The organism is Agromyces albus (assembly GCF_004134825.1).
GTDB classification, from domain to species: domain Bacteria; phylum Actinomycetota; class Actinomycetes; order Actinomycetales; family Microbacteriaceae; genus Agromyces; species Agromyces albus.
This window is the reverse complement of record NZ_SDPN01000019.1, coordinates 1-57,671: the sequence shown is the minus strand read 5'-3', so window position 1 is coordinate 57,671 and position 57,671 is coordinate 1. Positions and strand designations below refer to the sequence as shown.

At 70.2% G+C, this 57,671-nt stretch carries 47 protein-coding genes and 1 pseudogene (1 of these 48 running past the window's edge); 35 read left to right on the top strand and 13 right to left on the bottom strand.

Translation table 11 applies throughout. The features are described 5' to 3' along the window. Both ESP51_RS11510 and ESP51_RS11505 read left to right on the top strand, forming a co-directional pair. Positions 1-327: the final stretch of a GuaB3 family IMP dehydrogenase-related protein gene (locus ESP51_RS11510; RefSeq protein WP_129521045.1), read on the top strand. 798 nt of this gene lie to the left of the window's left edge; only the last 327 of its 1,125 coding nucleotides appear in the window; its start codon lies beyond the left edge, outside the window; its stop codon occupies positions 325-327. Between the two features lie 115 nt (positions 328-442). Continuing rightward, complete coding sequence (locus ESP51_RS11505) at positions 443-2,155, top strand: glycerol-3-phosphate dehydrogenase/oxidase (protein ID WP_422386844.1); 1,713 nt, start codon at positions 443-445, stop codon at positions 2,153-2,155. A 6-nt stretch (positions 2,156-2,161) separates the two neighbouring features. Here the strand turns inward: ESP51_RS11505 and ESP51_RS11500 are convergent, their stop codons facing one another. After that, positions 2,162-3,010, bottom strand: coding sequence for a helix-turn-helix domain-containing protein (locus ESP51_RS11500; protein WP_129521043.1), 849 nt, complete (start codon positions 3,008-3,010; stop codon positions 2,162-2,164). A gap of 139 nt (positions 3,011-3,149) precedes the next feature. Between ESP51_RS11500 and ESP51_RS11495 the strand changes: the two genes are divergently transcribed. The 4 genes from ESP51_RS11495 (at position 3,150) to ESP51_RS11480 (ending at position 6,320) form a co-directional block, all read left to right on the top strand. After that, positions 3,150-3,902 (top strand): SDR family NAD(P)-dependent oxidoreductase, encoded by a 753-nt coding sequence (locus ESP51_RS11495; protein WP_164990498.1) that lies wholly within the window; start codon positions 3,150-3,152, stop codon positions 3,900-3,902. Between the two features lie 113 nt (positions 3,903-4,015). Further along, positions 4,016-4,522 carry a cation:proton antiporter regulatory subunit gene (locus ESP51_RS11490; RefSeq protein WP_129521041.1) on the top strand — a complete coding sequence of 169 codons (507 nt, stop codon included), beginning with the start codon at positions 4,016-4,018 and terminating at the stop codon, positions 4,520-4,522. 11 nt (positions 4,523-4,533) lie between these two features. Further along, on the top strand, positions 4,534-5,328 hold the full coding sequence (locus ESP51_RS11485; RefSeq protein ID WP_164990497.1) for an SURF1 family protein: 795 nt from the start codon (positions 4,534-4,536) through the stop codon (positions 5,326-5,328). Between the two features lie 62 nt (positions 5,329-5,390). Then, a complete protein-coding gene (locus ESP51_RS11480) occupies positions 5,391-6,320 on the top strand; it encodes a S1C family serine protease (RefSeq protein WP_129521039.1) in 930 nt (309 codons plus the stop codon). A gap of 10 nt (positions 6,321-6,330) precedes the next feature. Here the strand turns inward: ESP51_RS11480 and ESP51_RS11475 are convergent, their stop codons facing one another. Next, a complete protein-coding gene (locus ESP51_RS11475) occupies positions 6,331-6,741 on the bottom strand; it encodes a VOC family protein (RefSeq protein ID WP_129521038.1) in 411 nt (136 codons plus the stop codon). Between the two features lie 142 nt (positions 6,742-6,883). Between ESP51_RS11475 and ESP51_RS11470 the strand changes: the two genes are divergently transcribed. The 3 genes from ESP51_RS11470 to guaA are packed head-to-tail and all read left to right on the top strand — an operon-like array spanning position 6,884 to position 9,570. Next, on the top strand, positions 6,884-7,480 hold the full coding sequence (locus tag ESP51_RS11470) for a TetR/AcrR family transcriptional regulator (protein WP_129521037.1): 597 nt from the start codon (positions 6,884-6,886) through the stop codon (positions 7,478-7,480). A gap of 9 nt (positions 7,481-7,489) precedes the next feature. Next, positions 7,490-7,954: a DUF3817 domain-containing protein gene (locus tag ESP51_RS11465; RefSeq protein WP_129521036.1), complete on the top strand. Its 465-nt coding sequence runs from the start codon at positions 7,490-7,492 to the stop codon at positions 7,952-7,954. Next, on the top strand, positions 7,951-9,570 hold the full coding sequence (gene guaA, locus ESP51_RS11460) for a glutamine-hydrolyzing GMP synthase (protein WP_422386843.1): 1,620 nt from the start codon (positions 7,951-7,953) through the stop codon (positions 9,568-9,570). Before ESP51_RS11465 ends, guaA begins: the two co-directional genes overlap by 4 nt. Positions 9,571-9,622: 52 nt before the next feature. On the opposite strand, the gene ESP51_RS11455 is transcribed toward guaA, so the two are convergent. Then, a complete protein-coding gene (locus tag ESP51_RS11455) occupies positions 9,623-11,995 on the bottom strand; it encodes a cell wall-binding repeat-containing protein (RefSeq protein ID WP_277871078.1) in 2,373 nt (790 codons plus the stop codon). Positions 11,996-12,602: 607 nt separating this feature from the next. After that, positions 12,603-13,415 carry a Bax inhibitor-1/YccA family protein gene (locus ESP51_RS11450; protein ID WP_129521034.1) on the bottom strand — a complete coding sequence of 271 codons (813 nt, stop codon included), beginning with the start codon at positions 13,413-13,415 and terminating at the stop codon, positions 12,603-12,605. Between the two features lie 157 nt (positions 13,416-13,572). Here ESP51_RS11450 and ESP51_RS11445 point away from each other — a divergent pair, with 157 nt between their 5' ends. After that, complete coding sequence (locus tag ESP51_RS11445) at positions 13,573-14,679, top strand: glycerophosphodiester phosphodiesterase family protein (protein ID WP_129521033.1); 1,107 nt, start codon at positions 13,573-13,575, stop codon at positions 14,677-14,679. Between the two features lie 110 nt (positions 14,680-14,789). Further along, positions 14,790-17,252: an ATP-dependent helicase gene (locus tag ESP51_RS11440; RefSeq protein ID WP_129521032.1), complete on the top strand. Its 2,463-nt coding sequence runs from the start codon at positions 14,790-14,792 to the stop codon at positions 17,250-17,252. A 40-nt stretch (positions 17,253-17,292) separates the two neighbouring features. Here ESP51_RS11440 and ESP51_RS11435 read toward each other — a convergent pair whose 3' ends face one another. Then, positions 17,293-18,123 carry a DUF72 domain-containing protein gene (locus ESP51_RS11435; protein ID WP_129521031.1) on the bottom strand — a complete coding sequence of 277 codons (831 nt, stop codon included), beginning with the start codon at positions 18,121-18,123 and terminating at the stop codon, positions 17,293-17,295. Positions 18,124-18,125: 2 nt separating this feature from the next. Next, a complete protein-coding gene (locus tag ESP51_RS11430) occupies positions 18,126-18,845 on the bottom strand; it encodes a VIT1/CCC1 transporter family protein (protein WP_129521030.1) in 720 nt (239 codons plus the stop codon). Positions 18,846-19,047: 202 nt separating this feature from the next. Here ESP51_RS11430 and sucC point away from each other — a divergent pair, with 202 nt between their 5' ends. The 9 genes from sucC (at position 19,048) to ESP51_RS11385 (ending at position 31,549) form a co-directional block, all read left to right on the top strand. Further along, on the top strand, positions 19,048-20,214 hold the full coding sequence (sucC, locus tag ESP51_RS11425; protein WP_129521029.1) for an ADP-forming succinate--CoA ligase subunit beta: 1,167 nt from the start codon (positions 19,048-19,050) through the stop codon (positions 20,212-20,214). A gap of 16 nt (positions 20,215-20,230) precedes the next feature. Beyond that, positions 20,231-21,133, top strand: coding sequence for a succinate--CoA ligase subunit alpha (sucD, locus tag ESP51_RS11420; RefSeq protein WP_129521028.1), 903 nt, complete (start codon positions 20,231-20,233; stop codon positions 21,131-21,133). Between the two features lie 204 nt (positions 21,134-21,337). Next, positions 21,338-22,681 (top strand): cell division protein PerM, encoded by a 1,344-nt coding sequence (locus ESP51_RS11415; protein WP_129521027.1) that lies wholly within the window; start codon positions 21,338-21,340, stop codon positions 22,679-22,681. Positions 22,682-22,712: 31 nt separating this feature from the next. After that, positions 22,713-23,306 carry a phosphoribosylglycinamide formyltransferase gene (purN, locus tag ESP51_RS11410; protein ID WP_129521026.1) on the top strand — a complete coding sequence of 198 codons (594 nt, stop codon included), beginning with the start codon at positions 22,713-22,715 and terminating at the stop codon, positions 23,304-23,306. Then, entirely contained in the window at positions 23,303-24,913 is a 1,611-nt protein-coding gene (purH, locus tag ESP51_RS11405) for a bifunctional phosphoribosylaminoimidazolecarboxamide formyltransferase/IMP cyclohydrolase (protein ID WP_129521025.1), read from the top strand. Before purN ends, purH begins: the two co-directional genes overlap by 4 nt. A 137-nt stretch (positions 24,914-25,050) precedes the next feature. Next, positions 25,051-26,142, top strand: coding sequence for a Glu/Leu/Phe/Val dehydrogenase family protein (locus tag ESP51_RS11400; RefSeq protein WP_129521024.1), 1,092 nt, complete (start codon positions 25,051-25,053; stop codon positions 26,140-26,142). Positions 26,143-26,172: 30 nt separating this feature from the next. Continuing rightward, on the top strand, positions 26,173-27,429 hold the full coding sequence (gene ddaH, locus ESP51_RS21190) for a dimethylargininase (RefSeq protein ID WP_129521023.1): 1,257 nt from the start codon (positions 26,173-26,175) through the stop codon (positions 27,427-27,429). A gap of 371 nt (positions 27,430-27,800) precedes the next feature. Next, positions 27,801-29,747: an ABC transporter ATP-binding protein gene (locus ESP51_RS11390; RefSeq protein WP_129521022.1), complete on the top strand. Its 1,947-nt coding sequence runs from the start codon at positions 27,801-27,803 to the stop codon at positions 29,745-29,747. Beyond that, positions 29,744-31,549: an ABC transporter ATP-binding protein gene (locus ESP51_RS11385; RefSeq protein WP_129521021.1), complete on the top strand. Its 1,806-nt coding sequence runs from the start codon at positions 29,744-29,746 to the stop codon at positions 31,547-31,549. The genes ESP51_RS11390 and ESP51_RS11385 overlap by 4 nt, the downstream gene beginning before the upstream one ends. 30 nt (positions 31,550-31,579) lie before the next feature. On the opposite strand, the gene ESP51_RS11380 is transcribed toward ESP51_RS11385, so the two are convergent. After that, positions 31,580-35,200, bottom strand: a complete 3,621-nt coding sequence (locus ESP51_RS11380; RefSeq protein ID WP_164990495.1) for a DUF3376 domain-containing protein — start codon at positions 35,198-35,200, stop codon at positions 31,580-31,582. Positions 35,201-35,447: 247 nt separating this feature from the next. On the opposite strand from ESP51_RS11380, the gene ESP51_RS11375 reads away from it, so the two are divergent. The 4 genes from ESP51_RS11375 to ESP51_RS11360 all read left to right on the top strand — a co-directional run bounded on the left by ESP51_RS11375 (position 35,448) and on the right by ESP51_RS11360 (position 40,519). After that, positions 35,448-36,113: a response regulator transcription factor gene (locus tag ESP51_RS11375; RefSeq protein WP_129521019.1), complete on the top strand. Its 666-nt coding sequence runs from the start codon at positions 35,448-35,450 to the stop codon at positions 36,111-36,113. After that, complete coding sequence (locus ESP51_RS11370; protein ID WP_129521018.1) at positions 36,113-37,903, top strand: sensor histidine kinase; 1,791 nt, start codon at positions 36,113-36,115, stop codon at positions 37,901-37,903. Before ESP51_RS11375 ends, ESP51_RS11370 begins: the two co-directional genes overlap by 1 nt. Positions 37,904-37,939: 36 nt before the next feature. Next, positions 37,940-38,947 carry an adenosine deaminase gene (locus ESP51_RS11365; protein ID WP_129521017.1) on the top strand — a complete coding sequence of 336 codons (1,008 nt, stop codon included), beginning with the start codon at positions 37,940-37,942 and terminating at the stop codon, positions 38,945-38,947. Between the two features lie 174 nt (positions 38,948-39,121). Continuing rightward, positions 39,122-40,519, top strand: coding sequence for an HNH endonuclease signature motif containing protein (locus ESP51_RS11360; protein ID WP_129521016.1), 1,398 nt, complete (start codon positions 39,122-39,124; stop codon positions 40,517-40,519). Positions 40,520-40,782: 263 nt separating this feature from the next. Here the strand turns inward: ESP51_RS11360 and ESP51_RS11355 are convergent, their stop codons facing one another. Then, the gene (locus tag ESP51_RS11355) at positions 40,783-41,082 is read right to left on the bottom strand and encodes an MGMT family protein (protein ID WP_129521015.1); all 300 of its coding nucleotides are present in this window, start codon (positions 41,080-41,082) and stop codon (positions 40,783-40,785) included. 77 nt (positions 41,083-41,159) lie between these two features. Continuing rightward, complete coding sequence (locus ESP51_RS11350) at positions 41,160-41,612, bottom strand: GNAT family N-acetyltransferase (RefSeq protein ID WP_129521014.1); 453 nt, start codon at positions 41,610-41,612, stop codon at positions 41,160-41,162. 165 nt (positions 41,613-41,777) lie between these two features. Between ESP51_RS11350 and ESP51_RS11345 the strand changes: the two genes are divergently transcribed. The 9 genes from ESP51_RS11345 (at position 41,778) to ESP51_RS11305 (ending at position 52,083) form a co-directional block, all read left to right on the top strand. Further along, positions 41,778-42,992, top strand: a complete 1,215-nt coding sequence (locus ESP51_RS11345) for an NADP-dependent isocitrate dehydrogenase (RefSeq protein WP_129521013.1) — start codon at positions 41,778-41,780, stop codon at positions 42,990-42,992. 103 nt (positions 42,993-43,095) lie between these two features. Next, the gene (locus ESP51_RS11340; RefSeq protein ID WP_129521012.1) at positions 43,096-43,986 is read left to right on the top strand and encodes a hypothetical protein; all 891 of its coding nucleotides are present in this window, start codon (positions 43,096-43,098) and stop codon (positions 43,984-43,986) included. 174 nt (positions 43,987-44,160) lie between these two features. Continuing rightward, a complete protein-coding gene (locus ESP51_RS11335) occupies positions 44,161-45,408 on the top strand; it encodes an ROK family transcriptional regulator (protein WP_129521011.1) in 1,248 nt (415 codons plus the stop codon). A 68-nt stretch (positions 45,409-45,476) separates the two neighbouring features. Beyond that, positions 45,477-46,733 carry an extracellular solute-binding protein gene (locus ESP51_RS11330; protein WP_129521010.1) on the top strand — a complete coding sequence of 419 codons (1,257 nt, stop codon included), beginning with the start codon at positions 45,477-45,479 and terminating at the stop codon, positions 46,731-46,733. Positions 46,734-46,867: 134 nt separating this feature from the next. Further along, positions 46,868-47,851, top strand: coding sequence for a carbohydrate ABC transporter permease (locus tag ESP51_RS11325; protein ID WP_129521009.1), 984 nt, complete (start codon positions 46,868-46,870; stop codon positions 47,849-47,851). Continuing rightward, entirely contained in the window at positions 47,848-48,795 is a 948-nt protein-coding gene (locus tag ESP51_RS11320) for a carbohydrate ABC transporter permease (protein ID WP_338420346.1), read from the top strand. The genes ESP51_RS11325 and ESP51_RS11320 overlap by 4 nt, the downstream gene beginning before the upstream one ends. Continuing rightward, positions 48,792-50,390: a glycoside hydrolase family 3 protein gene (locus ESP51_RS11315; protein ID WP_129521008.1), complete on the top strand. Its 1,599-nt coding sequence runs from the start codon at positions 48,792-48,794 to the stop codon at positions 50,388-50,390. Before ESP51_RS11320 ends, ESP51_RS11315 begins: the two co-directional genes overlap by 4 nt. Further along, positions 50,387-51,313: an ROK family protein gene (locus tag ESP51_RS11310; protein ID WP_129521007.1), complete on the top strand. Its 927-nt coding sequence runs from the start codon at positions 50,387-50,389 to the stop codon at positions 51,311-51,313. The genes ESP51_RS11315 and ESP51_RS11310 overlap by 4 nt, the downstream gene beginning before the upstream one ends. Beyond that, positions 51,298-52,083, top strand: coding sequence for a glucosamine-6-phosphate deaminase (locus ESP51_RS11305; RefSeq protein ID WP_129521006.1), 786 nt, complete (start codon positions 51,298-51,300; stop codon positions 52,081-52,083). Before ESP51_RS11310 ends, ESP51_RS11305 begins: the two co-directional genes overlap by 16 nt. A gap of 36 nt (positions 52,084-52,119) precedes the next feature. Here the strand turns inward: ESP51_RS11305 and ESP51_RS11300 are convergent, their stop codons facing one another. After that, positions 52,120-52,713, bottom strand: coding sequence for a TetR/AcrR family transcriptional regulator (locus ESP51_RS11300; RefSeq protein WP_164990494.1), 594 nt, complete (start codon positions 52,711-52,713; stop codon positions 52,120-52,122). 99 nt (positions 52,714-52,812) lie between these two features. Here ESP51_RS11300 and ESP51_RS11295 point away from each other — a divergent pair, with 99 nt between their 5' ends. Then, positions 52,813-53,901, top strand: a complete 1,089-nt coding sequence (locus ESP51_RS11295) for a hypothetical protein (protein WP_129521004.1) — start codon at positions 52,813-52,815, stop codon at positions 53,899-53,901. Positions 53,902-53,944: 43 nt separating this feature from the next. On the opposite strand, the gene ESP51_RS11290 is transcribed toward ESP51_RS11295, so the two are convergent. Together ESP51_RS11290 and purU are read right to left on the bottom strand one after the other, a co-directional pair. Beyond that, positions 53,945-54,346, bottom strand: a complete 402-nt coding sequence (locus ESP51_RS11290; protein WP_129521003.1) for a YrdB family protein — start codon at positions 54,344-54,346, stop codon at positions 53,945-53,947. A gap of 22 nt (positions 54,347-54,368) precedes the next feature. Then, a complete protein-coding gene (purU, locus tag ESP51_RS11285; protein ID WP_129521002.1) occupies positions 54,369-55,247 on the bottom strand; it encodes a formyltetrahydrofolate deformylase in 879 nt (292 codons plus the stop codon). 176 nt (positions 55,248-55,423) lie between these two features. On the opposite strand from purU, the gene ESP51_RS11280 reads away from it, so the two are divergent. Further along, complete coding sequence (locus tag ESP51_RS11280) at positions 55,424-56,716, top strand: MFS transporter (protein WP_241843125.1); 1,293 nt, start codon at positions 55,424-55,426, stop codon at positions 56,714-56,716. A gap of 257 nt (positions 56,717-56,973) precedes the next feature. On the opposite strand, the pseudogene ESP51_RS21065 reads toward ESP51_RS11280, so the two are convergent. Then, positions 56,974-57,543 (bottom strand): annotated as a pseudogene (locus ESP51_RS21065) (hypothetical protein); the annotation flags it as partial. Between the last annotated feature and the right edge of the window lie 128 nt (positions 57,544-57,671).

The window sequence follows — 57,671 nt, the reverse complement described above, 5'->3', positions numbered from 1 at the left end:
GGCAAGTCCGGCGACATCGTGAAGGCGATCGCGTGCGGCGCCGACGCCGTCATGCTCGGCGCGGCACTCGCTCGGGCGACGGATGCCCCGGGCGCCGGCTTCCACTGGGGCGCAGAGGCGCACCACGCGAAGCTACCCCGCGGCCAGCGGGTCAAGGTCGGCCAGGTCGCCCCCCTCGAGGAGATCCTCTACGGCCCTGCGCCGGCCGCCGACGGCACGGCCAACCTCATCGGGGCGCTCAAGCGCTCGATGGCCACCACGGGGTATTCCGACCTCAAGGAGTTCCAGCGCGTCGAGGTCATCGTCGCGCCGTACAGCGGCGCCTGAACGCGCGCGCTTCATAGCGCGAGGCCCACCCCTCGGGTAGCGTGGAACGCGAGCGCGCGGCCGTGCAGGCGCCCGGCCGTGAGGATGGGGAACGACGATGGCGAGACTCAATACGGTGACGCGTTCGACGAAGCTCGGACCAGAGGAACGAGAAGCGGCGATCGCTCGCCTGAAGGAGAAAGAGCTCGACATCCTCGTCGTCGGAGGCGGCATCGTCGGCACCGGCAGCGCGCTCGACGCCGTGACGCGTGGTCTCAGCGTCGGCCTGCTCGAGGCTCGTGACTGGGCGTCGGGCACCTCGAGTCGTTCGTCGAAGCTCGTGCACGGCGGCATCCGCTATCTCGAACAGCTCGACTTCCGGCTCGTGCGCGAGGCGCTCATCGAGCGGGGTCTGCTGCTGCAGCGCATCGCGCCGCACCTCGTGAAACCCGTGCGATTCCTCTACCCGTTGAAGACGCGGTTCATCGAACGCTTCTACGTCGGCGCCGGCATGCTGCTCTACGATCTCTTCAGCTACACGGGCGGTCGCCCGCCCGGCGTGCCGCACCACCGCCACCTCTCGAAGCGCCAGGTGATGAAGGCGATTCCGTCGCTCGCGCCGAACGCGCTCATCGGTGGGATCACCTACTACGACGGGCAGGTCGACGACGCCCGGTACGTCGCCTCCCTGGCCCGCACCGCGTCGTTCTACGGCGCGCACGTCGCGAGCCGCGTGAAGGTCGAGGGCTTCATCAAGGTCGGCGAGCGAGTGGTGGGCGTGAAGGCGCACGACCTGCAGACCGACGAGCGCTTCGAGGTGCGCGCCAAGCAGGTCGTGAACGCCACCGGAGTGTGGACCGACGACACGCAGCGCATGGTCGGCGAACGTGGCACGTTCCACGTGCGAGCCTCGAAGGGCATCCACCTCGTCGTGCCTCGCGACCGCTTCCAGTCGACAATGGGGCTCCTCCTCCGCACCGAGAAGAGCGTGCTCTTCGTCATCCCGTGGGGGCGTCACTGGCTGATCGGCACGACCGACACCGACTGGAACCTCGACAAGGCGCACCCTGCGGCGACGGCGGCCGACATCGACTACCTGCTCGAGCATGTGAACGCCGTGCTCGGCGTGCCGCTCACGCGCGAAGACGTCGAGGGTGTGTACGCGGGGCTCCGACCGCTGCTCGCAGGTGAGAGCGAGCAGACCTCCAAGCTCTCGCGTGAACACGTCGTGGCACACACGGTGCCGGGTCTCGTCGTCGTCGCCGGCGGCAAGTGGACCACCTACCGGGTGATGGCCAAAGACGCGATCGACGCGGCCGCCGACGCCCTCGATGGCAAGGTTCCCGCCTCCACGACTCAAGACATCCCGCTGCTCGGCGCCGAGGGCTACCAGGCCGCGTGGAACAAGCGCGGCAAGATCGCCCGCGCCTTCGGCGTGCACAAGGTGCGCATCGAGCACCTGCTCAATCGCTACGGCACGATGACCGACGAACTGCTCGACATCATCAGGTCGGATGCCTCGCTCGGCGAGCCCCTGCCGGGCGCCGACGACTACCTCGAGGCCGAGGTCGTCTACGCGGCCTCGCACGAGGGAGCACTGCACCTCGACGACGTGCTCGCGCGCCGCACCCGCATCTCGATCGAGGCGTGGGACCGCGGGGTCTCCGCGGCACCGGTCGCGGCGAGGCTCATGGCCGGCGTGCTCGGCTGGGATGCCGCGCGAGAGGCGCTCGAGGTCGAGCGCTACCTCGAGCGGGTGGCTGCCGAGCGAGCTTCGCAACTGCAGCCCGACGACGAGTCCGCCGACCGCGTGCGGCTCGAGGCTCCCGACATCGTGAAGGTGGACTGACTCCGCTCAGACCGCGCGCAACCGCCGTGGCCCGCGCTCGGCGATGCGATCGAGCGCTGCCGAAGCGGCCTCGTCGGCCGGCAGCAGGGCAACGAGTTGCAGCGCGTCGTCTGAGGGAAGCTCGAGCGATTCGAATGCCAACCTGAGCGGGCCGACGTCGGGCTGGTGCAGCTCGATGACGCCCGCCACGCGAGCGACGACGATCGGCGCCGCCATGCGCGTGAGAAAGGCGGAGCCCGCGGTGACCGTGAGCTCCTCGACGAGTTCGTCGGTGTGCACGTCGGACGGAGCGATCGTGCGGAGCCGGTTGACGAGATGGTCGGCCACGCACGCCCACTGCGGGAAGGCCTGCAGTGCCCGCTCGTCGGTGAAGGCATAGCGCAGCAGGTTGGGCACGTCCTCGTCGAGCACGCCCAGTGGCGCGACGAGTCGCTCGAAGCCCGGCGTTGCGGCGAGGATGTCGCCGAGCCGATTCATCGCGAAGGCCGGCATCGGGTCGAGACGGTGCAGCACGGCGCGCACGGTCGGACGGACGTCGCGAGCTGGAGGCTCGGCGGCAGCGCAGAGCACGTCGCCCCCGCCCGCCGACTTCCAGAGCAGTCGCAAGTGCGACCGTTCGGCGGGCGAGAGGAGCAGCGCCTCGCCGAGCGCGGAGAGCACTTGCGCCGATGGGTGCCGGTCGCGCCCCTGCTCGAGTCGGGTGAGGTACTCGACGCTGATGCCGGCGAGCATCGCGAGCTCCGTCCGGCGCAGGCCGGGGGTGCGACGCCGGCTGCCCGCCGGGAGTCCGACCTCTGCGGGCGTGATCGCCTCGCGCCGCTCACGGATGAATTCGCCGAGTCCTGTCTCACTCACCCACCCAGACTACGCACGCGAGAGCCGTTCATCGTGGCCCTGCCGGGACCACCCTCGAGCCGGTCTCCCACACACCGCCCCCGCAGCCGAGAGTGGGCGATGGGCGGCCGTTCGGCCGCCGCGAATGAGAGGAATGAGCATGGATCTCGGAGTGCAGGGGCGAACGGTGATCGTGACCGGAGCATCGGGCGGGATCGGGCGCGAAGTCGCCCGGGCCTTCGCTGCAGAGGGAGCGAGGTTGGTGCTGAGCTACCGCAGCGGGCGTGAGCAGGCCGAAGAGCTCGCGCGCGAGCTCGGTGACGGAGCGAGCGCCGTGCGCTATGACATGGGCGATCCGGATTCCGCGGACGAGCTCGTCGACGCCGCGGTGCGCTCGACCGGTCGGGTCGACGTCCTCGTGCACAGCGCGGTGATGTGGGGAAAGGACGACTGGACGGCCGACGGGTTCGAGACGATCCTCGACGCGCAGTGGACGCGGACCCTGCAGGTGAACATCGAGGGCGCCGTGCGGCTGACGCGTGCGGTGACGCCGGTCATGCGCACGAGCGGGTGGGGACGCATCGTGCACCTGTCGTCGAGCCTCGCGCGCGACGGCGCTGCAGGCGCGGAGTACTACGCCGCGTCCAAGGCAGCCCTGCACGGGTTCAGCCGGTCGGCGGCGTTCAGTCTCGGGGCGAGCGGCGAGATCCTGTCGAACGTCGCCATGCTGGGGCTCACCCGCACGGACACGAACGGATTCGTCACCGATGCCGAAGGGGAGCACTACAGCGCCCTCGCGCCGATCAAGCGGCTGCTCGACGCTCGAGAGGTCGCGCGTCCGATCGTCTTCCTGGCGTCGGCTGCGAACGCCGGGATCACCGGGCAGGTCGTCCCGATCACGGGCGGCTCGTGAGCCGGCGGCCGGCGCGCGGCGCGCGGCTCGCGGCCTGACTGGCATCGGGAAGGAGGAGTGACGACGCGCGGATAGACTTGGGGCGACGCACTCGAGACCGAGGAGTCCGCGCCATGGTTGATGTCCGCCGGGTCACCCTCCCCGGGGTGGGGGTATTGCACTCCTTCACGAATGCCGACGGCGTCGAACTCGCCGTCGTCGCGCACCGCACGGGCTCGAGCGATCTCGTCACGCGCCCGGCCGGCGACGACGACGACACGGCCGCGTCGACGATCCGGCTGCGTGAAGACGAGGCGCACACCCTCGCCGAGCTGCTCGGCGGCACGCGCATCGTGGAGTCGATCACCGAGCTCGACGAACTGCCGGGCGTGCCGATCGACTGGGTGAGCGTCGACGCCGACGACGCGATCGCCGGTCGCGCGCTCGGCGAGGTGCCCGTGGCCTCCGGCGTCGCCATCGTCGCGGTCGTGCGCGACGATCACGCGCACCCGTCGCCCGCCCGCGACTTCGTCGTGCGCGCCGGCGACACCATCGTGGCGGTCGGCCCGCCCGAGGGCATCGCCACTGTGTTCCGCGCGGTGCATCAGGGCGTGGGCCTCGCCGGGAGGCCCGGCGCCTGATGTTCCGGATGATGGTGCGCCCCAAGTGGGTGCTCGCGCTCCTGCTCGCCCTCGGCATCGCCGCGGGCTTCGCCCTGCTCGGCCAATGGCAGCTCCAACGCGCCGTCGAGTCATCCGTCGTCATCGAGCGGCCGACCGAGGAGGTCCGGCCGTTCGCCGGCGTCGCCGAGCCCGACGTGCCGACCGAGCAAGCGGCGACGGCGCAGATGGTCGAGGTCACGGGCGTCGTCGTGCCCGGAGACACGGTCATCGTCGAGGGCCGGCTCAACGACGGCGTGGCCGGCTTCTGGCCGGTTGCACACCTCGAGGTGACGGATGGCGCAGCCGGGGGCCTCCCCGTCGCGCTCGGCTGGGTCGCCGACGAGGCGACCGCCCGGGCCGCCGCCGAGCGGTTCGAAGCCGACGCCGGCGCGGAGGTCACCATCACGGGCCGGTTCCTGCCGAGCGAGGCGCCCGTCGTTCCCCCCGAAGACGGAGATCCGTTCGCGATGACGACCGTCGCGGTCGCCCAACTCGTGAACATCTGGGCCGACTACGACGACCGGCCCGTGTACTTCGGCTACGTCACGGCGGCCGAGCCCGTCGCGGGGCTCGAGGCGATCGTCTCGCCGCCGCCCGAGCTGGCCGTGGAGTTCAACTGGCTGAACATCTTCTACGCCGTGGAGTGGGTGGTGTTCGCCGGGTTCGCGGTCTTCCTCTGGTACCGCCTGGTGCGCGACGCCGTGGAGCGGGAACGCGACGAGGCCGACGAGGCCGGCGAGACGTCCGGTCGGGCGTCGAAGGAAACCGGCACTCCGGCCCGCTGACCCGGTTTCCGCTCGCGGCGAACTCGGGGTGCGCATCGCCTCGCGAGGGTCATGATTCCCTTGTGACCATCGAAGATCCGCTCGACGCCTACTCGGCCGTCGTCACCGCGGTGGCGAGCTCAGTGCTGCCGAGCGTCGCGAGCCTCGCGGTCCGCACTGCTCGCGGCGAGGGCGCCGGGAGCGCGAGCGTCATCAGTGCCGACGGCGTCCTGCTCACGAGCGCGCATGTCGTCGTGGGGGCGAGATCGGCCGAGGCGACCTTCGGCGACGGCACGTCCGTCACGGTCGACGTCGTCGGCCGCGACGTGCTCTCCGACCTCGCGGTGCTGCGCGCTCGCGGACCGGTGCCGCCGCCCCTCACGCTCGGCGACGCAGCGGGGCTCCGCGTCGGCCAGCTCGTGGTCGCGGTGGGCAACCCGCTCGGCCTCGCCGGCAGTGTGACGGCCGGTATCGTCTCGAACCTCGGGCGATCGCTGCCCACGGCGTCGGGTCGGGTGATCGACGAGGTGATCCAGACGGATGCCGCGCTGAATCCCGGGAACTCGGGCGGCGCGCTCGCCGACGGCAACGGGCGAATGGTCGGCGTGAACACCGCGGTCGCCGGCATCGGCCTCGGCCTCGCCGTGCCGATCAACCTCGCCACGCGCGGCATCATCGAGACGCTCGTGCGCACCGGGCGCGTGCGAAGGGCCTGGCTCGGCATCGTGGGGATGCAGGTGCAGCTCGAACCGTCGCTCGCGACACGCATCGGCTCGCCGACGGGCCTGCAGGTCGCGGGAGTCGCCACCGACAGCCCGGCGGAGCTCGCCGGAGTGCACCGCGGCGACATCGTCGTCTCGCTCGACGGTCAGGACATCGTGACCTCGACGTCGATCCAGAAGCTCATGGTCGAGGACGCGATCGATCGGCAGGTCGAGATGACACTCTGGCGCAACGGTGCGCTCGTCGACGTGTTCGTCGTTCCCCGCGAGCTCGTCGACGCGCCGCGATAGGCGGCCGGCCTCACCCGGCTGCGGCGTGGAACGCGGCGGCGAACTCGGGCGCAGGCGGGATCTCGGTGATCACGTCGACGAGCACCCCGCCAGGGTCTCGCACGATGAGATGCCGCTGGCCGAACGCCTCATCGCGAAGCGGTTGCACGAGCTCGACGCCCGCCGACTCGAGTCGCGCGGCGATCGCATCGACGTCGTCGACCTCGAGGTTCACGAGCACGCCGCGCGCCGGCGTGCGGTATCCCTCGGGAATCGTCTCGTGCGCTGCATCGAGCAGCGCGAGCTCGGCGTGCGGGGGAGACGGATGCCGCAGGCTCACGTACCAGTCCGTCTCGAACGTCGGCTCGAAGCCGAAGTGCTCGCGGTAGAACCGGGCGCTGCCGGCGACATCCGTGGTGCCGAGCACGGGGTAGAGGTTCACGGAGGCTCCTTCGAATCATCCACTCAGGGATACATACAGTGTGTATGCATTCTCACTGACGTACAGTGTGTATGTCAATTGAAGCCGCGGCCCCGGGGCAGCGTGGCTGACTGGCTGCACCGGCGACGAGGATCGGAGAGGAATGCCCACGAAGGCCGAGCAGCGCGAGCGCACTCGCGTCGCGATCCTCGAGATCGCCGCGCGCCGATTCGCCGAGCACGGCTACGCCGGGGTCGCCCTCGAAGACGTCGTCGCCGAGGCCGGCCTCACCCGCGGTGCGCTCTACCACCACTTCGGCAGCAAGTCCGGTCTGTTCCGTGCCGTCGTCGAGCACGCGCAGCGTGAGGTCGCCCAGGCCGTCGAAGTCGCGGCATCCGGAGTCGAGGCTCCGCTCGATTCGTTCCTCGCGGGCTGCCGCGCGTTCCTCGACGCGAGCCTCGCCCCGGAGGTTCGGCGGATCCTCCTCGTCGACGGCCCGGCCGTGCTCGGCTGGGACGACTGGCGCGAGGGCGACCTCGACACGAGCGTGCGCCTGCTCGACGAGGGCGTCGCCGAGCTCGCGGAGGCCGGGGTGATCGGCGGGGAGCGCCTCGGCACCGTCACCACGATGATCTCGGGCGCGCTCAACGAGGTGGCGATCGCGAACGCCACGGCCACGGATGCCGCCGGCGAGATCGATGCAGCGATCGACACCCTCGCCCGCTTGCTCTCGGGCCTTTCCCCGAAACGCGCGCCGTAGACTGGTCGCATGCCCCTCGAGCCGAAACTCGCCGATCTGCCGCGCATCCGCGGAGCACTCCGCTTCTACCAGGTCGCCTCGATCATCACCGGTGTGCTGCTCCTCGCGCTGTGCGCCGAGATGATCATGAAGTACGCGTTCGGCCTCGAGCTCGAGCTCGGCGGCGAGCGTGGCTTCCTCGCGTTCGTGCCGGGCGACACGGTCACGGCGGTCAACCTCTCGACCGGCATCCTCATCGTGCACGGCTGGTTCTACGTCGTCTACCTCTTCAGCGACTTCCGGCTCTGGAGCCTCATGCGCTGGCCGTTCGTGCGATTCATCGTCATCGCCCTCGGCGGCGTCATCCCCTTCCTCTCGTTCTTCCTCGAGGTGCGCAACGGCCGGGAGGTGCGCGAATACCTCGATCGCCGCGAGCACGAGAGCGCGCAGCCCGCATCCGACAGCACCGCCGACACCGTGGAGGCCCAGCAGTGACCGAGCAGACCGAGCAGCCCGAGCAGCCCGTGCAGACCGTGCAGTCCACTGAACAGCGCCCGGTGCTCGTGGTCGACTTCGGCGCGCAATACGCGCAGCTCATCGCGCGGCGCGTGCGCGAGGCATCCGTCTACTCCGAGATCGTGCCGCACACGATCACCGCCGAAGAGGTCGCCGCGAAGAACCCCGTCGGCATCGTGCTCTCGGGCGGGCCGTCGTCGGTCTACGAAGAGGGTGCGCCCGCCCTCGACGAAGGCATCCTGAAGCTCGGGGTGCCGACGCTCGGCATCTGTTACGGCTTCCAGGTGATGGCCCAGCAGCTCGGCGGCGAGGTCGCCCACACCGGGCATCGTGAGTACGGCTCCACCGCCGTCACGGCGCGCACCGACGACGGCAACAAGCTGCTCGACGGCCAGCCCCAGGCGCAGACGGTCTGGATGAGCCACGGCGACTCGGTCGCGGTCGCTCCCGAGGGCTTCGAGGTGCTCGCCTCGACGGCCACGACGCCGGTCGCCGCGTTCGCGAACGACGCGAAGGGCTTCTACGGCGTGCAGTGGCACCCCGAGGTGAAGCACTCCGAGTTCGGCCAGCGCGTCATCGAGAACTTCCTGCACCGCGCCGCGGGCATCCCCGCAGACTGGAACTCGGGCAACGTCATCGCCGAGCAGGTCGCGCGCATCCGCGAGCAGGTCGGCTCTGCGCGCGTCATCGCGGGGCTCTCTGGCGGCGTCGACTCCGCGGTCGCCGCGGCGATCGTGCACGAGGCCGTCGGCGACCAGCTCGTGTGCGTCTTCGTCGACCACGGGCTGCTGCGCAAAGACGAGCGACGCCAGGTGGAGGTCGACTACGTCGCCGCCACCGGGATCCGGCTCGTCACGATCGACGCCGTCGACACCTTCCTCGACGCGCTCGCCGGGGTGAGCGACCCTGAAGAGAAGCGCAAGATCATCGGGCGTGAGTTCATCCGCGCGTTCGAGCGGGCCGAGCGCGACCTCGTCGCCGAGGCCGCTGCCGACGGCGAGCCGATCCGGTTCCTCGTGCAGGGCACGCTCTATCCCGACGTGGTCGAATCGGGCGGCGGCACGGGCACGGCGAACATCAAGAGCCACCACAACGTCGGCGGCCTCCCCGAAGACCTGCAGTTCGAGCTCGTCGAGCCGCTGCGCACCCTCTTCAAAGACGAGGTGCGCGCGATCGGTCGCGAGCTCGGCCTGCCCGAGGCGATCGTGGGCCGCCAGCCGTTTCCGGGGCCAGGCCTCGGGATCCGCATCGTTGGCGAGGTTACCCGTGAGCGCCTCGAGATCCTGCGTGATGCCGACGCGATCGCCCGTCAAGAGTTGACCGCCGCCGGCCTCGACCAGGAGATCTGGCAGTGCCCCGTCGTGCTGCTCGCCGACGTGCGCTCCGTGGGCGTTCAGGGCGACGGCCGCACCTACGGACACCCCATCGTGCTGCGACCCGTCTCGTCGGAAGACGCGATGACCGCCGACTGGACCCGCTTGCCCTACGACGTGCTCGCGAAGATCTCGAACCGCATCACGAACGAGGTGCGCGAGGTCAACCGGGTCGTGCTCGACGTCACGTCGAAGCCGCCGGGCACCATCGAGTGGGAGTGAGCTGAAGGGCGCTGGCCGTGGGGTCAGCGCCCTTTCGTAGCTTGCGGCAAGCTCACCAGAGGGCGTCGAGTCGTGCTTCGACGGCGTCGCTGACGGTGCTGGTGCCGCCGAGGATGACGATGCGTTTCGGTTGGAGGCGTTCGAGTTCGGCTTTGACGGCGTCGGGTAGGCCGTTGGGGTCGGTCAGGAGCATGGGGCCGCCGGTGATGCCGGCGACCGGAGCGCCGGCGAGGGCGTCGGGGAATTTCGCGCCGCTGGCGATGAACACGACGGGGACGCCGGGCTGGAATTGCGACGCCGAGATGAGCGCCGAGGTCTCGTACCGGTCGGAACCGGCGAGGCGTGTGAAGGCGCCGGGCTGTAGGCCCTGGAGTTGTGCTTCGACGGCGTCGCTGATGGTGCTGGTGCCGCCGAGGATGACGATGCGTTTCGGTTGGAGGCGTTCGAGTTCGGCTTTGACGGAGTCGGGTAGGCCGTTGGGGTCGGTCAGGAGCATGGGGCCGCCGGTGATGCCGGCGACCGGTGCGCCGGCGAGGGCGTCGGGGAATTTCGCGCCGCTGGCGATGAACACGACGGGGACGCCGGGCTCGAACTGCGACTCCGAGATGGCGACGGAGGTCGCATAGCGATCGGGACCGGCGAGTCGCGTGATGGCGCCGGGTCGGATGGTGTCGAGCTGGGCTTCGACGCTGGAGCTGACGGTGGCGGTCCCGCCGAGGACCACGATCCGTTGTGGCTGGAGGCGTTCGAGTTCGGCTCTGACGGAGTCGGGTAGGCCGTTGGGGTCGGTCAGGAGCATGGGGCCGCCGCTGATGCCGGCGACCGGTGCGCCGGCGAGTGCGTCGGGGAAGTTCACGCCGCTGGCGACGAACGCGACGGGAACCCCGGGATTGAACTGCGACTTCGAGATGGCGACCGAGGTCGCATAGCGGTCGGTGCCCGCCAGCCGTGTCACATCGTCTTGGGGAGTGAATCTCACGGGTAAGGTCGCGCTCGATGATTTCTGTGTGTTGAGGTAGCCCGGAGCTGTGGCGAAGACCTCCACAGACATCTCGTACCCAGCGTGTTCGTCCGTGAGCACGAGCGTCTGGTCCTGTCCGATGACTGACATGAGGCCGTTCCCATGCCAGTGGTAGGACAGACTCACTCCCGGCGTCGTCGACGAGGCGGAAGCCGTCAGTGTCGACCCGACTTCTGGCGTCCCCAGGATGACCGGGGTCGTCAGGTCGGTGGGACCGAAGCTGACGGCGAACCAGTTCGAGACCTTCGTCACGGAGGCGTATCCCGGCTTCGACCCGGTCACCGCAACCGAGACTCGCTTGTCGACTTCGGATGGCGTGAGGAGGAGGCTCGGGTCATCCGCACTCTCGATCGGGACCCCGTCGGCGCGCCACTCATACGTGAGTGCGGTTCCGTCGGTCCAAACGCCAGGATCGACGGTCAAGGTGGAGCCGACGAGGCCCAAACCACTACCGATGATCCTCGGTGTCCCGGAAGTCAGCACGGCCGGTTGCACGTCGGAGGTCATACTCGATCTGCGAGTGACGGACGTGCGGCCCGGCGCGGAAGCCGCGACCTCGACGGCGATGCCTGCGCCGAGATCCGCGGCGGTGAGCGCGTGCGTCGGCTGATTCGCTCCGTCGATCGGCACGTCATCAGCGAACCACTGGTAGGCGAGGGTCACGGATGGCGTGGGAGAGGATGCCGCGGCGGTCAGCGTCTCTCCCACGCGCGCGACCCCCGAGATCCGCGGACCGGTGAGGCTCACGGGCCCGTCCTCGAGGACGATCGTCGTGTCGAATCGCTCGCCCATGTCGAGCACGATCCGGTCTGCCGACGCCAGATCGGACTTGTCCTGCCACCACTCCGCGATACCCCAGCCCAGAGCGCGCGTTTTCAGCACATACGTCCCGGACGTGAGACCGTCGAATCGGAACTCCCCCGGTCCGAGCGGGTAGTGGCCAAGGGATCCGGTCCAGACCCAGGACGTCCCTGCATCCGTGACCCGGTAGAGGAAGATGTTGACATCCGCGTCCCAACCGGCCGGAATCCCGTCCTCGTTGAGGACTCGACCAGAGATCCACGCGGCAGGGGTGAGTGCCGGATCGATGCCGCTGACCGCCTCGCCCGCCGTGACCCGGACGACATCCGCCGTGCCTGCGTTGGCCTGGTCCTTCCAGAATTCGCTGAAGTACTCGTGCGCGAATGCTGTCTGCGGGGCGAACCTGAGGATATATCCGGCTTCGGGGAGATTCCGGAACCGGTATCTGCCCTCGGCGTCGGTGGTGGCAAAGTCTTGGGGCGGGACCACCCCGGCGGTGTCCGACGTGATGTCCACATTGACCCCCTCAAGGGTCGCGCCATCATCTCCCCGAACGACTCCGGAGATTTCCCCGGCGAGCTCCAACTCCGTCTCGAGGTCCACACGCTCCCCGACCCCTACATCGAACCATGCCTTGGAATCGAATCTCCGTGTGTCGTTCCAATACTCCGCGACGTAGTTTCCAACGCAGGTGTTCCAGCACGTGAAGGTGAGTGTGTACCGGTTCGCCGCGATATTCTCGAACCGGTAGGCGCCAGACTCGTCGGTGTCGGCGGGGGGCAACCAACCGCCATCGTCGTCCCGGGCCTCCACTCGGATCCCGATGGCGGGCGCGCCATCCGATCCGGTAACGATGCCGGCCACCACAGACGATCCCGACGCTGCGAACGCCGCGTCGGATGGCTGGATCCCGATCGTCGCAGCAAGAATGAGCACGATCACGGTTGCGGCCAAGCGACGGCCGCTCGAAGCGAGGAACAGCGCTGCTCGACGAGGCGCGTCGGTGCGAGGGGGCAATAGGGTCTCCGGGCGAGGTTCGGGTCGTTCGCCCGGCTTCGTTGTACGCAACTCGGGTGTGGGCTCGAGGATGATTTGACCACATCCGGGGCGGAGAGGGAAGTCCGGCGTCAATGTGACGGGGCCGGGCCTGGGAAACACGAAAGGCCGCCCGAGGGCGGCCTTTCGACGTTGGAGCGAGGTGCGCGAGTGGTCAGTCGCTCGACTGCATGATCGCGAGCATGCGGAGGATCTCGAGGTACAGCCAGATGACGGTGACCATGATGCCGAAGACGCCGGTCCACTCGTACTTGCGCGGGGCACGGTTGCGCACGCCCTGCTGGATGAAGTCGAAGTCGAGCACGAGCGAGTACGCCGCCATGATCACGACGAAGACGCCGAGGATCACGCCGAGCGGGATGCCCATGATCGGCACCGAACGCAGGCCAAACGGGTCGTCGGTGGCGCCGAAGGCCATAAGTCCGAAGTTCACGAGCGAGAACACCGCGTAGCCGATCATCGCGACGAGGAAGATCTTCGTCGCCTTCTTCGAGGCGCGGATCTTGCCCGAGGCGAAGAGCGCGAGCGTCACGCCCACGACGACGAGCGTCGCGATGACGGCCTGCGAGACGATGCCGCCGCCGAAGGCCAGCTCGTACCAGGCCGAGATGCCGCCGACGAAGACGCCCTGCACGCCGGCGTAGGCGAGAACGAGCGCCGGAGACGGCTCCTTCTTGAAGATGTTGACGAGGGCCAGCACGAACCCGACGATGCCGGCGCCGATCCACAGGAACGGCAGCGACTCGGCGGTCAGCCAGCCGAGCGCGGCACCCACGACGAGCAGGCCGAAGCTCGCGGCGGACTTCTGGAGCGTCGTCTCGATCGTCATGAGGTCGCGGTTGGGCAGCGTCGCGGGCTGGTTGTACATCTCCTGCAGCTGCTGTGCGGACACGTCTTGCGCGGCGGCGACGGCTCCCTGCGAAGAGAAGGCGGAATTCCGCTTGAAGGCGGGATTGTCGAGAGCCATGGTGTTCCTCTGCTTTCGGCTGGCGTCGGTGCGGGGGACGGGTGGCCGGATGCGGCATCCGTGCCGAGATCCAACTTACCCGAGATATCAGTGACAACGCCCTGAGTTTCCGGCGGATTCCCGCGGATGCCGCGACCGCGTGGCTACGCTGGGGCACATGCAGCTCGTCCGCGCGGAACGGCCCCTCGTGATCGGCCACCGCGGCGCCCCGGGCTACCGCCCCGAGCACACGAGATCGGCCTACGAGCTCGCGTTCGCGCTCGGCGCCGACGCCGTCGAACCCGACGTCGTCGCGACGCGCGACGGTGTGCTCGTGCTGCGGCACGAGAACGAGATCTCGGGCACGACGGATGTCGCGAAGCGACCCGAGTTCGCGGCGAAGCGCACGACCCGCGAGGTCGACGGCAAGCCCCTCACCGGCTGGTTCACCGAGGACTTCACGTGGGCCGAGCTGTCGACCATGCGAGCGCGCGAGCGCCTGGGCGCGATACGCCAATCGAGCTCGAGCTTCAACGACCGCTACCCGATCATCCGGTTACGCGACCTCTTCGCGCTGATCGACACCGCGGCCGACGAGCAGCGCCGCCTCATCCGCATGGTCGCGGAGTTCAAGCACGCGAGCCACTTCGACGCGCTCGGCCTGCCGCTCGACGAGCTCTTCGCGGCCGAGCTCGAGGAGGCCGGCTGGGGTCGCGGCGATGAGCGGCTCATCATGGAGTCGTTCGAACCCGGGCTGCTCGACCGGCTCGGCGCGCGCGGCATCCGTGGTTCCCGGATCTTCCTCATCGAGGCGACCGGCTCGCCCTACGATCTCGTGCTCGCCGATGGAACGCGGGCGACGCGCTACGACGACTTCGTCACCGAGGCGGGGCTGCTCGGGCTCGCCGACCGGGTCGACGGCGTGAGCGTCGACAAGGCGCGCCTGATCGGCGAACCGGGGGCTGCGGCAGGGGCTGCGGCTGCGGCGACGGATGCCTCGGGCGCCCCCGTCGATCGCCGTGCAGCGCACTTGCCGCTCGTCGGCTCGGCGCTCGTCGACGCGGCGCACTCCGCGGGCCTCGAGATCTTCACGTGGACGCTCCGGCCCGAGAACCGCTTCCTCTCCAAGGGGTTCCGCCGCGGCACGGCGCGTGCCGCCTACGGCGACTGGCTCGGAGAGTTCACCCTCATCGTCGGCACGGGCGTCGACGGCATCTTCGTCGACCATCCCGACCTCGGCGTCGAGGCGCGTGATGCCGTCTTCGCGGCATCCGCTTCGGGCTGATTCGGCATCGAGTCACGAGTTTCGGCCGGTCGCGCCCTACACGGCGGCATCCGCTGGCCGTCTGCAGGCGGGGCCGGGTGTCGGATGCCGCGCCTAGACTTGACGGTGACATGACGCTGATCCTCGACCCCGACGAACCGGCCGGCTGGCGCGAGGCGCCGCCCGCGCACGGCGTGACCACGGGCGGTTCTCGCCTCACCGACGGGCTCAATCCCGAGCAACGCGAAGCGGTGGAGTACCGCGGCCCGGCGCTGCTCATCGTCGCGGGCGCCGGCTCCGGCAAGACCCGCGTGCTCACGCACCGCATCGCGAGCCTCATCGAGAGCCGCGAGGCGTGGCCGAGCCAGATCCTGGCGATCACCTTCACGAACAAAGCCGCGGCCGAGATGCGCGAGCGTGTCGAGGCGCTGCTCGGCGAGGGCGCGAGCGGCATGTGGATCTCCACGTTCCACTCGGCGTGCGTGCGCATCCTGCGCCGCGAAGCCGAGTCGATCGGCCTCTCGGGCACGTTCACGATCTACGACTCGGCCGACCAGCGCACCATCCTGAAGCGCATCATCAAAGAGCTCGACGCCGACACCCTCGGGTTCACCCCCGCGAGCGCGCAAGCGAAGATCTCGAAACTCAAGAACGAGCTCGCCGACGTCGAGTCGTACGCGCGCAATGCGAACACGAACGACCCGCAAGAGGTCATGTTCCTCGAGATCTTCCGCCAGTACACGCGTCGCCTCCGTGATGCCAGCGCGCTCGACTTCGACGACCTCATCGCCGAGACGGTCTACCTCTTCCGTGCCTTCCCGAAGGTCGCCGCGCTCTACCAGCGGCGCTTCCGGCACATCCTCGTCGACGAGTACCAAGACACGAACCACGCGCAGTACTCCCTCATCCGCGAGTTCACGCGGCCGGTGCCGGCCGAGCGGGTGCGCGAGATGGAGTCGCACGGCATCAACGTGCGGGCGCTGACGGATGCCGCTGGCGGCATACCCGGCGCGAGCCTCACCGTCGTCGGCGACTCCGACCAGTCGATCTACGCGTTCCGCGGCGCCGACATCCGCAACATCGTGGAATTCGAGCGCGACTTCCCCGGCGCCCGCGTCGTGTTGCTCGAGCAGAACTACCGGTCGACGCAGAACATCCTCTCGGCCGCCAATGCCGTCATCTCGAACAACTTCGACCGCAAAGAGAAGAAGCTCTGGACCGCCGACGGCGACGGTGACAAGATCACCGGCTACACGGGGTACACGGCGCACGACGAGGCGCAGTTCGTGGCCGACGAGATCGAGTCGTTGCACCGGTCGGGCGTCGCCTACCGCGACATCGCCGTGTTCTACCGCACGAACGCGCAGACGCGAGCGCTCGAAGAGATCTTCGTGCGCTCGGCGCTGCCCTATCGCGTCGTCGGCGGCACGAAGTTCTACGAGCGCGCCGAGATCAAAGACGCGATGGCCTACCTCATCGCCGTGGCGAACCCGCTCGACGAGCTCGCGCTGCGGCGCATCCTGAACACGCCGAAACGCGGCATCGGGCCCGCCACCGAGACCGCCCTCGCGAGCTTCGCCGAGCAGAACGAGATCTCGTTCAGGCAGGCGATGCGCGCGGCATCCGGCCTCGGCCTCGGCCCCAAGGTGACGGGGGCGATCTCTGGCCTCGCCACGACGCTCGACGAGGCGGCGGCGATGCTCGTGCCCTCGGCCGAGGGGCTCGCCGCGGGCACAAACGCGGGCGCCGCGAAGGTCTCCGACGTGCTCGTGTTCCTGATGGAGCGATCCGGCCTGCTCGACACGCTCCGCAACAGTCGCGACCCGCAAGACGAGACCCGCGCCGAGAACGTCGAGGAGCTCGTCGCACAGACGCGCGACTTCGACCGGGAGAACCCCGACGCCACGCTCGTCGACTTCCTCACGCAGGTCTCGCTCGTGGCCGCGGCCGACGAGCTCGACGACGCGTCGGGCACCGTCTCGCTCATGACGCTGCACACCGCGAAGGGCCTCGAGTACCACGCCGTGTTCCTCACCGGCATCGAGGAGGGCCTGCTGCCGCACCAGATGTCGGCTTCCGAGCCCGGCGGCCCCGCCGAGGAGCGCCGCCTGTTCTACGTCGGCATCACGCGGGCGCGCAAGCGCCTCTACCTCTCGCTCGCGATGAGCCGCGCCCAGTTCGGCGAGGTGGCGGTCGCGATGCCGAGCCGCTACCTGCAGGAGATCCCCGAAGGGCTCATCGACTGGCGGCAGTCACCCGGCATGGCGACGTCGCGCGGCGGCACCCAGCCGCGGGCGCTGAACGCACGTCGCGAGGGCGGCGCGTGGGGCACGCGCGACCGCGACCTCGAACGCTTCAGCGTCACGAAGTCCGCGAAGCCCAAGACCGAATGGGCCAACCGCGTCACCGGCACGGTGCGCGACAACGGCGACCTCACCCTCGCGGCGGGCGACCGCATCCGGCACACCGACTTCGGTGAGGGCAAGGTCACCCAGGTCACGGGCGAGGGCTCGAAGAAGGTGGCGCACGTGAGCTTCGACACCGCGGGGCAGAAGAAGCTTCTGATCAAGATCGCGCCGATCGAGAAGCTCTGACGGTCGCCGAGACCGACGCCGCCGCTCGCCGGGCAGCGTCTCACGCCGACAGCCGCTCGATGAGCGCCATCGCGTCGAACGGCGCCCGCACCTTCACATCGTTGTCGAAGTACACGAACGTGTCGCGGCCGGCCTCGAGGTGCGACCGCACCCAGGCCTCCCACCGTTCGAGCGACTCCTCGTCGTAGCCCGAGGTGTACAGCTCCTTCTCGCCGTGCAGGCGCGCGTAGGCGAAGTCGGCGGTGACCCAGTCGAGTCGCGGGAACTTGCCTGCGGTATCGGCGATGACGGATGCCACGCGGTGACGCTCGAGCAGCGACCGCCAGGCATCCGTCTCGAAGCTCGGATGCCGCACCTCGACCGCGTGCCGGAGGATGCGATCGGCCGGGGCGTTGAGGGCGAAGGCGCTGCGTCCCGTCATCCGCCGGTCGCGGTGCCGGGCGAGTGCCGCGGCCGCGCCGTGCGTTCGCGGCAGCTTGGCGAGGAACGCGTCGAGGAGCCCCTCGTCGAACGCGAGGTTCGGTGGCAGCTGCCAGAGCACCGGTCCGAGCTTCGAGCCGAGGGCGAGCACGCCCGACGCGAAGAAGTTCGCGAGCGGCGCGTCCACCTCGCGGAGGCGCTTGAGGTGGGTGATGAACCGCGGCCCCTTCACGGCGAAGACGAAGTCGGCCGGCACGGCGTCGCGCCACCTGACCCAGTTCGCCGGCCTCTGCAGCGAGTAGAACGAGCCGTTGACCTCGATCGACGTGACGTGTCGGGACGCGTACTCGAGCTCGTCGGCCTGACGCACGCCCTTCGGGTAGAACTTCCCGCGCCACGGCGGGTACAGCCAGCCGGAGATCCCGATCCGCACCTCGGCCCGGTCGGACATCGCTACACGGCCACGCCGAGCAGGGCGCCGATCGCCCAGGTCACCGCGAGCGCGAGCCCGCCGCCGACGGTCACGCGCAGGATGGCGCGGAGCCTCGGGCTGCCACCGATCCACGCGCTCAGCCAGCCGGTGATCGCCAGGGCGAGGATGACCGCGATGAAGGTCGTCGCGATCCGCCACTCGGGCGGTGGCAGCAGGATCGCGAGCATCGGCAGCACGGCACCGACGAGGAATGAGAGAGCGGATGCCCCGGCGGCGTGCCACGGGTTCACGACCTCGTCCTGGGCGATGTGCAGTTCCACCTCGAGGTGCGCGGCGAGCGCGTCGTGCTCTGTGAGCTCTCGCGCGACGGTCTCGGCGGTGCCGGCGGAGAGTCCCTTGCCCCGGTAGAGCGCGGCGAGCTCGGCGAGCTCCTGTTGCGGCATGGTCTCGAGCTCCCACTGCTCCTTCGCGATGAGCGTGCGCTCGGTGTCGCGTGCGCTCGACACCGAGACGTATTCGCCGAGTCCCATGGAGATCGCACCGGCCACGACGGCGGCCACGCCCGCCACCAGGATGGCCCCGACATCCGTCGTCGCAGCGGCGACGCCGACGACGAGCGCCGCGACGGAGACGATGCCGTCGTTCGCGCCGAGCACCCCGGCGCGCAACCAGTTGAGCTTCACGTGCACCGCGGCCTCGTGCGGGTCGGTGCGGTGGGTCGGTTCCCGCGGGTGCGTCATGCGGCCAGTCTCGCACCGGGCTCGCGGCGTCGCCAGCAGCCCGGCGGCTGTGCAATCCGGTTCGGACCCCTCGTTGAGGGGGAGTACCATGGTCGTCGGCCCGCGTATCTTGACGTCGAGATGAATCGGCACGGCCCGGGCCGCCACCACCCAACAGCCCCTGTGCGCGACCGCGCGTGCGGATCGATTGGAAGTAGAGAGCGTGGATCTTTACGAGTATCAGGCCAGAGACCTGTTCGAGCACTACGGGGTTCCGGTGCTTCCGGGCATCGTGGCCGACACCCCCGACGAGGTGCGCGCAGCGGCCGAGAAGCTCGGCGGCGTCGTCGTCGTGAAGGCGCAGGTCAAGACCGGTGGCCGCGGCAAGGCCGGCGGCGTCAAGGTCGCGAAGAACCCCGACGAGGCGTACGAGGCGGCCAAGGCCATCCTCGGACTCGACATCAAGGGTCACGTGGTCAAGCGGGTCATGGTCGCCGGCGGCGCGCGCATCGCGCAGGAGTTCTACTTCTCGGTCCTCCTCGATCGCGCCAACCGCTCGTACCTCTCGCTCACGAGCGTCGAGGGCGGCATGGAGATCGAGGTGCTCGCCGTCGAGAAGCCCGAGGCGCTCGCTCGCATCGAGGTCGACCCCGTTGCGGGCATCACGCCCGAGAAGGCCCGCGAGATCGCCGTGGCCGCGAACTTCCCGGCCGACCTCGTCGACAAGGTCGCCGACGTGTTCGTGAAGCTCTACGAGGTGTACGACAAGGAGGACGCGACCCTCGTCGAGGTGAACCCGCTGATCCTCGACGAAGACGGCAACATCGTCGCGCTCGACGGCAAGGTCACGCTCGACGAGAACGCCGAGTTCCGCCACGCCGGCCACGCCCTCCTCGAAGACAAGGCCGCGGCCGACCCGCTCGAGGCGAAGGCGAAGGCCGCCGACCTCAACTACGTGAAGCTCGACGGCGAGGTCGGCATCATCGGCAACGGCGCGGGCCTCGTCATGTCCACGCTCGACGTGGTCGCCTACGCAGGCGAGAACCACGGCGGCGTGAAGCCCGCGAACTTCCTCGACATCGGTGGCGGCGCCTCGGCCGAGGTCATGGCCGCCGGCCTCGACGTCATCCTCGGCGACCCGCAGGTCAAGAGCGTGTTCGTCAACGTCTTCGGCGGCATCACCGCGTGCGACCAGGTCGCGAAGGGCATCGTCGGCGCGCTCGCCGAGCTCGGCCACGCCGCGAACAAGCCGCTCGTCGTGCGACTCGATGGCAACAACGTCGAAGAGGGTCGCCGCATCCTCGCCGAGGCGAACCACCCGCTGGTGACGCTCGCCGAGAACATGGACCAGGGCGCCGACAAGGCCGCCGAGCTGGCGAACGCCGCGTAGTAAGGGATTCGAAGACATGACGATCTTTCTGAACAAGGACTCCAAGGTCATCGTCCAGGGCATCACCGGCGGCGAGGCCTCGAAGCACACGGCACGCATGCTCGCCGCGGGCACCCAGGTCGTCGGCGGCGTGAACGCACGCAAGGCCGGCACCACCGTGCTGCACACCGACAAAGACGGCAACCCCGTCGAGCTCCCGGTCTACGGCACGGTCGCCGAGGCGATCGAGCAGACCGGAGCGGATGTCTCCATCGCCTTCGTACCGCCGGCGTACACGAAAGACGCCGTCGTCGAGGCCATCGACGCCGAGATCCCCCTCCTCGTCATCATCACCGAGGGCGTGCCCGTGCAGGACTCTGCCGAGTTCTGGGCCTACGCCAAGGAGAAGAGCGGCACGACCCGCATCATCGGGCCGAACTGCCCGGGCATCATCAGCCCCGGTGAGTCGCTCGTCGGCATCACCCCGGCGAACATCACCGGCAAGGGCCCCATCGGCCTCGTCTCGAAGTCGGGCACCCTCACGTACCAGATGATGTACGAGCTGCGCGACCTCGGCTTCTCGACGGCCATCGGCATCGGCGGCGACCCCATCATCGGCACGACTCACATCGATGCGCTCGCCGCGTTCGAGGCCGACCCCGAGACGAAGGCGATCGTCATGATCGGCGAGATCGGCGGCGACGCCGAGGAGCGCGCGGCCGACTTCATCAAGGCCAACGTCACGAAGCCCGTGGTCGGCTACGTCGCGGGCTTCACCGCCCCCGAGGGCAAGACCATGGGTCACGCGGGCGCCATCGTCTCCGGCTCGGCGGGCACCGCCCAGGCGAAGAAGGAGGCCCTCGAGGCCGCCGGCGTGAAGGTCGGCAAGACGCCGTCCGAGACCGCGACGCTGCTCCGCGAGGTCTACGCCGCGCTGTGAGCGCGTTTCTGCCCGGTGGTTGAGTAGGACCGAAGGACCGTATCGAAACCACTCTGCCCTGAAGGGTGGTTTCGATACGCGTCGGGCTGCGCCCGCCGCTACTCAACCACCGGGGCAGCGCCCGGCGCTACTCAACCACCGGAGTGCCGGTTGCCGCACGTCGTGCCCACTGAGCGGCGTCAGCCGGGCTAAGCTCCCGGAGGAATGAGACGCACGACGATCGCCCTGCTGGCCGCACTCGAGGCATCCGTCGCGGCCCTCATCGGCTTGGGCATCGTGCTCGTGCCCCTCATGCTGCTCTGGGCGGTGCACTTCGGGCTCTCGGTCGACGTGTCGGTGTTCCTGCGAACCGCGGCCGACGTGTGGCTGCTCGGCCACGGGGTCGACCTCGAGCTGCAGCTCGACGCGGTGACCGCGGCGCGCACCGGACTGCCCGCAGCGGGCGATCCCTTCACGATCACGATCGCGCTGCTCGGCTTCGCGCTCCTCTCCGTCGTCTTCGGCCTCCGGATCGGCCGGCGAGCGGCCGCGGGCGGGCACTCGGTCACGGGCGGGCTGTCGGCGACGCTCGTCTACGCGCTCGTCGGCGCCGGGCTCGCCCTCGCGGCCGGAATCGACGGTGCTCGGCCCTCGCTGTGGCAGGGTGCGCTCCTCCCGGCCTTCGCGATGGCACTCGGCGTCGTCATCGGCGCTGCTGCCGAGTCGCATCGAGCGGGCATCGTGACGGATGCCGCGGGCGTCGTCGTGCGCGGCCGTCTCGCCGCGATCCCGCCGGCCCTCGTCGCGGGTGCGCGGGTGGCGGTGCGCATCGGAGCCGGAGCGGCGTTCGGCGTGCTCGCGCTCGGTGCAGTGCTCGTGGCGGTGCTCGTCGCCATCGATTACGCGACGATCGCGGGGCTCTACCAGTCGCTCGGTGCGGGCATCGACGGTGGCATCGCCCTCACGGTCGGCGAGCTCGCGTTCGTGCCCAACCTCGTCGTCTGGGCGACCGCGTGGCTGCTCGGCCCGGGATTCGCGATCGGCGCCGGAACGGCCGTGTCACCGGGCGGCACCCTGCTCGGGCCCGTTCCCGGCATCCCGCTCCTCGGTGCGCTGCCGACCGATGTCGTGGCCCTCGGAGGCCTCTGGCTCATCGCGCCGGTGCTGCTCGGCTTCGTCGGTGCATGGCTCGCCTTCCCAGACGCTGCCTCGGGTCACGAGGTTCACGGGCCACGAGCCGTGCACGGCGCCGGCGTCTCGTGGTGGCATCCGCTCGCCGTGGGCGCCGGTGCGGGCGGGGTCGCTGCGCTCGTGCTCGGGGTGCTCGCGTGGTGGTCGGGTGGTGCCGCCGGACCGGGTCGCCTCGCCGAGGTCGGTCCCAACGCGTGGGCGGTCGCGGGGGTCGCCGCCGCGACGGTCGGCGTCGGGGCGATCGTCGGAAGCTACGCGGCCAGGGCGCGCGGAATCGCCCCCGGCGACGAACCCGGTCCGCGCGAACGGGAAGGCCGGCCCGGTGACCCCGAGGAGCCGGCTCCGCCGCGTGAGTTCATCTGGGGTGCCGAGCGCTGAGCGGCCTCCGGCCAGCCGGTAGGCTCTGAGGGTGCAGAAGCTCGTCGTGCTGATCTCGGGCGGAGGGTCGAACCTCCGTTCCCTGCTCGAAGCCTCTGAAGACGCGGAGTTCCCCGCTCGCGTCGTGGCGATCGGCGCCGACCGCCAAGCCGACGGCCTCGCCCTCGGCGAGGAGTTCGGCATCCCCACGTTCACGGTGCCGTTCACCGCGTATCCCGATCGCGACGCGTGGGGCGCGGCGCTCATCGAGCAGGTGCGCCAGTGGGAGCCAGACCTCGTGGTGCTCTCGGGCCTCATGCGGCTCGTGCCGCCCGCGGTCGTCGACGCGTTCGCGCCGTACCTCATCAACACGCACCCGGCCTATCTGCCCGAGTTCCCGGGCGCGCACGCCGTGCGCGACGCGCTCGCCGCCGGCGTCACCGAGACCGGCGCGAGCCTCATCGTCGTCGACAACTCCGTCGACGGCGGCCCGATCATCGCGCAGGAGCGCATCCCGGTGCTCCCGGGCGACACCGAGTCGAGCCTCCACGACCGCATCAAACCCGTCGAGCGGCGCCTGCTCATCCAGGTCGTGCTCGACATCGCCAACTCGCACCTCGACCTGAAGGAAATCGCACGATCATGAGCGGCCCCAGCCACGACCCGAGCCTCTATCGCGATCGCGACCTCGTGCCCGTGCGGCGGGCGCTCGTCGCCGTGAGCGACAAGAGCGGGCTCGTCGAGCTCGCCACCGCGCTCGTGGGCGCCGGCGTCGAGATCGTCTCGACGGGCGGCACCGGCAAGGCCATCGCCGACGCCGGACTCCCCGTCACCCAGGTGTCCGAGGTCACGGGCTATCCAGAGCACCTCGACGGGCGAGTGCGCACGCTGCACCCGGCCGTGCACTCCGGCCTGCTCGCCGACCTGCGACTCGATCACCACGAGACGCAGCTCGCCGAACTCGGCATCAGGCCCTACGAGCTCGTCGTCGTCAACCTGTACCCCTTCGCCGAGACCGTGGCCGCGGGTGCGGCGCCCGACGCCGTCATCGAGCAGATCGACATCGGCGGGCCTGCGATGGTGCGGGCGTCGGCGAAGAACCACGCGAATGTGGCCGTCGTGGTCTCACCCGGCCGGTACGACGAGATCATCGCGGCGGTCGCCGCCGGCGGCACGACGCTCGCGCAGCGCAAAGACCTCGCTCGCGAGGCGTTCCGGCACACCGCCACCTACGACATCGCGGTCGCGTCGTACCTCGGCAGCGTCGTCGCACCCGACCAGCCCGCCGAGGAGTCGCCCTTCCCCGCGTGGGTCGGCGGCACGTGGACGAAAGACGCCGACCTGCGCTACGGCGAGAACTCGCATCAGCGCGCGGCGCTCTACGCCTCGCAGGGCGGCCGGCCGGGCATCGCCCAGGCGACGCAACTCCACGGCAAAGAGATGTCGTACAACAACTTCGTCGATGCGGATGCCGCGGTGCGCAGCGCCTTCGACTTCGACGAGCCCGCCGTGGCGATCATCAAGCACGCGAACCCGTGCGGCATCGCGGTCGCGTCGCCCGAGGCATCCGACCCCATCGCCTCCGCGCACCAGCGAGCCCATGAGTGCGACCCGGTGTCGGCCTACGGCGGCGTGATCGCTGCGAACCGCATCGTCACGCGGTCGATGGCCGAGACGGTCGCCGGCATCTTCACCGAGGTGCTCGTGGCCCCGGGCTTCGAGCCCGAGGCGCTCGAGGTGCTCACGAAGAAGAAGAACCTGCGCCTGCTGACCCTTCCCGAGGGCTTCGTCCCGACCGCGATCGAATTGCGGCAGGTCTCGGGCGGGATGCTCCTCCAGCAGGCAGATCGGCACTTCGCGCCGGCGGCAGACTGGACCCTGGCCGCGGGGGAACCCGCCGACGAGGCGACGCTCGCCGACCTCGAGTTCGCATGGCGCGCCTGCCGCGCGGTGAAGTCGAACGCGATCCTGCTCGCCTCGAACGGCGCCTCGGTGGGCGTCGGCATGGGCCAGGTGAACCGCGTCGACTCGTGCAAGCTCGCGGTGGAGCGTGCGGGGGAGCGGGCCGCGGGGTCGGTCGCGGCATCCGACGCCTTCTTCCCGTTCGCCGACGGCCTGCAGATCCTGATCGACGGTGGCGTGCGCGCAGTCGTGCAGCCGGGCGGTTCGGTGCGCGATGAGGAGGTCGTCGACGCGGCCCGTGCCGCTGGCGTCACCATGTACTTCACGGGCGAGCGGCACTTCTTCCACTGATCGCCGCGCGCCCTGCTCCGGGCTCGCGCTCATGCGTCGTGGACGCATTCGTGCAGAGGTACCCTTAAGCGAACCCGCGCTCACGAGGCGCGGGCACCGGTTCCGCTCACGAGGCGGTTGAACAAGGAGAACGATCGATGACGATCACCCATGCCCCGGCACCTGCGCCCGAGGTCAGCGCAGAACTGCCGACGGAAGCCCCCGAGCACGAACGCGTGCTCATCACCCACGGTCCGCGCTCCGGCCTCACCATCATCGTCGCCGTGCACTCGACGAGGCTCGGCCAGGCTCTCGGCGGCGCCCGGCTCTGGCGCTACGGGCACTGGACCGACGCCCTCGCCGACGCCCTCCGCCTCTCGCAGGCGATGACGCTGAAGAACGCCGCAGCGGGGCTCGCGCGCGGCGGCGGCAAGTCAGTGATCGCGATTCCCGCAGGGGTCACCCTCGACGAGGCGCGCACGCGCGACGCCATGCTCGACCTCGGCGACGCGGTCGAGTCGCTCGGCGGCGCCTACATGACCGCCGAAGACGTCGGCACGAGCGCCGAACTCATGTCGGTCGTGCACGAGCGCACCGAGTTCGTCTGCGGGCTTCCGCCCGAGGAGGGCGGCGTCGGCGAGCCTGCGGATGCCACCGCGGCGGGCGTGCACGCGTCGATCATCGCGACCCTCGACCACGTCTACGGTTCGCCCGAGGTCGCCGGCCGGCACTTCGTCGTGGCGGGCCTCGGCCAGGTCGGCGGACGCCTCGCCCGCAGTCTCGCCGCGGCCGGAGCCCGGCTCACCGTCACCGACGTCGCCGACGGCAAGCGGGCACTCGCCGACGAGCTCGGCGCCGACTGGGTCGAGCCCGGCGACGCGCACCTCGTCGAGGCTGACGTGTTCGTGCCGTGCGGACTCGGCGGCGTGCTCACGCCCGACGTCGCTCGCGGCCTTCGCGTGCGCGCCGTCGTCGGTGCGGCGAACAACCAGCTCGCCTCTCGCGACGTCGCGACGATGCTGCAGCGCCGCGGCATCGTCTGGGCACCCGACTTCGTCGTGAACGCCGGCGGCGTCATCTACCTCGACGTGGCCGGTACACCCGGCGCCGACCAGGCCAGCCTCGACGCACGCATCGCGGGCATCGGCGACACCGTCGCCGCGGTGCTCCGCAGCGCCGGTGCAAACGGCTCGACACCCCTCGAGGCGGCTGAACTGCTCGCCCGCGATCGCCTCGACGCCGCGCGCTGACGGGTCGGCACCGGCCGATAGGCTCGTGCCATGACGTCCCCCGCCTCGCCGCCTCTGCCCGCCACGGCCCGGTACACGCCGGCCATCACACCGTGGCGGCAGACGGTGGCGGTGCTCATCTCGGCGGGCGTCGTCGCGATCACGGCGATGGCCGTCGCGGTGCTCGCCTTCTTCATCGGCAACGGCCAGTCGCCCGAGATCGTGCCGCAACTGTTCGGCCACTTCGGGCTCGCGGCGCTCGTGGTGTGGGTGCTGCTCTCGGTGGCGAACGGAATCGGCGCGACCCGGGCGTGGTTCCTCGCCGCCATCGCGGGCTTCACCTCCGCGTGCCTCGCTGCCCTGTTCGCCACGACCGCCACCGTGAGTGCCGGTGGCAATCCGTTCACTCCGCGCATCTTCGAAGCCGTGCTCGCCTCGCTCGTGAGCTTCAACCTCATCTTCATCCTCGCGACGATCGCCGCCGAGGTCTTCCTCGCTCCGCGGGTGCTGCATGGAATCCTGGCGTTCGCGCCGGCTCGACCGCCGCGGCAGATCGCGCTCGTGCGCATTCCCGCCTCGAACCTCGACGAGGGCGAGCTCACGCATCTCGAGCGGCAGCCCGTCGACAAGGCGCGTGCCGACGAGCAATGGGACAACTACTGCGCGGCGCTCGTCGCCGAGGGCTGGGAGACCATCGAGGTCGACGCCGCACCCGATCTCGCCGACTCGGTCTTCGTCGAAGACGCCGTCGTCATGTTCGGCGACCTCGCCGTGATCGCGAACCCGGGCGCGGTGTCGCGGCGCCCAGAGGTCGAGGCGGTCGAGCGCGCGGTGCGGGCGATCCCCGGCGTCACGGTGGAGCGGATCGAGCTGCCCGGCACCCTCGACGGCGGCGACGTGCTGAAGGTCGAATCCACGGTGTACGTGGGGGCGTCGTCGCGCACGAATGCCGAGGGCATCCGCCAGTTGCGGTCACTCCTCAACCCCCACGGCTACACCGTGGTCGCGGTGCCCATCACGAAGGCGCTGCACCTGAAGAGCGCCGCGACGGCGCTGCCCGACGGCACGATCATCGGCGACCCCGCGCTCCTCGAGGTGGAGAGCCTCTTCCCGCGGTTCATCTCGGTTCCCGAACCCGAGGGCGTCGCCGTTGTCGAGCTCTCCCGAGAGTCCCTGCTCATGTCGGCGGCGGCGCCGCAGACGGCGGCGATGCTCTCGAGCCTCGGCTACCGCGTGGTCACCGTCGACATCAGTGAGTTCGAGAAGCTCGAGGGCTGCGTCACGTGCCTGTCGGTGCGGGTGCGCTGAGCGAGTCCGGCCTGCTCGCACACTGATTCGGCACAGTCTCGCCGAGACTCTTGCACGCGACGAAGCTGTACCCATAGGCTGTAGGGCTGGCTGCCGTGAGAAATCCGGTCGCCTTGGGGATGATCAGTCAACGACGCAGGAGGACACCATGCAGACAGACACCAACGCCCGCACGATCGCGGTCGACGGCGCTGCCAGCCCGGCGCTCCTCTCCGATCGGATCGCCGGGTAGCACCAGGCCCGTCCGCCGGCTCAGCCGGCCCGTCTCGCGGTAGCCCCGCATCCGACGCGACTTCACGCGTCCACTCATTCTGATCTCGACCGATCGACGCTTCTTGCGTGCTCGGCGCCCCTTCCGGAAGGAAACGGCTTTGTCAGCCACCCCTCACAACAAGGATCAACCCGCCGAGCGCACGAGCGCCGTGCGGGCGTTGTTCCGGCTCCGCGAGTACGCGCGGCCGGCGCTGCCCGCGATCGCCGCCGGCATGGGCGCCTCGCTCGCTTCGCAGCTCATCGCGCTCTCGATTCCGCAAGTGCTGCAGGCCGTCGTCGACGGACCGCTCTCCGACGGCGACGCGAGCGCGATCTGGCCGCTCGCCGGGCTCGTCTTCGGACTCGGCGTGCTCGAGGCCGTGATGATCGCGTTGCGCCGCTGGTTCGTGCTCACGCCGGGCACCAAGGTCGAGGCGAGCATGCGCAACGCGCTCTATGCGAAGCTGCAGGACCTGCCGGTGAGCTTCCACGACCGCTGGCCGAGCGGGCAGCTGCTCTCGCGATCCATGAGCGACCTCGGCCTCATCCGCCGGTGGCTGTCGTTCGGGCTCGTGCTGCTCGTCGTGAACCTCATCGTGATCGTCGTGGGCCTCGGCATCCTCATCTCCATGAACTGGATGCTTGGCGTCGTGTTCCTCGTGTGCTCGATCCCGCTCTGGATCATCGGCTTCCGGTTCGAGGGCCGCTACTCGGAGGTCTCCCGGCGCAGCCAGGACCAGGCGGGCGACCTCGCAACCGCCGTCGAGGAGTCGGTGCACGGCATCCGCGTGCTGAAGGCCTTCGGCCGCGGCAAGCACGCACTGTCGAGCTTCCGCGTCCGAGCCGAGTCGCTGCGCAGCACCGAGATGGAGAAGGCACGCCTCGAGGCGAGCATCTGGGCGTGGATCATCCTGGTCCCGGCCGTCGCGCTCGCCGGATGCCTCGTGCTCGGCGTGTGGCTCGCGTCGCAAGGCGTGCTCACCGTCGGCGAGCTCGTCGCGTTCTTCGCGACGGCCACCGTGCTCGCCTGGCCGATCGAGTCGATCGGGTTCCTGCTCGCGTTCTCACTCGACGCACGCACGGCGACCGATCGCTTCTTCGACATCCTCGACAGCGAGAACGCGATCACCGACCCCGAACGCCCCGTCTCGGTCGAGCAGCCGCTCGGCGAGCTCGCGTTCTCAGGCGTGCGCTTCCGCTACCAGGACTCGCCCGAGCGGTTCGGCGACCTCCTCGACGGGATCGACCTCGTCGTGGAGCCCGGCGAGACGATGGCCCTCGTGGGCCTCACCGGGAGCGGCAAGACGACGCTGACCGCCCTCACCACCCGGCTCTACGACGTCACGGGAGGCTCGATCACGCTCGACGGCGTCGACATCCGGGCGCTCACGCGCGAGGAGCTCCGCACGCACATCGCCATGGCGTTCGAGGACGCCACGCTGTTCAGCGCCTCCGTGCGCGAGAACGTTCTGCTCGGCCGTCCCGAATTCGGCGAAGACGACCCGGCACTCGCCGCGGAGGCCGAGCGCGTGCTCGACGAGGCGCTGAGCATCGCGCAGGCGTCGTTCGTCTACGACCTGCCCGACGGCGTCGACACGAAGGTCGGCGAAGAGGGCATGAGCCTCTCGGGCGGGCAGCGTCAGCGGCTCGCGCTCGCTCGCGCGGTCGCGGCATCCCCAGCGGTGCTCGTGCTCGACGACCCGCTCTCGGCGCTCGACGTCGCGACCGAGGCGCGCGTCGAGGCCGAGCTGCGCCGAGTGCTCGCCTCGACGACCGCCCTCATCGTCGCGCACCGCCCGTCGACCGTCATGCTCGCCGATCGCGTCGCGCTCCTCGAGGATGGCCGCATCACCGCGGTCGGCACCCACTCCGAGCTGCTGCGAGAGAACGAGCACTACGCCTTCGTCATCTCGAGCCTCGAAGACGAAGTGAAACGCGAGGCTGCCGAGGCATCCGGTCTCCTCGTGACGGATGCCGCTGAGGCATCCGATCCCATCGAAGCGGATGCCGCCGAATACACATCGTCCGACACCGGACCCATCGAACGAGAGGAGGCGAACCGATGAGCGTCATCGGCGTCGAAGGTGAGGAGCGCAACGACTTCACCAAAGCCGAGTCGAAGCAGGTGCGTGCACGATCGCTGCGCCTGCTCGGCTCCCTGTTGCGGCCCCTGCGATTGCGACTGTGGCTCACGATGCTCGTCGTGTTCGTCTCGACGGCCGCGCAGGTCGCCGGGCCCGCGCTCATCGGATTCGGCATCGACCGCGGCCTGCCGGCCCTGCTCGACGGCGACTGGCTGCCGGTGGGCTTCGCCGGGGTCGCCTACCTGCTCACGGCCGCCTCGGGAGCGCTGCTCATCGCGTGGTACATCCGGCTCTCGACTCGAATCAGCCAGGCGGTGCTCCTCGACCTGCGCACGCGGGTGTTCCTGCACACGCAGAAGCTCTCGCTCGAGTTCCACGAGTCGTACACCTCGGGGCGCATCATCTCGAGACAGACGAGCGACCTCGATGCGATCCGCGAGCTGCTCGACGAGGGCATCAACCAGCTCGTGCGCGGCGTGCTCTACATGTCGTTCACGGCGATCGCCCTCGTGCTGGTCGACTGGAGGTCGGCGCTCGTGCTGCTCGTCGCCCTCATCCCGCTCACGGTGCTCACACGCTGGTTCCAGGTGCGCTCGCAGAAGCTGTTCCGCCAGTCCCGGGTCGCCTCGGCGAAGCTCATCGTGCACTTCGTGGAGTCGATGACGGGCATCCGGGCGGTGCAGGCGTTCCGCAAGGAGCGGCGCAACGAGAGGGCGTACGGCGAGCTCGTCGAGGACTATCGCGACGTCAACGCCCGCGTGATCCAGCTCTTCGGCATCTACGACCCGGGCCTGCTGCTCATCGGCAACGCGTGCGTCGCCGCGGTGCTCGTGGCCGGTGGATTCCGCGCGGTCGAGGGTGAGCTCGCGATCGGCATGCTCTTGTCGGCGCTCCTCTACACGAAGCGGTTCTTCGACCCGATCGAGGACATGGCGATGTTCTACAACGGGTACCAGTCGGCCGCCTCGGCGCTCGAGAAGATCTCGGGCGTGCTGGAAGAGGAGCCGAGCGTGCCCGAGCCGCGGCATCCGGTCGACCTGTGGAACGCCGATGGGCACGTGCGCTTCGAGGCCGTCGAGTTCGCGTACACGAAGGATCGCGTCATCCTGCCGCGCTTCGACCTCGACGTGCCGGCCGGGCAGACGATCGCGCTCGTGGGCTCGACGGGGGCCGGCAAGTCGACGCTCGCGAAACTCCTCGCGCGGTTCTACGACCCGAGCGACGGGGTGATCGAGCTCGACGGCATCGACCTCAGGTCGCTGCACCCGAAGGACCTGCGGCGCGCGATCGTGATGGTCACGCAGGAGGCCTACCTGTTCTCGGGATCGGTGGCCGACAACATCGCGCTCGGCAAGCCCGATGCCACGCCCGACGAGATCGTGCGCGCCGCGAAGGCCGTCGGTGCGCACGAGTTCATCGAGAGCCTGCCGAACGGGTACGACACCGACGTGAACAAGCGCGGCGGGCGGGTGAGCGCAGGTCAGCGCCAGCTCATCTCGTTCGCGCGGGCGTTCCTCGCGAACCCCGCGGTGCTCATCCTCGACGAGGCGACGTCGTCGCTCGACATCCCGAGCGAACGGCTCGTGCAGGAGGGGCTCACGACGCTCCTCGCCGATCGCACCGCAGTGATCATCGCGCACCGCCTCTCGACGGTCGCGATCGCCGACCGGGTGCTCGTGATGGAGCACGGCCGCATCGTCGAAGACGGCACGCCCTCCGACCTCATCGGAGGATCGGGCCGATTCGCGGCGCTGCACGCCGCTTGGCGCGATTCGCTCGTGTGAGGTGAGTTGAGGTGTGGTGCGCGTGCCTGCTCAGTCGAGCGGCGCGCGCACCACGCGATCGCGTTCGTCGATCTCCGCCTCGGCGGCGCGGGCCTCGGGCAGCCACCAGACGATGTTCGCCCAGGCGACGACGAACGCAGCCGCCTCCAGCGTGTGCTGGAGCAACGGCTCGAGCCGCGCGTCGAGCTGGTTGACGAGGAACCACGCCGCCCAGCCGCCGAGGGCGGAGGCGATCGTGATCGTGAGCCAGTTGACGCCGCGCGAGACCGAGAGCGGGGTGCCGGTGATCGGCAGCCAGTCGTACGTGAGCACGATCGCGACGGCGCTGCCGCTCACGACGAGGATCGGCAGGAACCATTCCGGCCCGGGATCGAGCAGCCCTGACGTCTGCCCGACGAGGAACTGCGTGAGCGGCAGGAGGCCGCCGAGCACGGCGAACGTGCCCAGCATCAGCCAGACCCGCAGCCGTCGGCCCGGCACATCGGTGCGCCGCACCGACGTCGCGGCGCGGCTCGTCGTCGCGACGAGCGCGCCGCTCACGCCGAGGCAGAGCACGGTCATGAGCGTGTTCGACTGGTAGATCGAGAACGCGAGCGGGAACAGGCTCAGGATCGCGACGACGCCGTAGAGCAGGGTCGGCCGCCACGCCCTCAGCGCGGCGTGCCCGACGAGATCAGCGAGCTCGCCGTCGCTCGCGCGCCTGACGGCGCTCCACCGGAGCCTCGCTTGCACGACGCCGGTCACGAGCAGGGCGAGCAGCACGCCGCAGATCGCCATCGCGATGCCGAAGGGCACCCACGCGATCTCCTGCGGAACGGCCTTCCAGCTCGTGAGCCACGCGGCCGCGGCGACGAAGCCCGCGATGAGTGCGAGCCGCGGCGGGTCGATGAGGGTCGGCAGCGCGACGAGGATGGGGCGCAGCGCGGCGAGCACGGCACCCGCACCGATGGCGATCACGCGACTCACCGGGGATACGGCCACGCGGTCGATGAGACGAACGGCGCGCGAGGCGATCGCGAATCGATAGCCGGGGTCGAGGTTCCAGATGGTGTCGGTGCCCGCGCGCAAGCGCAGCCTGCGGCGTGCGCGAGCGGCTTCGAGGGCGGCTCGATGATCGGCGACGGCGGCGGGTGTGGCCCAGCGGCCGGCCGCCGGGTGCGCCGACGCGGCCGGCGCGTGAGATGAGGACGACGTATCGGGCCCGGTCGCCTCCGCCTCGAGCGCAGACACGTGAGCCTCGACGTGGCGTGGATCGTCGGACTCCTCGAGCACGGCATCCTGCACGACGCGCACGTCACGTGCCGGATCGGGCGCTCCCGTCACCGTCGCGGTGAGGAAGCGCACGATGCCCGCCGACGCGTCGAGCCGCCCCCACCACCAGTCGTTGACTCGCCACTCGCGGGCGAGGAATCCGAGGAAGTTCCCGAAGCCGTAGCCGGCGAGCTTCGCCTGGCGGTCGAGCACCACGTGGTCGGCCGCCGCGTTCAGGCGCTCGGCGACGTCGTCGGGTTTGAGCGTCGAGGTGCGCATCAGCTTCTGGAGCACGGCGTACTTGCGGTCGGCGACGAGGGTCGCGAAGCTCGCCGGGCGGTCGGGCTCCTCGTCGACCCCGATGCTCCAGTACCGGATGCTCGAGAGCGCGGCGGGGATGCCGCCCGCGTTCATGACGGGGGGCAGGTCGACGGCGTAGAGGGTGGGCACCCGGCCGAGGGCGCTCCACGGGGACTCGGTCCACGTGCGGCGAGTGGCGTGGTCGTAGTAGCGGATGGTGCGGTCGAGCTTCTTCGTGGCGATCGCGAGCCGCGAGATCGCGGCATCGAGCGCTCGCCAGTGCGCATCGGTGTCGATCGCGTCGGATGCCGCGAACCACGCGTCGAGCCAGTCGTCGAAGTCCTCGCCTCGCGGAACGGCTCTGCGCTCGGCGAGCGATTGCGTGCGATCCAGCACGAGCGCGGTGAGGGCGTCGCGGGAGCGGGTGGCGTCGGCGAGTGCCGCGTAGGCGGGCTCGCGCACCTCGGTGAGGGCGAGGTGCCGCCGGGAGTCGGGCGTCTCAGGCACCGCCTCGAGCGCGCGCGCCCACGAGAGCACGCAGTTCGCGGCATCCGCGAGCGCCAGCACGGATCGCGAGGCGGCCTGCGAATTCTCTGCCGACGCGCGTTCGAACCGGGCGACCGCGTGCGCGGGCAGCCCCGCGAGCGAGACCCGGTCGATCGGCAGGTAGCGCCGGCGCTCGGAGAGCGACGATTGCAACTGCCAGGCGGAGGGCAGTGAGACGGCCTCGGCGAGATGATCGGCAAGCGTCGTGCCGAGGGAGCGGAGGTAGGCACGCCTGCGGGCGACGCGGACCTCTGCGTCCCATGGGGCCGTCGCGATGAGGGAGGCGGCGCTCTCCCGCCGGCCAGATTCGATGAGGCGTGCGGCGTTGAATCGCTGCAGCTCGGCCGCTTCGCGTGCGACGGACTCGCGCCGGAACTGCCGCGAGAGCATCGCGCCGATCGCCCGGAAGAACCGGTTCGCGTTCGGGTCCCACGGCGCCGTGCCGCCGAGCGGCGCATCGGGCTCGGGGTCGAGGAAGATCATCGCGCGATCGGCGAGGCGATCGGATCGGCGAAGCTTCGCCGCACGCAGTGCTCGCTCGATCGGCACGTTGTCGAACACCGCTCCGTCGACGATGCGATACGGGGTGAGCGGTGCGGTGCGGTGCACGCCGAACGCGAAGCGCATGTCGCGGGGCTCGACGCCCGCGCGTCCGACGGTCGAGTCGATCTCGGCCGGCTCGAATCCGCCGGGCAGCGACGACGTCGAGCGGGCGGCGAGGGCGAGATGGCCGAGGTGGACGTCGTCGTCGTGCGCCTTGCCGGGGTAGTCGAAGCTGTGCCGGCGAGGGATGAGGTTGTCGAGGGCATGATCGTCGGAGCCGACGAAGCGGAAGTGGCCGCGACCCTCGTTGACGTCCTCCTCGAACTCGTCGCTCGCGTCGATGACGGTGGCCGACAGGTCGACGCTCGTGTATTCGGAGACGAGGTCGGGATGGCGGTCGGTCGTCTCGTACAAGGTGCTCAGCTTCTCGTGCGTGCGTGCACGGAAGTAGGCCTCGCCCTGCATGAGCGCACGGATGCCACGGGAGCCGGGCGGGTGCAGCAGGCCCCAGAAGCCGCCGACCTCGCTCCAGGTGTCGAGGAGCGAGTCGAGTCCGGTGCCGGCTCGCTGGGCGACCGAGTAGACGACGGCGTTCAGGCCCCCGGCGCTCGCGCCGGCGAGGAGGTCGAACTCGACCCGGTCGTAGCGCGCCGCGTCCATGAGCCGCGCGTAGACCTTGATGCGTTCGAGCACGGGCGGGGTGAGCGGCGACTTCGCCGTCATGAGCACGAACGCGAGCGTCTCGTCGCCGTGATCGTAGAGGCGGATGCGGCGCAGCAGGTCGAGTTCGGCGACGGCGCCGCCGATCCAGACGGCGAGGCTCACGCCGCCGCGCATGGCGAGCGCCACGCGGAGTGTACGGCCCGACGCCGGGGTCGCGTCGTGGGCGCGTACGACGTCGTCGAGCCGCTGGTCGGCGGAGACGGTGATGAGGCGGATCGACCGCGGCGGAGCGGGCGTCGCCCGTACGTCGTCGGCCGGCACTGACCCGGCGGTATCGGTTCGCGGCATCGGGACTCCTCGGTCGGGCATGCACGTCGCGGTCGGCCATCAGGGCCTTCGCGGACGAGGGGCGGGGGCAGGTGCGCGTGCGCTCGTGTGGGCGCGCACGCGGCGTGTCCAGCGTGGCATGAACACCGGTGCCGACGCATCAGGGTACCCCCTGAACTGGGCAGACGCGCCTCCCGCCGAAAGCGGTAGAGTCACGACAAGCGGGCCTGACCCGACAGGATCCCGCACGCCCTGAACGGAGAACGCGATGGAAGGGGCCCCGAAACCACTGCGCGTGGCGATCGCCGATGACGCCCTGCTTCTTCGAGAGGGCATCGCGAAGGTGCTCGCCGACGGCGGCATCGAGGTCGTGGCCTCCGTCAGCACGGGTGCAGAGCTGCTCGAGGTCGCGAATCGCGGCGGGCTCGACGCCGCAGTGCTCGACATCAGGATGCCGCCGAGCTTCCGCGACGAGGGCATCGTCGCGCTCGAGCAGATGCGAGCCGGCGGTTCGAAGATCGGCGTGCTCCTGCTCTCGATGTACGCAACTCCCGAGTACGCCCTGCGGGTGATGGGAGCCGGCAGCGGCACCGGGTACCTCCTGAAGGAGCGGGTATCGGAGCCGCAGACCCTCGTGCGTGCCGTCGAGACCGTCGCGTCGGGCGGATCGGTCGTCGATCCCGAGGTCGTCGAGCAACTCGTGAAGCGCACGCGCGCCGACGACCCGCTCTCCCGGCTCACCGAGCGTGAGCGCTCCGTGCTCGAACTCATGGCGCAGGGCTACTCGAACGGCGGCATCGCCCAGAGCCTGTTCCTCGGCCTGAAGACCGTGGAGACGCACGTGCGCAGCATCCTCCAGAAGCTCGACCTCGAGGAGTCGCCCGAGCACCACCGCCGCGTGCTCGCTGTGCTCACGCTCCTCGGCGCGAGGTGATGGCTCCCGGCCGCAAGGGCCGGATCGTCAAGCGTTCAGCGGTGATCGCCGCGGTCGTCGCGGTGAGCCTCGCGATGGAGATCTCGGGATTCCTCGCGACGCCCGAGGGTGAGCGGCCCGAGGCGTCGTGGACGACGCTGCACGCGATGGTGCCGCTCGTGTTCGCGGCATCCGCCGGCGTGGCCTGGGGCATCGGCTCGGCGCTCGTGCCGGCGCGCCTCATGGTGATCTTCCCCCTGCTCTGGATTCCGCAGACCTTCTACCGGGTCATCGAGGACCTCGGATGGCTCTGGCCGCTCGTGCGGGGCGTCGACCTCGCCTGGGCGGTGCTCACCGGCATCCTCGTGCTCCTCTACCCGAGAGGGTGGCTGATGGGCCGCGTCGACCGGTGGATCGCCGGCATCGCGCTCGCCGCCTCGATCGTGAACCTCCTCGCCGTGCTGCTGCTCGCCGGCCCCGATCCCGCCGTGTGCGAGTGTGCGCCGAATCCCTATCGCATCGCCGAGCTTCCGGCCGTATTCGGGTTCATCGACATCGGCTACCGCATCGTCGGCGTCACCCTCGCCCTCGTGATCGCGGCGCGGCTCCTCGTGAGCTGGATGCGCGGTAGCGTGCCCGCACGCACCGTGGCCTTCCTCATGCCGCTCGCACTGCTCGCGTGGGTCATCACGCTCGCGGCCCAGGCGGTCAGCTACGCCGCCGCGGCGACGGCTGACGAGGTGCTCTCGACCGTCTCGCTCATCGCGATCGCATCGATTCCCGTGAGCTTCGTCGCGGGAATCGCGCATGCGCGCAACATGCGGGCGCGCGTCGCCGACCTCATGCGCATCACGAGGGAGGGCGCCGACCGCGGCCTCTGGGCGGAATCGCTCGCCCGCACCCTGCGCGACGCGTCGGTGCGCGTGTACTGGTGGGACGAGGAGCGCGGCAGGTACGCGGATGCCGCGGGGGAACCGATCGACCATGACCCGGCCGACCGGCGTGGCGACCACAGCCTGCTCCCGGTCGCGTCGCCGACGGGCATGCCGATCGCCCTCATCCGGCACGACCGCGTGCTCACCGACAACATGCGCCTGCTCGACGGCGTCTCGAGCGCGCTCCGGCTCTCGGTCGACAACGGCCGCCTCCGGTCGGAGATCGAGCGCACCCTCGAGCACGTGCGCCAGTCGCGAAGCCGCATCGTCGAGGCGGGCGTCGAGGCCCGGCGCCGCATCGAGCGCGACCTGCACGACGGCGCGCAGCAGCAGCTCGTCTCACTCGGCATGCGCTTGCGGCTCGCCGCGAACCACGCGCGCAGCGCGGGCGACGACGGGCTCGCGGCCGACCTCGAAGACGCGATCGCGATGCTCAACCTGGCGCTGAAGGAGCTTCGCGAGCTCGCGCACGGCATCCATCCGAGCCTCCTCAGCTCGGGCGGGCTCGCGCTCGCCGTTCCCGAGCTCGCGGGTCGCTGCCCCGTTCCGGTGGAGATCGACGTGCAGGCCGAGGGGCGCTTGCCCGAGGTGATCGAGTCGACCGCGTACTTCGTGGTGGCCGAGTCGCTCGCGAACGTCGCGAAGCACTCGCGAGCGACGCGGGGATGGGTGCGCGCGCACGTGCGCGACGGCGAGCTCGAGCTCGTCGTGCGCGACAACGGGGTCGGCGGGGCCTCGCCCGAGGGCAGCGGCATGGTGGGCATCGCCGACCGCGTCGACGCGGTGGGCGGCCGGATCGAGATCGAGAGCCCACCGGGGGCGGGCACGACCATCACGGTGCGGATGCCCCTCGGCGCCGCGCTCGTCGACGCGTAACACCCGGGAAACGGGCGCACCGTAGTGTCCCGTTGTATGACGACTTGGCCTACCGCCGAACTCCACATCCACATGGAGGGCACCATCGAGGCGGGGCTTCTCGTCGAGCTCGCCCGTCGCAACGACGTGCGGCTTCCGAGCTACGACCCCGACGTGCTGACGGCGAGGTACGACTTCGCCGACCTGCAGTCGTTCCTCGACGTGCACTACTCGAACCTCGCCGTCCTGCGAACGGAGCAGGACTTCCACGACCTCGCGAGCGCCTATTTGCGACGCGCCGCGAACGCAGGGGTGCGTCGAGCTGAGATCTTCTTCGACCCGCAGACGCACCTCGGCAACGGCGTGCCGTTCGAGGCGGTCATCGGCGGGTTCGACGCGGCCATCGCCGAGGCGACGCAGACCACCGGGATCTCCGCCGACCTCATCCTGTGCTTCCTGCGCGACCTGGGCGCCGATGCGGCGATGGAGACGCTCCAGGCAGCCCTGCCGTTCCGGGACTCCTTCATCGGCGTCGGACTCGACTCCACGGAGGTCGGCTACCCGCCGTCGCTGTTCACCGAGGTGTATGCCAAGGCCGCCGCCGAGGGTCTGCATCGCGTCGCGCACGCGGGGGAGGAGGGTGGGCCCGACTACGTGCTGGAGGCGCTCGATCTGCTGAAGGTCGAGCGCATCGACCACGGCAACCGGGCCCTCGAAGACCCCGCGCTCGTTCGCCGACTGCGCGACGAGCGAATCCCGCTCACGGTCTGCCCACTGTCGAACGTCGCGCTGCGAACTGCGCCGAGCGATCTCGCGCAGCATCCGCTCGGGGCGATGATCGACGCGGGGCTGCTCGTCTCGATCAACAGCGACGACCCGGCCTACTTCGGCGGGGATGTCGCCGAGAACTACCGCGCGATCGAGTCGGCGCTCTCGCTCGATGCCGCGCAACTCGCGACGCTCGCGAGGAACTCGTTCGAGTCGGCGTTCGCGACCGAGCACGAGAAGGCCGCCTGGATCGCCGAGGTCGACGCGGAGCTCTCGAAGGCGACCGGAACCGCCTGAGCTTGGCCGGAGCTCGGAACTGCGATCGGGTGTCTTCGCCGCGCGGCGGGTTGGGCGGCTGGTGCAGGCCTACTGACTGGTCCTCCACAGCCTTCTCGTGCGGTGAGTTATTCACAGCCTGATCAGCCATTTCTGGCCGCGTGGAATGTCGGTGGGTGCCGCGAGAATGGATCTATGACCGGCACCCGCGACCCGCTCGAGCAACTCCGCTCGGCGCTAGCCGGGGTGCCCTGGTCCGAGGAGGCGGCGCGGCTGACCGACGACGAGCTGCTCGCCGCGATGGGCGCGCTCGAGGCGGTCGGTCGACTTGTCGACGCCAGCCGGGTGGCGTTCGCGGGTGAGGTCGCCGAGCGGTCGCGTGTCGAACTCGGCGATCAGCGGCTCTCGACCCGGCGCGGATGCCGCTCGGCCGCCGAGTTGATCGAGCGTGTGACCCTCGTGTCGGGCGCCGAGGCGCGGCGGCGAATCGCACTGGGCGGCGCGACGCGGGCGCGCTTCGGGTTCACCGGTGAGCCGCTCGCGCCGGAGTTCCCGCGGATTGCGGCGGCGCTGGCCGCCGGCGAGTTGGGTGCGGATGCCGCGGGCACGATCATCCGCGAACTGGGCCGTGCCCGGCCGGTGGCCGACCCCGCGGTGTTCGCCGCCGCGGAGCAGGCGCTCGTTGCCGAGGCGACCGGTGGCGGCGACGGCGGGCCGGTGCGGTGCACTGCTGATGAGTTGCGGGTGCAGGCGCAGGCGTGGTCGGTGTTCCTCGACCAAGACGGCCGCGAGCCCGACGATGAGCGGGCGATGCGGCGCCGAGGGTTCCGGCTCGGGCGAGCCCGCGACGGGCTGATCCCGGTGACCGGTGAGCTCATGCCCGAGGTGGCGGCGAAGCTCACCCGGCTCTTCGACGCGCATCTTGCGCCGCGCTCGGGCGGCGGGTTCATGACCGATGAGGAACGCTCGCGCATCGCCGAGTTCGGTGAGACCCGCACCGCCGATCAGCAGCGCCACGATGTGCTCGCGGCCGCGATCGACACCGCGGCGCGCTCGGGCGAGCATCCGATGATCGGCGGCGCCGCACCGACGGTGCTCGTCAGTGTCAGGGCTTCCGACATCGAGTCGGGGCGTGGTGTCGCGCACGCCGACGGTGTCGAGGTCCCGATCTCGCACCGCGCGGCGCGGCACATGATGTGCACCGGGGGCACGCAGAAGGTGGTCTTCGACGACGATGGCCGCATCATCACCCTCGGATCCCCCGAGCGCTGCTTCACCCCGCACCAGCGGCGCGCGATCACCCTCCGCGACGGCGGATGCCTCATCCCCGGATGCTCGGTCGCTGCCGCCTGGTGCGAGATTCACCACGTCATCCCCGACGCCGACGGCGGCCCCACCCATCCCGACAACGGGGTGCTGTTGTGCTGGTTCCATCACCGCACCATCGATACCTCGGGCTGGGGCATTCGGATGCTCCGGGGAGTGCCGCAGATCCGTCCGCCGGCGTGGCTCGATCCCGGCGGTGGCTGGCGACCCGTCACGAAATCCCCAACCCGGCTCGCCGACCAGCACGACCGAAGGCCGGCAGCCTGAGCACCACGGTGGTTGAGTAGCGCCGGGCGCAGCCCGATGCGTATCGAAACCACACACCCCGGTGGTTGAGTAGCGCCGGGCGCAGCCCGATGCGTATCGAAACCACACCCGGGCGGTCGGCGCGATCGTCGCGCCAGAAACCCGGCCGCGTGAGAGCCCGCCGCGTGAGAGCCCGCCGCGTGTCGCGCCGAGCTTCGAGTTCCCCTTCGACCCGGCGTGCCCTGAGCGCCGACGTACTGGCGGCCGCGACCCCGACGATCCTCCTAGGGTCGCCAGCGGCAGGACGCGAGGTCGATGCGGTACCCGTCGTCGTCGGAGCTCGGCCGCAGCGGCGTGCCCTCGGCCTCGTAGTGCTCGCGGGCACGATCCGCGTAGCCGGGCGGCGGGCGCCCTCCTGCCCGGACGACGCGCCACCAGGCGACATCCGACCCGTACCGTGCCATCACCTGGCCCACGGCGCGAGCAGCGCGCGAGCCGAGGAGGGCGGCGACATCGCCGTAGGTCATCACGCAACCGGAGGGGATGTCGGCGACGACGGCGAGCACCGCGTCGACGAAGCTCATCGGGGCCGGGGTCGTCGCATCCGTCTGCGGCTGCCGTCGCCGTGGGAGATCGTGGCCTTCGGGCGACGGCGTCACGGTCAGAGCTCGAGCGCGCCGATCACGTCGCCGTACGCGGTCTCACCGACGTCTTTGAACCCGATGCGGTGGAAGAACGCCTCAGGGCCCTCTTCGCCTGGCTCCCACAGCACCGTGATGCGGTCGAAGCCGCGGCGCTTGGCCTCGCCCGCGAGCGCCTCGGCGGCGAAGCGGCCGACGCCCTTGCCCTGCACTTCGGCGTCGACGTTGATGCGCCAGATGCACGCGCGGAACTCCTCGTGGGAGTTCTCGGGATCGAAGTTGCCGTGGATGAACCCGACCACTTTGTCGTCGAGCAGCACGACGCGCTGCCACGCGGTGTTGGGGTTCACGACGGATGCCTCCGCCGAGTACGTGACGGGTGCGATGAACTGTTCCTGGCCGGGCTTCAGCGACAGGTTGTTCGCGGCGACGATGTTCGATGCCGACAGTTCTTCGAGTCTCAGCTCAGCCATGCAGCCAAGGCTAACCGGTGGACGGCCGCCGCTGGTAGCCGAGTCCTGACGCGCATACGCGTTTGTCTCGATGTCGAGATATTCCGCCGACGCGCTAAGCTGGCAGACGGCGTCCGCCCGCCCCGCAGGCTTCCCGTTTCCCCCAGTAGATCCAAGGAGACCGTCTTGTCCAAGATCAAGGTTGAAGGCACCGTCGTCGAGCTCGACGGCGACGAGATGACGCGCATCATCTGGCAGGCCATCAAGGACCAGCTCATCCACCCGTACCTCGACGTGAACCTCGAGTACTACGACCTCTCGATCCAGAAGCGCGACGAGACCGACGACCAGATCACCATCGACGCGGCCCACGCCATCCAGAAGCACGGCGTCGGCGTCAAGTGCGCCACGATCACGCCCGACGAGGCCCGCGTCGAGGAGTTCGGCCTGAAGAAGATGTGGCGCTCGCCCAACGGCACGATCCGCAACATCCTCGGCGGCGTGATCTTCCGCGAGCCGATCATCATCTCGAACATCCCGCGACTCGTGCCCGGCTGGAACAAGCCGATCATCGTCGGCCGCCACGCGTTCGGCGACCAGTACCGCGCCACCGACTTCCGCTTCGAGGGCGAAGGCACCCTCACGATGACCTTCACCCCGAAAGACGGCTCGGAGCCCCAGCAGTTCGAGGTCTTCCAGTCGCCGGGCTCCGGCGTCGCCATGGGCATGTACAACCTCGACGCGTCGATCAGGGACTTCGCCCGCGCCTCCCTGAACTACGGCCTCGCGCGCAACTACCCGGTCTATCTCTCGACGAAGAACACGATCCTGAAGGCCTACGACGGCCGCTTCAAAGACCTGTTCCAGGAGGTCTTCGACGCCGAGTTCAAAGAGGCGTTCGAGACCGCCGGCCTCACCTACGAGCACCGACTCATCGACGACATGGTCGCGGCATCCCTCAAGTGGGAGGGCGGCTACGTCTGGGCGTGCAAGAACTACGACGGCGACGTGCAGTCCGACACCGTCGCTCAGGGCTTCGGTTCGCTCGGCCTCATGACGAGCGTGCTCGCCACGCCCGACGGCAAGGTCGTCGAGGCCGAGGCGGCGCACGGCACCGTCACGCGCCACTACCGCCAGCACCAGCAGGGCAAGCCCACCTCGACGAACCCGATCGCCTCGATCTACGCGTGGACGCGCGGCCTCGCGCACCGCGGCAAGCTCGACGGCAACCAGGAGCTCATCGACTTCGCGACGACCCTCGAAGACGTCGTCATCACGACGGTCGAGTCGGGCGCCATGACGAAAGACCTCGCGGCGCTCGTCGGCCCCGGGCAGGCGTACCAGACGACCGAGGAGTTCCTCTCGACCCTCGCCGCCAACCTCAAGGCTCGCCTCGCGTAGCCGACGCCACCTCCAGAACGGGGGTCGGATGCCGCGGCATCCGACCCCCGTTCCGTTCGGTTGGCCCTTCCGCTCGCACGTTGCACGGGACACACTGGAAGAGATGCCTCCCGCGTCCGTGCTCCGCCGTCGACGGCGCCTGACCTCACTCGTCGGCGCCGCGCTCGTCGTGCTCGTCGGCGGCGGATTGTCGATCGCCGCCGTCACGATGACCGCCGAGGCGAGCTCGCAGCTCGACGCGATGCTCCCGAACGCGACCGACGCCTTGGCAGATGCGCGCGGCTCATTCGACGAGTTGCGCGTCGCCCATGAGGCGGCGCAGGTCGCGCTCGACGACAGCGCGGGCACCGTGCCCGACGAGTCGGCACGCGACGCGCTCGCTGCCGCGCTCGACGAGACGAGCCTGCGTGAAGCCGGCGCTCGGGCAGAGCTCGCCGACGCCGCCGAGCTGCTCGATCGGGTTCGCGCCGCGGACCGCTCCGTCATGGCACTGGGCGAGCCGCTGCGAGAGGCCGCCACCGAGCTCGGCACACAGGAGTTCGACGACGTCGAGCGGTTCTCCGAGAGCGTCGTCGCCCTCGCCGACCCGCTCGAAGCACTCGCCGCGGCGGTCGATGCCTGGAACGAAGCGCAGAAGGCGGAGCAGGAGCGGATCCTTCGCGAGCGCTACACCAACCATGTCTGGACCTCGGGGTGGATCCCCGAACTCGATGCCTGCCGCGGGTCGGTCGACCTGAGCGCCCAGTACGGCATCGGCGCCATCGCCGAGCACTGGTCGTGCGGCGGCAAGAACTTCCCCGATGATCCCGGCACGATCATCACGCTCACGGGCGTGCATGCCGGCACCTACCGCGTCGAGGGCATCGTGAAGATGCTCAACCAGGCCACCGCGAGCGTCGCCGATCTCCCGCACGGATACGACCTCGTGTACCAGACGTGCCAGAACGGCCAGTCGTCGACGATGTCGTACACCGCGCTCACACGGCTGGACTGAGACCCGCTCGATCGGCTCGAACGCGAGCCGTCCCTCGGAGCGCAGACGCGCACCGCGCACTCGCCGCGCGCGCCCAGGCGAGGCATCCGCTCGACCGGTCACAACTCGGTAACGGCGAGAAGAAGTGTCCGAGAACTCTTGCGTCAGGTTTGTTCGTAAGCTTTACTAACAAACATGACAGAGCAGGATGCGAAGCGAGGCCCGGACTCCGCAGAGCCAGCGCCGGCCCCCTACGGTGCGGCCATCGACCTGCTCACCGTGCCGTTCGCCGGCGCTCCGATCTTCACTCGTGCCCGCGCCCTCCGCCCCACCGGCAAGGTGCTTCCCGAACACGCGCGCAGCCACAACCGCGCACTCGTGCTGCAGACCCTCTACACGGCCGGTGCGCAGAGCCGAGCGGATGTCGCGCGCGAAACCGGCCTCACGAGGGTCACCATCTCCGACCTCGTCGCCGACCTCATCGCCGAGGGGCTCGTCATCGAGCTCGGCCAGCGTGAGGACGCGCGCCCCGGCAAGCCCGCCATCCTCATCGACGTCGACCGCGCCGCCTTCCAGATCATCGGCGTCGACCTCTCCGAGCACCAGCGATTCCTCGGCGCGGTCATCGACCTCGACGGCGGCATCGTCTCGCGCGCAGAGGTGGACCGGGCCGGCGCGACCGGCGAACGAGCGGTCGACCTCGTGATCGAGCTCGTGCGCGGGATGCTCGCGAGCACGACGACCCCCGTGCTCGGCATCGGCGTCGGCTCGCCCGGTGTCGTCGACCCGCTCGGGGTCGTGCGCTCGGCGCCGAACCTCGGGTGGACCGACGTCGCGCTCCAGGCGCGCCTCGCCAACGAGTTCTCGCTGCCTGTGCACGTCGCCAACGACGCCAACGTCGCCGTGCTCGCCGAACACGGAGCCTCGCAACTCGACGACCTGCTGCTCGTGAAGATCGGGCACGGTGTCGGCGCCGGACTCATCATCGGCGGTCGTCCGGTCATCGGCGGCGGCTTCGCGGCCGGCGAGATCGGCCATGTCGTCGTCGGCACCGACGGCGGCCCGCGCTGTGCGTGCGGCAAGCACGGTTGCCTCGAGGTGTGGCTCGCCGTGCCGCGGCTCACCGCCCGGCTCGACGCGATCGACCCCGAGTCGCCCGACGCGGCATCCGCTCGCGACGACATCCTGCACGAAGCAGGCCGGCGGCTCGGCATCGTGCTCGCCCCCGTGGTCGGTGCGCTCAATCTCGCCGAGGTCGTGCTCAGCGGCCCGGCCGAACTGCTTGACGGCGCCTTGCACGAGGCGACCGTCGAAACGCTCCGGAATCGGACGATGGCGGAACACAACCGCGATCTGAGGCTCCGGATGACCGCGCAGGCGCAGGACATCGTCTTGCGCGGGGCGGCCGTCATGGTCCTGTCCGGACAACTCGGAGTCGCGTGACGGACTCCACCGCACCAAGGGTGACAGCGACCCCCGCTGTTTCCCGCACCCGATGAAAGGAAACGACAATGAGGAAACTCGGCATTGTGGCGCTCGGCGCCGCCGCTGCCCTGACCCTTGCCGGTTGTGGCACAGGTGGTGGAGGCGAATCCGCCGACGGCGGAGAGATCACCGTCTGGGTCGTCGGCACCGACACCCCCGATGACGCCCGCACGTACCTCAAGGACACGTTCGAAGCGGAGAACGAGGGGTGGACCCTCACCGTCGAGGAGAAGACCTGGGCCGACGTCAGCGACACGTATGCTGCGGCGCTCCAGTCGAACGACTCGCCCGACGTCGTCGAGGTCGGGAACACCCAGACCGCGAGCTTCGCGGACCAGGGCCTGTTCCTGCCCATCACCGACCTCCGCGACGACCTCGGCGGCGACGACTTCCTCCCGGGTCTCGAGGAGTCGGCGACCTACGACGGCGAACTGTACGCCGTGCCGTATTACGCGGGCGGACGCATCGTGTTCTACAGCCAGCAGGTCCTCGGCGACACGCCCCTTCCCACGACGCTCGACGAGTACGTCGCCGCGGGCAAGGCGCTGAAGACCGACACCCGCTCGGGAATCTGGGCGCCGGGTCGCGACTGGTACAACGCCCTTCCCTACGTCTGGGCGCACGGCGGCTTCATCGCCGAGCAGGACGGCGACGAGTGGACGGCCGGATTCTCCAGCGAAGGCGGCATCGAGGGCCTGACGCAGTTGCAGGACGTCTACCTCACTGCGTCGATCGCGGCGAAGGACGGCGATGAGACCGACCCGCAGGTTCCGTTCTGCGCCGGTGAGACCGCGTTCCTCTCGGCGCCCGCATGGGTGCAGTGGAGCATCACGGCTCCGGCCGACGCGGAGGCGCCGGGTTGCCCCGACACCTTCGGCTCCGATCTCGGCGCGTTCCCGCTGCCCGGGCTCGAGGCGGGCGAGACCGCTCCGATCTTCGCCGGCGGCTCGAACATGGCCGTCGCCACGAAGAGTGCCAACCCCGAGCAGGCGAAGGCGGCCCTGGCCATCATCACCTCGTCGGAGTACCAGGAGATCATGGCGGAGAACGGCCTGACCCCGGGCATCATCTCCGCTGCCGCTGCGCTGCCCGACACCGAGATCGCGAAGGCCCAGGCCACCGCGCTCGAGAACTCGAAGGTCACCCCGACGACGCCCAAGTGGGCCGAGGTCGAGGCCGCGCAGATCATCCAGGAGGCGCTCGTGAAGATCGCGCAGGGTGGCGACGTCGCAACCATCGCCGCCGAGCTCGACGCGCAGATCGAGGAGATCCTCAACGGCTGATCCGTTGAGCCAGGCGAGGGGCGGAAGGCCCACGGGTCCCCGCCCCTCGTCCATCCCGGCGGCACCGCGTCCGCACGCACGACGTACCATCATTCCCACCGCGACCCCCGCGGTGCCCATCCAGGGAGCAGCCGATGAGCGCAACCCTCACCGAGCCTGACGCAGCGCCGCGCACGCCCAGCTCACGACCGCCCGGCATCCCCGGAACAACTTCGGCCGGTCGCCGCAGGAAGCGCCAGCCGATCACCCCATGGCTCCTGCTCGCGCCGAGCATCGTGCTGCTCGGCGTCATGGTGGTCTATCCCTCGATCGTCATGGTGATCAACTCGTTCACCAACCTCGAGATCAAGAACAAGATGCTCGGCACCCCGGCCGACTTCGTGGGCTTCGACAACTACATCGAGGTCTTCACGAAATCGGACTTCCCGGCGGTGCTCGCCCGGAGCCTCGGCCTCATGGTCGTGCTGACCGCGCTGATCATCGTCGGCGGCATGCTCATCGCGCTGCTGATGACGAAGCTCGCAAAGGGATGGCGCCTGCTCGTCTCGATCGGCCTCCTCCTCGCGTGGGCGATGCCGCCACTGTCGGCCACGGTCGTCTGGGGCTGGATCTTCGACACCCAGTACGGGCTCGTCAACTGGTTCCTGAACACCCTCACCGGCACGAACGACTTCAACAGCCACTCGTGGCTCATCGACCCGTGGTCGTTCATGATGGTGCTCACGATCATCATCGTCTGGCAGGGCATCCCGTTCGCGGCCTTCACGTTCTACGCCGGCCTCAGTCAAGTGCCCGACGAGGTGCTCGAGGCCTCACAGCTCGACGGCGCGAACGCGAGGCAACGCTTCCGGCTGATCGTCATGCCGTACCTGCGGAACGTCGTCACCGCGGTGCTCGTGCTCGAGACCATCTGGAACCTGCGCATCTTCACCCAGGTCTACGCACTCCAGCAGCAGGGCGGCATCGCCTCGGAGACGAACGTGCTCGGCACCTACCTGTTCCGCCAGGGGCTCGGCGAGTTCGGCGTCACCGCCGCGATCGGCGTCTTCATGGTGATCCTGCTCATGGGGATCTCGTACTTCAACGTCCGCAACACCCTGAAGGAGGAGGAGCTGTGAGCACGCAGATCACCCCCGCCGTCCAGCGCGCAGAGGAGCCCGCCCGCACCGACCTCGGCATCGTCGGCACGCGTGCACTGCGCGGTGCCCGGCGTCCGGGCGGGAAGCGCCTCAGTCGCGCCGGCTACGCCGCCATCGCGATCGTCGTCTTCGTCTGCTCGGTCTTCCCCGTCTACTGGATGGTGAACATGTCGTTCACCCCGCCGAACAAGATCATCAGCCGCAATCCGAGCCTCCTCCCGCTCGAGTTCACCTGGAAGAACTACGTCACCGCGTGGACCCGCGAGGCCGCGCCCGGTCAGACCGACTTCCCGCACGCCCTCGCCTCGAGCCTCGGCGTGGCCATCACGGTCGTGATCGTCTGCGCGCTCTTCGCCTTCCTCGCCTCGATCGCGATCGCCCGGTTCGCCTTCCGCGGCCGGATCGTGTTCATCGTGAGCGTGCTCGTCGTGCAGATGGTGCCGGGCGAGGCCATGATGTTCACGATCTACAACATGGTCGACGACTGGCGGCTCATGAACACGCTCGTCGGCTTGTTCATCGTGCACCTGGCATCCGTCGTGCCGTTCACGATCTGGACCCTCCGCGGCTTCGTCAAGGGCGTGCCGGCCGACCTCGAAGAGGCGGCACAGATCGACGGATGCACCAAGCCGCAGGCGTTCTGGCGGGTCACCTTCCCGCTGCTCGCGCCTGGGCTCGTCTCGACGGGCATCTTCGCGTTCATCCAGAGCTGGAACGAGTTCCTGATGGCGCTCCTCTTCCTGAAGGGCTACAACCTCACGCTCCCGCCGTGGCTGAACTCGTTCCAGTCCGCGACCGAGGCGACGAACTGGGGCGCGGTGATGGCCGGTTCGACGCTCATCGCGTTGCCCGTCGTCATCTTCTTCCTCTTCGTGCAGGGCCGGATGACCGGTGGACTCGTGAGCGGGGCCGTCAAGGGATGACCGCGCTCGACGAGACCGGCGCGGGAACCGACCTGCGCCGGGACATCCTCACGACACTGCTTCCGGGTTTCGCCGGCGCGGAGGTGCCCTCGTGGCTGCTTCGCCGCCTCGCCGACGGCCTCGGCGGCGTGTGCGTCTTCGGCCCCAACATCCGCTCAATGGAGCAGTTGCGTGCCATGAGCACCGCGCTGCGCACGGCGAACCCGCTCGCGATCGTCGCGATCGACGAGGAGGGCGGCGACGTCACGCGGTTGTTCTACGACCGCGGGGCGCCCTATCCGGGCAACGCCGTGCTCGGCCGTGTCGACGATCCCGAGCTCACCGCGCGCGTGGCGCGAACGGTGGGGGAGGCGCTGCTGGCGACGGGATGCACCGTGACCTTCGCCCCCGACATCGACGTCAACTCCAATCCCGACAACCCGGTGATCGGGGTGCGGAGCTTCGGCGCCGACCCCGAGCTCGTCGCGCGGCACGCCGACGCGTGGACCCGGGGCCTCCAGGAGACCGGCATCGCCGCGAGCGCGAAGCACTTCCCGGGTCACGGCGACACCGCGACCGACTCGCACCTCGCACTGCCCGTCGTCGACGTGCCGCTCGAGACGCTCCGCGAGCGGGAGCTCGTGCCGTTCCGCGCCGCGATCGCCGCGGGCACGCGCACGATCATGACCTCGCACATCCTGTTGCCCCAGCTCGACGCCGACAACCCGGCGACCCTCTCGCCGCGCATCCTGCAGGGCCTGTTGCGGGGCGAGCTCGGATTCGACGGTGTCATCGTGAGCGACGCGCTCGACATGCGCGGTGCGAGCGGCACGCACGGAATCCCCGAGGCCGCGGTTCGGGCCCTCGCCGCCGGGTGCGACCTGCTCTGCATCGGCACCGACAACACCGACGCGCAGCTCGACGAGCTCGTCGCCGCCGTCGGGCACGCGATCGCCTCCGGGCGGCTGCCGGCGGAGCGCGTGCGCGACGCGGCACGACGTGTGCGCGAGCTCGGCGCGACCGCGCCGCCGGTGAGCGAGCTCCCGGTGTTGCCGCCGTCGATCGAGCCAGAGCGCGACGGCCGGGAGCTCGCCAGGGTCATCGCCGCGTTCGAGGTGACGGATGCTGCTCGCGCGCGCCTGGCCCGATCCGCGCGCATCGGCACAGTGGTGCGGATCGACACCGTCGCGAACATCGCCGTCGGCGTCGCGCCGTGGGGACCCTTCGCGGCGGAGGCGCTCGCGGGGGATCCCTCGTGGCTCCGCGAGGCCGAGGTCGTGACGGTGTCGGCCGAGCGCGAGCTCGCGGGCCCGTCTGCCCTCGCCGGGACCGTGCTCGTCGTGGGCAAGGACCTGCACCGGCATCCGTTCGCCCGTGCCGCGATCGAGGCGCTGCGCACCGTGCGCGACGACGTCGTGACGATCGACCTGGGCTGGCCGTCGAACGATCGCGCCTTCGCCGACGTGGCGACGTTCGGCGCGTCGCGGCTCCTCGGCGAAGCGGTCGTGGAGTTCGTGGCGGCCTTGCTCGCGGCCACGCCCGCCACGCCCGCCACGCCCGCCACGCCGGCTCAGCCGGCCACGCCGTCCCCGCAGTCTGTGGCGGAGGTGCCGTGAGGCTCGGCATCGACATCGGGGGCACGAAGACCGCGGCGGTCGCGATCGGCGCCGACGGCGAGCTCACCGACCAGGTGCGGATGCCGACCGGGTTCGGCGCCGAGGCGGTCGTCGCGACGGCGCTCCGCACGGTGGAGCGGATGACCGAGCTGGCGGGCGTGGGTGCCGCGTCGTTCATCTCGATCGGCATCGGCATCCCCGGCGCCGTCGACAGCGACACGGGCAGGGTCGCCCACGCCGTGAACCTCGGGCTCGAGGGGCTCGACCTCGGCTCGCGTCTCTCCGACACGCTCGGCGTCGAGGTTCGCGTCGAGAACGACGTGAAGGCGGCGGCCGTCGGCGCGCACCACCTGCTCGGCGTCGCCGACGGCATCCGGGCGCACTCGATGGCCTACCTCAACCTCGGCACGGGCCTCGCGGCCGGCATCGTGCTCGACGGGCGACTGCTGCGCGGCGGCCATGGCGTCGCCGGCGAGATCGGCCACCTCCCGGTCGACCCCGGCGGAGTCGTGTGCGGGTGCGGCCAGCGTGGCTGCCTCGAGACGTTCGCCTCTGGCTCGGCGATCGCCCGGATGTGGCCGACCGCGCACGCGCTGCCCGCGCGGGCGCTATTCGACGCCGCCGATGCCGGCGACGAGCGCGCGATCGAGGTGCGTGAGCGGTTCCTCACCGGTGTTGCGGCGGCCGTACGGCTGCTCGTGCTCACGACCGATGTCGACGACGTCGTGATCGGCGGCGGGCTCTCCGCGCTCGGCGGTCCGCTCCTGGCCGGCACTCGCCGTATTCTGGGCGAGTGGGCCCTCGACTCGGCCTTTCTCGCTTCGCTCGACCTCGCCGCACGGGTGCAGGTCATCCCGTTCGGATTTCCCGCGGCCGCCGTGGGTGCCGCCCTCGTAGGAGAACACCAATGGCTGAAGTCGTGATCGTCGCCGATGCGGATGCCGCAGGGGCCGTCGTCGCCGACGCGATCGTCTCCCTCATCCGTTCCAAGCCCGACGCGGTGCTCGGCCTCGCGACCGGCTCGACGCCGCTCGCGAGCTACCGTGCGCTCGCGCGTCGCATCACCGACGACGGCATCGACGTGCGGGGTGTGCGCGGATTCGCGCTCGACGAGTACGTGGGGCTGCCGGCGGGGCATCCCGAGAGCTACCGCGCCGTGATCACGCGCGAGGTCGTCGAGCCGCTCGGCCTGACCCCCGAGCTGGTGCGCGTGCCGCATGGCGACCCGGCGACCATTCGCACCGCCGGCGACGACTACGAGCGTGCGATCACCGCCGCAGGCGGAGTCGACCTGCAGATCCTCGGCATCGGCCGCTCGGGCCACATCGGCTTCAACGAGCCGGGCTCGTCGCTCGCCTCGCTCACACGAGTGAAGACCCTCACCGAATCGACGCGGCTCGACAACGCGCGCTTCTTCGACTCGCCCGACGACGTGCCCATGCACTGCATCACCCAGGGAATCGGCACGATCCTGCGCGCCCGGCACCTCGTGCTCCTCGCGTTCGGCAAGGCCAAGGCGCACGCCGTGGCCGCCGCGGTCGAGGGCCCGGTCTCGGCGAGCCAGCCGGGTTCGGCGATCCAGCTGCACCCGCACGCGACGGTCATCGTCGACGAGGCCGCGGCATCCGGGCTCGCCAATCTCGACTACTACCGGCACGCCTGGGCGCACAAGCCCGACTGGCAGGGCATCTGACCCGAGCGGATGCCGCCGCGGCATCCGCCGGCCCACTCAGTGGGGGAGCGCCTCGGGGAGGGCGGCGAGGTACGCCTCCTCGTCGAAGCCGGCGATGATGGCGCGCTGCACCATGAAGCCCGGCCCGACGCCCATCACGACGGGGGTGAGGCGAGCGGCCCAGGCTTCGGGATCACCGTCGACACGGCCGGGCTCGGCTGCCGCCCACGCGGCCAGGCTCGCGTGCACGGTCTCGCGAAGGCGGCCGAAGATGCCCTGGACGAGGTCGAGGATGTCGGGGTCGACGGCCGCCTCGGCCCAGAGCTGCAGGATGATGCCCGCGAACGGTTCGCGGCGCATGCCGTCGAGGAGAGTCGCCATCACCTGCCCGGGGGAGAGCGGCTGGTCGGCGGCGCCACTGCGCGCATCGAGCTCACCGCGCCGGGTATCGAGCACGCGGCTCGCCACCGCCGCGAAGAGCTCCTTCTTGCCCGCGAAGTGCCCGTAGATGGCGCCGGCAGAGAGCCCGGACTCGTCGATGATGTCGGCCATGGACGTGCGCTGGTACCCCTTGACGGCGAAGCAGCGCAGTGCGGCATCGATGATCTCGTCGCGACGTGCGGTGCGGTACGCCTCGGTGACCTTCGGCATCTCGACCCCTTCCGCAAACCGAACGCTCGTTCTTGACAAGCATAGGGCGGGTCTCTCACACTGATAAAGAACGAACATTCGTTTTTTTGGAGGAGTGAAATGATCCACACGGATGCCACGACGGCACACACTCCGATCGTCCGGGTGCTCGCGCTCGGCGTCGCCCTCGCGGCCGTGGTCGCGATCGTCGTGCTGGCCTTCTCGTGGCCGGCAGTCACCGCCGACGCGAAGAACCTGCCGATCGCGATCACCGGCCACGCCGAGGCGGTCGCGGCCGCCGAAGCCGCCGTCGACGACTCGGCGCCCGGCGTGATCGCCTTCGAGGAGGTCGACGATCGCGACGCGGCGGTCTCCGCGATCGAGACGCGCGAGGCCTACGGCGCCATCGTGCTCGGCCAGGAGCCCGAGGTGCTCACGTCGTCGGCCTCGAGCCTTGTCGTGAGCCAGTTGCTCGGCGGCGTCGCGGCGCAGCTCCAGGCGGGCGTGAACGCGCAGGCCCAGGCCGCGGCATCCGCTCAAGGCGTCCCCGCACCCCCGCTCATCGAGGTGGCCGTGACCGACGTCGTGCCGCTCGCCGAGAGCGACGAGCGGGGCACGGGCCTCACGTCGGCGATGTTCCCGCTCGTGCTCGGCGGGCTCCTCGGAGGGATCGTCGTCTCCCTCACCGTGATCGGGGCGATGCGGCGCGTGCTCGCGGTCGTCGTCTACTCGGCGATCGGCGCGCTCGTGCTCACGGGAATCCTGCAGGGCTGGTTCGGCTCGCTGCAGGGCGACTACTGGGCGAATGCCGCGGCGATCGCGCTCGCCCTCGCCGCGATCGCGGCGCCGATCACCGGCTTCGCCGCGCTCATGGGACGCGCCGGAATCGGGGTCGGTGCGATCGTCATGATGCTCGTGGCGAATCCGATCTCGGCCGCCGCACTGCCGAAGGAGTTCATCGCGGAGCCATGGGGCGAGGTCGGCCAGTGGTTCCCGCCCGGTGCGGCAGCGACCCTCTTGCGTGAGCTGTCGTACTTCCCGGCCGCCGACCCGGCGTTCCCGTGGCTCGTGCTCGCAGCGTGGGCGGCGGGTGGCATCCTGCTCTCGGTCGTCGGCCACTTCCGCACGGCTGGCGGCGCGGAACCTGATGCCGAGGCATCCGTCGCCCGCGTCGCCGAACCCGATGCCGAGGCACGCGTCGTCGTCTGACGGCTGACGGCTGACGTCGGGCGTGGTCAGCCGCTCACGGGCTTCAGGCGAGCTGCCTGCGGCCGTTCAGGATGCCGCTGACGGCGGCCGTCACGGCGAACACGATCGCCACGACGGCCTGGCCGAGCATCCACCATCCGATCGCCGCCGACGAGAACACCGCGATCTCGACGAGGGCCTTGCCGAACACGTCGATGCGGAACACCGCCTTCGGCGAGACGAAGAGCGCCCATACGAGGATCGCGAGTGCGGGAGCGCCGAGGCCCACGAGCACGCCGGGCCACGGGAGGGGGAACGCCATGAAGCCCCAGATGCCGAGCGAGACGAACGCGAAGAGCTCGAGGAAGAAGCGGAGGATGTCGTTCGGCCCGATTCTCGGCTCGGTTCGCTCGGTTCGCTCGGTTCGCTCGGTTCGCTCGGTTCGCTCGGTTCGTGCTTCGGTCATCGGGCCAGTTTACCGGCGCAGCTCAGCGGAAGATGATCGTGCGGGCGCCGTCGACGAGCACCCGGCGCTCGGCGAACCACTTCACCGCCTGGCTGAGCGTGCGGCTCTCTTCGTCTTGCCCGATGGCCACGAGCTCGGCCGGGCTGCGCGAGTGATCGACGCGCACGACGTTCTGCTCGATGATCGGACCCTCGTCGAGATCGCTCGTGACGAAGTGCGCGGTCGCGCCGATGAGCTTCACGCCGCGCGCATGCGCCTGGCGATACGGATTCGCGCCCTTGAACCCCGGCAGGAACGAGTGGTGGATGTTGATGCACCGGCCCTCGAGCGCCGCGCAGAGCTCGGGCGAGAGGATCTGCATGTAGCGGGCGAGAACCACGAGCTCGATGTCGTGCTCGTCGACGGCCTCGAGCACGCGGGCCTCGAACGCCGCCTTCGCCTCTGGCGACGTGACCGCCGCCGATTCGAACGGCACGCCGTAGAAGTCGACCAGATCGCGCAGCGTGCCGTGGTTCGAGAGCACGAGCGGGATCTCCACGGGCAGCTGCCCGGCCCGCTGGCGGAACAGCATGTCGTTCACGCAGTGGCCGGCGGTCGACGCGAGCACGAGCGTACGCAGCGGCCGCCCCACCTCGTCGAGATGCCACGACATGTTCCATCGATCGGTGACCGGCGCGAGCGCCTCCTCCAGCTCGGAACGGCCGGCGGGCGACTCCACCTGCAGGCGCATGAAGAAGCGCCCGGTGTCGAGGCTTGTGAACTGCTGGCTCTCGGTGATGTTGCCGCGGGCCGCGACGATCGCCCCGCTCACCGCGTGCACGATGCCGGGACCATCGATGCAGCTGAGGGTCAGCACCCAGTGGAACAAGTGGGTGGGCGCTGCTGGGGCTTGGGTGGTCATCCGCCCAGATTACTGCGTCGGGTACACTGATCTCGGTCGTCGGTTCTCGTGCGGCCCTGGGCGCGCACATGAGCGCGTAGTCGGCCCGCGGCGGTGAAGCATCCCGCGCCGGGTAACGCCGTCGGAGAGACCTCCGTACGTCCGTCATCACATCCGCGCGCTCGCGCGCGCCACGATTGCCCTGGCCTGGGCTGCTCGCCCTCGCCGCGGCCGTCTTCCTCTCGATCACCACCGAGATGCTGCCCACCGGGCTGCTGCCCGAGATGAGCGCCGGCCTCGGCGTCGCCGAACCGCTCGTCGGCCTGCTCGTCTCCGTGTTCGCGTTCGCGGTCGTCGTCACGAGCGCGCCGCTCACGGCCTTGACGAGCCGGATGCCGCGACACGGACTCCTCGTCGCCGTGCTCGTCGTGCTCGGCTGCTCCACACTGGCATCGGCGCTCGTGTCCGAATACTGGATGCTCGTCGTGGTGCGCATCGCGGGCGGCATCGCCCATGGCGTGTTCTGGGCGCTCGTCGCGGCCTATGCCGCGCGGCTCGTGGGGCCTGCCCAGATCGGGCGGGCCGTCGCAGTGACCCTCGGCGGTGGCACGCTCGCGCTCGTGGCGGGCGTGCCGGCGACGACCGCGCTCGGCCAGCTGCTGGGCTGGCGACCCGTGTTCGCGATCGTCGCTGCGCTCACGCTCGGCGGCGCCCTGCTCGTGTGGCGGATCCTGCCGAGGGTCGACTCCGCCGGGTCGCCGGCCGCGGCGGCGCGCTTCCGGCTGGGCGACCCTGGGCTTCGACCGGTGCTCGTCGTCTGCGCGGTCACGGCCGTCACGATGCTCGGCCAGTACGCCGTGTTCACCTACGTCAGCCCGCTCCTCATCGTCGTGCTCGGGTTCGACCCCGGTCTCGTCGGGCCGCTCCTGTTCGTGTACGGCGTCACGGGAGCCGCGGGGCTCGCGGTCACGGGCTCTGCGATCGCCCGCAACCCCACGCGCGCGATCGTGGCGGCGATGGCGCTCGCCGCGGCAGCGCTGCTCGCGCTCGGGGCGTCCCTCGGCGACGTGCCCTCGCTCATCGCCTTCGCGGTGTGGGGACTCGCCTTCGGGGCGATCCCGCCGCTCTTGTACACCCGGTTGCTGCACGCCACGCCCGAGAGCCACCGCGATGCCGCGAGCGCGCTCTACACGACGGCGTTCAACATCGGCATCGGCGGCGGCGCGCTCGTGGGCGCGGTCGTCTTCGGATGGATCGGCGTGCAGGTGCTGCCGTTCCTCTACGCCGCGGTGCTCGTCGTGGCCGCGCTCGTCGTGATGCAAGCCGCCGGGCGTGGCCGGGTGCGGGCTCAGCCGGCGGGGATCACGGGCGGCACCGAGACGAGGTCGATCCCGTTGGGAGTGGTGCCCGGCACCCCGCCGAGCAGGTCGTCGGCCATTCCGGAGATGGTCGCGGCCGCGGCCGGCCCGACGCGTGCGTCGACCGCGTAGCGCACTTCCACCGTTCGCGAGCTGTCGAGCGGCGGGATGATCCACACTCGGGCCTCCCCGCGGCGGTCGAGCGTGCGCGTGAACCACGGACGCGAGTCGATGAGCACCTCGATGCCGGTCGACGGCACCCCCTCGAAGTCGGCGCGGTTGAAGAGGAGCGGCGCGCTGTGCACCGCCATCGACGGACTCGCGAGCGACACCGGGATCGACACGCTCTCGGAGCGGTTGCCCGCGAGATCGGTCTGCGTCACGATCAGGGTCGTCGCGCCCGCGCCCAGCCCCGAGACCTCGATGCGCCAGGCTCCGGAGGTCGTATCCGCCGTCACGGTGCTGTCGCCGCCTGGTGACGCGATGAGCACCGTCGCTCCGGGCTCGGCGGTGCCACTGATGATGGGGAAGACGAGGCCGCCCACCGTGTCGACGTCAGCGACGATCGGGGGGAGGGCCACGGTGTCGACGGGATCGGGATCGGGCGTGGGATCGGGCCCGGGATCGGGTTTGGGATCAGGCGCGGGATCGGGCTTCGGATCGGGCGTCGGATCCGGTTCGGGATCGGGTACCGGCTGGGGCGCGGGGTTTGGAGACGGGCTCGGTGCAGCGCCCGGAGCCGGATTCGGGGCGGGAGCCGGCGCAGGACTCGGCGCGGGCGCTCCCGGCGGCGGCGCGACGATGCCGGGCCCGGGATCGGTGACCGGCTTGGGATCGGTGACCGGCTCGAGCGGCGGCAACGGCGCGAGCGGCACCTGCGGCTCGGGGAGCACCGGCGCGGCGGCATCCGAAGCCTCGATGATCTCGGCCGACCCGGATTCAGGATCTGCTTGTGCCATCACGGCGGGCGGCGCCGTCTGGTCGGCGGCCGAGAGCGCGGGCACGACGATGATCGCTGCGACCGCCACCGCGGCGAGCGCGAGCGCGCCGGCGCCCACGCCGATCGCGAGGCCGCTTCCGCCGACGG

Coding starts and splice junctions, on each gene's coding strand:
- ESP51_RS11445 (WP_129521033.1), top strand. CDS start 13,573: ATGCAGCTCGTCCGCGCGGAACGGCCCCTCGTGATCGGCCACCGCGGC.
- ESP51_RS11355 (WP_129521015.1), bottom strand. CDS start 41,082: ATGAGCTTCGTCGACGCGGTGCTCGCCGTCGTCGCCGACATCCCCTCC.
- ESP51_RS11370 (WP_129521018.1), top strand. CDS start 36,113: ATGGCTCCCGGCCGCAAGGGCCGGATCGTCAAGCGTTCAGCGGTGATC.
- ESP51_RS11305 (WP_129521006.1), top strand. CDS start 51,298: ATGGCTGAAGTCGTGATCGTCGCCGATGCGGATGCCGCAGGGGCCGTC.
- ESP51_RS11340 (WP_129521012.1), top strand. CDS start 43,096: ATGCCTCCCGCGTCCGTGCTCCGCCGTCGACGGCGCCTGACCTCACTC.
- ESP51_RS11450 (WP_129521034.1), bottom strand. CDS start 13,415: ATGGCTCTCGACAATCCCGCCTTCAAGCGGAATTCCGCCTTCTCTTCG.
- ESP51_RS11360 (WP_129521016.1), top strand. CDS start 39,122: ATGACCGGCACCCGCGACCCGCTCGAGCAACTCCGCTCGGCGCTAGCC.
- ESP51_RS11435 (WP_129521031.1), bottom strand. CDS start 18,123: ATGTCCGACCGGGCCGAGGTGCGGATCGGGATCTCCGGCTGGCTGTAC.
- ESP51_RS11385 (WP_129521021.1), top strand. CDS start 29,744: ATGAGCGTCATCGGCGTCGAAGGTGAGGAGCGCAACGACTTCACCAAA.
- purU (WP_129521002.1), bottom strand. CDS start 55,247: ATGACCACCCAAGCCCCAGCAGCGCCCACCCACTTGTTCCACTGGGTG.
- ESP51_RS11375 (WP_129521019.1), top strand. CDS start 35,448: ATGGAAGGGGCCCCGAAACCACTGCGCGTGGCGATCGCCGATGACGCC.
- ESP51_RS11335 (WP_129521011.1), top strand. CDS start 44,161: ATGACAGAGCAGGATGCGAAGCGAGGCCCGGACTCCGCAGAGCCAGCG.
- ESP51_RS11485 (WP_164990497.1), top strand. CDS start 4,534: ATGGTGCGCCCCAAGTGGGTGCTCGCGCTCCTGCTCGCCCTCGGCATC.
- ESP51_RS11465 (WP_129521036.1), top strand. CDS start 7,490: ATGCCCCTCGAGCCGAAACTCGCCGATCTGCCGCGCATCCGCGGAGCA.
- ESP51_RS11495 (WP_164990498.1), top strand. CDS start 3,150: ATGGATCTCGGAGTGCAGGGGCGAACGGTGATCGTGACCGGAGCATCG.
- ESP51_RS11300 (WP_164990494.1), bottom strand. CDS start 52,713: ATGCCGAAGGTCACCGAGGCGTACCGCACCGCACGTCGCGACGAGATC.
- ESP51_RS11470 (WP_129521037.1), top strand. CDS start 6,884: ATGCCCACGAAGGCCGAGCAGCGCGAGCGCACTCGCGTCGCGATCCTC.
- ESP51_RS11365 (WP_129521017.1), top strand. CDS start 37,940: ATGACGACTTGGCCTACCGCCGAACTCCACATCCACATGGAGGGCACC.
- sucD (WP_129521028.1), top strand. CDS start 20,231: ATGACGATCTTTCTGAACAAGGACTCCAAGGTCATCGTCCAGGGCATC.
- ESP51_RS11400 (WP_129521024.1), top strand. CDS start 25,051: ATGACGATCACCCATGCCCCGGCACCTGCGCCCGAGGTCAGCGCAGAA.
- ESP51_RS11490 (WP_129521041.1), top strand. CDS start 4,016: ATGGTTGATGTCCGCCGGGTCACCCTCCCCGGGGTGGGGGTATTGCAC.
- purH (WP_129521025.1), top strand. CDS start 23,303: ATGAGCGGCCCCAGCCACGACCCGAGCCTCTATCGCGATCGCGACCTC.
- ddaH (WP_129521023.1), top strand. CDS start 26,173: ATGACGTCCCCCGCCTCGCCGCCTCTGCCCGCCACGGCCCGGTACACG.
- ESP51_RS11415 (WP_129521027.1), top strand. CDS start 21,338: ATGAGACGCACGACGATCGCCCTGCTGGCCGCACTCGAGGCATCCGTC.
- ESP51_RS11325 (WP_129521009.1), top strand. CDS start 46,868: ATGAGCGCAACCCTCACCGAGCCTGACGCAGCGCCGCGCACGCCCAGC.
- ESP51_RS11295 (WP_129521004.1), top strand. CDS start 52,813: ATGATCCACACGGATGCCACGACGGCACACACTCCGATCGTCCGGGTG.
- ESP51_RS11315 (WP_129521008.1), top strand. CDS start 48,792: ATGACCGCGCTCGACGAGACCGGCGCGGGAACCGACCTGCGCCGGGAC.
- ESP51_RS11350 (WP_129521014.1), bottom strand. CDS start 41,612: ATGGCTGAGCTGAGACTCGAAGAACTGTCGGCATCGAACATCGTCGCC.
- ESP51_RS11440 (WP_129521032.1), top strand. CDS start 14,790: ATGACGCTGATCCTCGACCCCGACGAACCGGCCGGCTGGCGCGAGGCG.
- ESP51_RS11290 (WP_129521003.1), bottom strand. CDS start 54,346: ATGACCGAAGCACGAACCGAGCGAACCGAGCGAACCGAGCGAACCGAG.
- ESP51_RS11380 (WP_164990495.1), bottom strand. CDS start 35,200: ATGCCGCGAACCGATACCGCCGGGTCAGTGCCGGCCGACGACGTACGG.
- ESP51_RS11330 (WP_129521010.1), top strand. CDS start 45,477: ATGAGGAAACTCGGCATTGTGGCGCTCGGCGCCGCCGCTGCCCTGACC.
- ESP51_RS11430 (WP_129521030.1), bottom strand. CDS start 18,845: ATGACGCACCCGCGGGAACCGACCCACCGCACCGACCCGCACGAGGCC.